The organism is Oscillatoria sp. CS-180 (genome assembly GCF_028330965.1).
In the GTDB taxonomy this organism is placed as follows: Bacteria; Cyanobacteriota; Cyanobacteriia; order Phormidesmidales; family Phormidesmidaceae; genus Halomicronema.
Window position 1 is genome coordinate 1 of record NZ_JAQMUB010000062.1, and the last position, 57,671, is coordinate 57,671.

Sequence of the window (57,671 nt, forward strand, 5' to 3'; positions counted from 1 at the left end):
ACGATACAGTAGAGGAGTCTCCATGTAGATGCTGGTAAGTTGGGGAACTTGAGCATCTCATGGAGCGCCCACTTTACCCAACCCATCTCATCTGAGACTCACCAATTTTCAGTGCTTTCAGGACTTTTCTGCACCACTAAGCCTTCCAACCTTTCTAAATTCTCTGTCTTCGGAATCCAAACAAGATGCACGTTACCTATCAAAGTTTATAGGGGCTTCAGCAATTGGCTTATTTGATGCCGCGTTAAATTATGTTTGGAATGAAGTTGTTCTTAATTTGAGAAAGAAAGCTAGCATTTATGGGGTTGATTTATTTTTCGATTCAGCAGTTGGAGGAAGAAATAGAGAGAATTTTAATGATGAAACAGATCTCCCAGCACTAAAGGACAGTACTCTTCTCCATACCTGTCGCAAGTTAGAACTAATATCTGATGTCGTATATCGGAAACTCGATTTTATTTTGATAATGCGCAACGAGGTTGCTGCATCCCATCCAAATGTAGAAAGCATTGGCGGTTATGAATTGTTAGGCTGGCTTCAGACTTGTATAAAGGATGTACTGCAGGATCAACTATCAGAATCAGCTATTAGAATCAAATCGCTTGTAGATAACTTGAAATCTGCCAACGAAGTAATCGATGAGAACACTTTCTCAAGAATTGATGCTGAATTGAAAAATTTGTCGCTGACGCATGTCAACAATCTTCTGGTAAACATATTCGGCATGTTTGTGGCATCTGATTCTGAACAAGTGCTTAGAAAAAATATTTCCGAGATAGCACCTTTAGTATGGGTGTATTCTTCTGATCAAGTAAAATATAAAATTGGCACTCTCATTGATGGTTATAGAACAAATCTTCATCAAACAAAGCTTGAAAGAGGTATTGAGTTCCTCAAGCTTGTTGATGGATTAATGTATGAGAGTTTGCCCGCAAAAATAATTGCACTAGAGCATCTCTCAGATCAGCTTAAAGAAACTCATGAAGGCTGGGATAATTTTCATTATGAGCCTGCAGTCATGAGAGAAATTCTGCAATATTGCAAGTCCTCTACAGACATACCCAAAGAAGTGCTGCCAAAGCTTACAAAGATTGTTCTCCGTTGTCGAATTGGAAATGGTGTCAATTACAAAAGAGGCGTTAGTCCAGGAGGCGTGCCTCTGTATGATCAATTTCTTTGTTTGCTTGACGATGAAGGAGCTGCATGCTGTATTAATGCATTATTTCAACCCGAAATAAACAGCAAAATACGAAACAAAATTTGTCAAGTTCATTTAAGGAATGTCTTGGAAAGCTTAAAACTTATTGTCATATCTGATCGGTTGAAAGATGGCATCGACTTGTTGCTAGATGACCTGCCAAGAGCCTATCTTGCTGGTGCTAGAAGAGATTTTCAAGAATTAACTTCTCCATTCATTGAATGGCCTCGCCAGCAGGCTAGTAGATCGGCGCGTAGGGGAAGCTAAAGATTAGCTCAAACATCAATACATTGAATTAAGAATTAGATAATTTAATCTACAAAACAAGTGTTGGGAGAAAAATCTTGGCTGTTTTTAATGACATGGAGCTTTTTTGTCGAAAGCGTTACTGCATTGTAGTTATTGCTCATCGACTTGAAAAGAGTGGACGTTTTTACCCAGTGTTTTATCGAAATAGCAGTAAATCTCCACATGGTAACTGGAAAATCTTTGAGCGAACTTCAGATGAGACTAAAGGGCGCTACCTCGCTGAATTGACAGTGACGTCTGAAGATAAAAAGGTGAGAGTTGATTGCCAAGTTGCTTGGCGGCATTTGCCTCCTTCAGACCCTGTAGCTTTAGAACTTGAGGCTATGATCAAAGAAGGAATTGAAGAAACGCGTTGGATAATGGAGCAGCGCGAGAAATAATTCCAGTCTTGCCCTGCAACCAAACAAATTTGAGGAGTGATTGCATTGCAATGTGCGATCATTTTCTATCTTTCTAGGCTTGAGATCTTCCAGAGACAGCTTATAAATCTGATATTTCCTCGCCCAAGTACCTTTCTACAAAAGCTTTTGCCGCTTCCGGTTGTAGCGTTTTTAACGCTCTCACAAGATCCAAAATCGTCTCCGCTGATGGGTCACTCTTCTCATTTACCCATCGATAAACGCTATTGCGCTCGATATTGAGAGCCGCCGCAAGGCTGTATTGGCTCACTTCATACTCGTCAAGCACCTGCTTGAGTACTTTCCCCGCTTTTCCCATGCCCTTATGGTGTCAGAGGAGTTTGCTTGCGTAAATATCAAGTCTGTTGACGTCATCGATTCTGTTGACTATGATGACTGTCATCAAATTCGACGACGCCTGTGAGTGTTCACCATGCAAACTCAAGATTTCCTTTCTACTGCTTCTCAATCCTCTGACACTGTCGGTATCGAACTCTCTCTGAAGCTTCACGCCTATCCCAAATCCGATCGCGAACCCGTCAAGTTGCTGGTTATTGGTTCTAGGGAAGCGGTTAATGCAATCGTTCATAGCCTGCATCAACACCGCTTTGCTGAGGTCTTCGAGTGGACTGACTTTCTCCCTGCTCCTAGCGAGACGAATCCTCTGCAAACTCGTCCCGGTGAGGTCATGAAAGCCTTGGTCAAGTATTTGCCCAAAGGATGAGCCTGCTCGGTTTCGGCAGTGGCGAGTCTCCCAGGGAGAGGCTGCGCCAACGCCCTCAACGATCCGTTCCTGAACTGATTGCCGACATCCAGGAACTCACCGCCGAAATTCAGCAACTCTACCGCCAAGACGCTCTGCCCTGGATCATTGGCTACTCTGGGGGCAAAGATTCCACGGTGGTTTTGCAATTGGTCTGGAACGCGATCACCCAGCTTCATCCCCAAACTCAAAGCCTCATCGGTATTCTCACAGTCACGCTATTGATGGTACGAGGAAGGTATGATTTTAGGCCATACCGTTGATTTGGCAGATCTTACAACCATCAATAATCCATATTCTTTAGAGGCAATCGCTTCAAGCCTTTTGAAGATCTATGGAACTTAAAATCCGCAAATATCTGTACGAAATTCAGCAAGCTTGCCAGCTCGTTACCGACTTTACCAAAGAGCAGATCTTCGCAAGCTACCAAGCAAACCCATCGCCAAAAGGCTTAAAACCTATTTTGTTTGAATGGGCGATACTGGGCTCGAACCAGTGACATCCTGCTTGTAAGGCAGGCGCTCTACCAACTGAGCTAATCGCCCCCGCACGGGCTTTTAATCATAACAGACGGGAGCACGATCGCAACCCAATAATCTGTGTAAAATTTTCTTGGTCTCACCCCGTCGCCTTATGCCCTCAGGAAAAACCCACGATCGCATCACCTGGTGGTGTACGCCTTGGGTAGGGCTGGGGACGATGATCGCAACTCGACACTGGGGCTATACGCTGCTGGTGCTGTGGGGCTTTATTTTTGCAGGACTAATGTTTGGTCCTGATTTAGATATCTGGTCCGTTCAGAGTAAGCGGTGGGGCTGGCTAGCGTGGATTTGGCGACCCTATCGCAAAAGCCTACGGCATCGGTCTTGGCTGTCCCATGGCTTTCTGTCGGGGACGGTTGTGCGGCTGCTGTACCTGAGTGTATTGGGATTCTTAGGATTGCTGATTGTGCTGGAGATCAGTAATGGTTCTGGGCGCACCAGCGTGACTTGGAATGATCTTGGGCGGTCTGCTGCTCAACTGTTCTTGAGGTATTGGCGAGAGTGGGCCGCGATCGCGATCGGCATCGAATTGGGAGCGATGAGTCACTCGGTGAGCGATTGGCTCGTATCGGCCTGGCAGCGAGAGGGGCGACGACAGCAGAAGGGCAGACATCGCAACAGCAGGAAAAAATAGGCGAGTGAAAACAGATTCAGGAAAACGCACCCCACCCTAAACTTGTGAGAGCATAGACGAATGGAGGAATGGCTCATTCCTTTTCGGTTGTCTACACAGTTTACGAAGGCATGACTCGCTCCCATCGCATCAATATCCATGATCGTCAGCACGATGCTCACTACACAGCTGAAGTATCCGAAGATCGCTACATCCTACAAACCGCAGAGAACCAGGGAGCTAAACTCCCCTTTGCCTGTCGCAACGGTGCTTGCACAACCTGCGCCGTTCGCGTGCTCTCTGGCGAAGTCCACCAGCCTGAAGCTATGGGACTGTCCCCTGATCTGAGGGAACGGGGCTATGCCCTGCTATGCGTCAGCTATCCTCGCACCGATCTAGAAGTTGAGACCCAGGACGAGGACGAGGTTTATGAACTCCAGTTTGGCCGCTACTTTGGCAAGGGCAAAGTTCGCTTTGGACTGCCCATAGAGGATGACTAACCGCAGCTTCGGCGAGGGAATTTTGAGAACGACATAACAGTCGGAAGCAAATACCTATGGGCGGCCTACAGGGAATCAAGTATCGCTGGCTAACGTGGAGTGCGATCGCGCTACTCATTCTTGCCGTCATGATTACTGGTGCTCGCAGCGAAACGACGACCGTCACTGCAACGGTAGACTATGCCAAAAGCGGCAACACCTTGGAACTGCTCTGGCCGCTCACACCCGAAAGTCCAGTGACAACTCTCCGTCTGGAGGGAATTCAAGCGCCGGATGCTGAACAAACACCTTGGGGAAACACAGCCCGCAACTGCCTGAAAGAGGTGAGAGAGCAAATTGTCCGAGTCGAGTCAGACGACTGGACACCTGATGCTCATAACCGTCTCTGGGCCTATGTTTGGAACGGCAAGACGCTCCTCAATGTTCAACTGCTAGAGCAAGGCTGTGCCTACATTGCTGGCGATCGCCTCCCCTATGGACACCACACCGCAGCCCTGATCTATGCCCAAGAAAAAGCACGACTGCTGGGCCTAGGAATTTGGAATCCTGAAACGCCCCTCAGAGAGACCGCCAAAGCCTTTCGCAGGCAATCTGATGCTCAGTCCCCTTAGCCCCTAAACTGAAGGATGTCCAGCATTGACGAGACACTATGACAGCGGTCAGCGAACAGGACTTGCAACGTTATCTCGAAATCGCAACCGAGGCAGCCCTGGCTGGCGGTGGCGTCTTGCAGTCCTACTGGGGAAAGTTAGAAAACATTGAGCAGAAGGGGCGTCCAGGTGATCTTGTTACCGAGGCAGACAAAGCTGCCGAAGCCGCTGTGTTGGACGTCATTAGACGTCATCTCAGCGATCATCCCATTTTGGCCGAGGAATCGGGAGCTATTGGAGAACTAGCCAACAGTCCATTTTTATGGGCGATCGATCCCCTAGATGGCACCACCAACTACACCCATCAATATCCGTTTTCAGCCGTTTCTGTGGGTTTGCTGATTGATGGCTATCCCAGAGTCGGTGCCATCTTCGATCCGTTTCATGAAGACCTATTCCGGGCCGCGCAAGGTCAGGGCGCAACCTTAAATCGCCAGTTTATTCAAGTTTCAAAAACCAGTAAGCTAGCAGACAGTCTATTAGTAACAGGATTTGCTTACGATCGCCGCGAACAGGTGGACAATAACTATGCAGAGTTTTGTCATTTAACTCATCTGACCCAAGGCGTGCGACGAGGTGGAGCCGCATCTCTCGATTTAGCCTATGTTGCCTGCGGTCGCCTAGACGGTTATTGGGAACGGGGGCTATCGCCTTGGGATTTAGCTGCCGGGGTCGTCCTTGTAGAAGAAGCTGGTGGACAGGTTACCGCTTACGACGAAACGTCTTTTGACATTCAATCTGGGAGGATTTTGGCAACGAATGGTCGGATTCACACTATCCTTAGCCAAGTGCTACAACAAATAGAACCGCTGGCAAATTTCCAGCCGATCGCGATCGCAGAGTCATAGTCTGAGATTCTGTTAATTAGGAGGCTGCTCCTGGAAACGTCGGAGCACGCAAAGCGAGTCTACTTAGATTGCTGAAAACTGAAAGACAAAATTGCATCTAGGAATCAGGATAATGCTGTGTAGGGCGAGAGAGAACCAGCCGCTATGAATATTGAACGAGGTCTATTTCAGTTTGATTTGACCGATTATCACGCCATCTTAGGGGTTTCCCTAGACGCCGATGCTAAACAAATTCGCAAGCGTTATCTAAAAATTGCCCGCAAACTCCATCCCGACAGTCTGCGATCAAGCACTGATGAAGAGAAGCAGCAGGCTAACGAACTGCTCTCAAAGCTCGTCAATCCTGCCTATGAAAAACTCACGCAGGAAAAGACTATGACGGAACATATGGTTGTCCTGCGCCTTAGAGGGCAACAGTTAGGACGGCAGTCTTCGACGTTAGAACTTCAAGATGAAACCGCTAAAAGTCTAATCGGTAACAACAATCCGATCACAGCTTATACCAGTAGCCTACAAAAGCTAGCTGAAGAACAGTATCAGTCCCTGGGAAACGTGCTTGACATCACTGGACAAATTAGCGAATTAAATCTGGCTTACCTCGTTAATACAACAGATACAGCGGCATCCACAGCAGCACCTACCAATGGCAGTAAATCTGCTGCTGCACCCTCTACAGCCAGCGCATCACCTCCCGCCCCAAAACCCAAAGCTCCTCCGTCCCCGCGACAGCAGCGTGAAGCCATTATTGACAGCTATCTCAATCGTGCCCGCCAATTTGCCCTTAAGCGAGACTACTCACGAGCCATTCTGGAAATGCGCGAGGTGGTTAAAGCACATCCAACAAATGCCCAATGCCATAGTCAGTTAGCGGAATACTACTTGCAGGCGGGGCAGCCCACGATGGCCCGAATTCACCTCGAACGTTCGACTGCAATAGACCCTGACAACGCACTCGCAAAAGAATTAAATGCGAAGGTCAGTAAGGCTACTCAGGCAAAAGCTGCTCAAAGTAATTCCAAAAGCTCTCAGTCAAAATCGAGAGGCGGATTGTTTGGCTTATTTGGAGGAAATCAAAAGTAGATGGTCTACCAACCCCCATCAGGCACTAGGGACTTACTGCCGCTGGATGTCGCTCAGAAATACTGGATCGAGGAACGACTAGAGGAGACGTTTCAACGGTGGGGCTATCATCGCATTGTGACGTCTACGGTAGAAAGTCTAGATACCTTGATGGCGGGGGGAGCGATCGCTCAATCCTCTGTGGTACAACTCCAGGGAGACGGACAAGAGCGCCTTGGTCTCCGACCAGAACTGACAGCCTCCATTGCCAGAACAGCCGTCACGCGCATGGCCCGAGTGACCTATCCCCAACGGCTTTACTATACTGCCAACGTCTTTAGCCGCTCCACTAAGGGAACGACCCCAGCCAGCCAGCAGGAGTACTATCAAGCCGGTGTAGAACTGTTGGGCAGCCGTGGCGTTTTAACTGACGCTGAAATTCTTGTGCTGTTGCTCAGTTGTGTCAGCACCCTACAGCTCACAGACTGGCAATTAATTCTTGGCAATGCTGGGCTGACGCGATCGCTCTTGGATGTTTTTCCCGCTGAGTCCCGTAAGCCAGTCCGCCATGCGATCGCCAATCTAGATCGCGTTACCCTCGAAACTCTAGATCTGCCTGATGATCTGCGACAGCGGGCCTTACAAATGCTTGACCTGCGAGGTCGCCCACGAGATGTTATCCAGGCCGTCAGTCAACTGGGACTAACCGCTGACCAGCAAGACATCCTCAACGACCTCAAATCCCTGATTGACCTCCTAGAAAATTCCGAAAAGAATTACCCCATCATCCTGGACCTGAGCCTAATTCAGTCCTTCGATTACTACACGGGCATCATCTTCGAAGTCGTTGCTAATACTGCTCAAGGGCGACAAAACGTCAGCAAAGGGGGACGTTACGATAATCTACTGGGCGTCTTTGATCCCAAAGGCCGTAGCTATCCTGGCATTGGCTTTATGTTTAGTATTGAAAGTCTGCATCAAGCCCTGATTGGCACCGGTCATCTGCCAGACACGACTCCTGCCAGCGACTGGCTCATTGTGCCACAAACGCCTCAGGCTGCAACGGCTGCTTTTCAATACGCTCAGACCATTCGCGATGGTAATGCCATGGTCAGAGTCGAGCTATACCTGGAACCCGAAGATGATATTGCTGTAATCCGCAATCGTGCCCGCGATCGCGACATCAGTCGCATTGCCTGGGTCACCGAAGATGGAACTCCTGAGATTGAAACAGTCCATTAGCAACTCTTGTAATTCTCTGGACAGAATTTATTCATCAGAGCTAGGGTGAGGGTAGAGACGCAAGCAAGAGGAGAACCATGTCCCATACAATCGTGACCAATGTATGCGAAGGCGTCGCTGACTGCGTAGATGCCTGTCCCGTAGCCTGCATTCACGAAGGTCCTGACAAAAACGTAAAAGGCACCGACTGGTACTGGATCGATTTTTCTACCTGTATTGACTGCGGCATCTGTTTGCAGGTCTGCCCAGTCGAAGGAGCCATCCTCCCCGAAGAAAAACCTGAATTGCAAAAGACGCCTACCTAACAACTGATAGGTGAGGACTGCACTTGGGTAGGGACGTGATATGTCGCGTCCCCGCTATCGATCCACCATAATTCGATATCGTGGTTTTTCGGGCAGGGCAATCTCAGGGGGCTTCTCTCGCAGCAGAATCACAACATCCTTACCAATTACAGGGTTTCGAGCAATCAGAGCACCTTCTGGACTTCGAAACTCAACCGCGTCAAAAGCCAGTCCTTTGGATTGAGCCAACAGCTGATTGGCCAACGTTATCTGTTCGTAGTCAGAAAGGCGGAACCAGTCCCCATTTAGAACAAGCGTCAGACGATTCGTCGCAAAATCAGCTTGTACTGAATCGATCACCCGACTAGCATTAGGGATTGACGGCTCCGTTAGCTGCGTTTGCACCTCAAAAATGCGATCGCCGGCCAAACTGTCGGCATCCTTACTCTCTTCCTCAGACGGCACAACAGTCGAAACAGGTTCACGAACAACTGGCACAGGCTGAGGTGCCGGCGACGTTTCGGTAGGCTGAGCAGCAGGCGTCGCATCGGATGCTACAGAGGGCTGTCGCACGCTGTTGAGCAAAACCAGCAAAACCCCCAAGATGCCGATCAGAATGCCACTGATTACCCTGTCCGATAAGTTGGCCGCAGCGGGAATTCGGCGGCGTAACCCCGCAATGATTCGTTGCCAAGACGATCGGAATCGCTGCCACGTTGGCAGAACCCAAGCCAATGCCTCTTTCGTTGTCGTTGGCGTTGGTTGAGGAGTTGCAGTATCTACATAGTCCTCCTCCCAATCTAGAGAAGCAGCCTCCCACTCATCCTCAGGCAGTTCCTCTACCGTGGATTCCTCCGAGAGAGTTGTTTCTGGTAGCTCAAAATCGCTGTCATCTGTCCACTCAGGCTCGGAAGATTGAGCTGAGTCAGTGGGAGAAACGGGTTCCTCCGGCATAGTTGTGATGCTCCTTAGCCCAAACTACTTTTATTGTCTCTCAAGTTGTAGCGAGGAAAAGGGAATAAGAGCAGGGAATGGAAAAGCAGGGGAGGGTAAGATTGCTGCCTTAAAAGCCCCAAAACTTGAGATGATTTGCCTAACGATACGATAGCAACGACGAGCCAATGAATACTCAAACTTGCCCTGTTTGTGGCGTCAAAATTATGGTCGGCATTGTGGGGGGCGATCGCGTCTTGTTCTCCTCAGGGGCACCCGGCACCCGAGCACGGCTATGGGCCAGAGTCTGTCGATACGTTGACAAACCAGGGTGTATCAACCCTGATGGAGGCAGTCAAGCCCCCGGCAAGGATGATTTCTACAAACCGGACGTGCCGCAATAACGAAGTATAAATGTGATATTCCTCAGGTTTTATTGCTGTCAATGTTGAAACCTGAGCCATAATGTCACACGGAATCTTCAACTCATCAAAACCTCTATGAAGCTGTTCTGCTCCGTCCGTTCATCTGCATGGCTGCTTACTGCCTTGGCTTCCTGCACGCTGGCCCTATCGACAAAAGCTCAAGCTCAAAGCTCGGTTTATTCTCCCATTCCCATGCCTGACAGCCAAGAAATAACGGATACTCTTTCAGAAGAAGACATCCCGACAGGGATAGGAGGATTTGCCCGCGACTATACAGTCTTTTTCGAAGACGGCGACCAAGTTGCGATCGATCTCATTTCAGAGGAATTTGATACGATCATTACGCTACTAGGACCAGACGGCACCACAGTGGGCGAAAACGATGATGGTCCTGACGGAACGACCAACTCACTGCTGTTTGCTCGAATTACTGAGTCAGGGACTTATACTGTCAGGGTGCGATCGTACGCAGGGCAAGGCACAGGCGCATTTTCACTCAAAGTCGCCCGACTGCGCCCAGTTCAGTAAGTCTTTCTCAGGAACTTTTGCAGAAACACTTGCCGTGTATTCAAGCAGTCTGTTATCTTAGTCAAGCGCTCAAATGCAGCGCTTAAGCCGGGATAGCTCAGCCGGTAGAGCAGAGGACTGAAAATCCTCGTGTCGGCGGTTCAAGTCCGCCTCCTGGCATTCAAGCAAATCAAGCGAAAAGCCCAGAAGCCTTTGGCTTTAGGGCTTTCTCTTTTCAAGGTCTGACTGAGGTCCGCTCACGTTTTGGGTGTCTTTAGAACAGAGTTGTTATTGTTATAGGTCCACCGCGAAGTTAGGGTGATTTTGCGTCTTGATCACCAGACGCTTCAATACTCACTGGATAAGTACAAGCGTTCTCTCTGGTGGATTTGGCTCTACATCACTAGGGTTTGATCACCTTCGTCGGCATCGGTCAATTTTGATTGCTGACGCTGGATCCAAAGGCTAACCAATAATCCCTCAGTTGGACTGAACAAGAAAGCCAAACAGAAAAAGCAGAAAGATACAAGGACAATGGAAGCTCCGGACGGCGCATCTAAGTAGTAGCTCAGGTACATCCCAATCACGCTGGACAGGGCACCAATAATCGAACCTACCCACATCATTTGATGGAGTTCTTTAACCAGTAGATAGGCAGTGGCGGCTGGGGCAACTAGCAATGCCACCACCAAAAGTGCCCCCACCGTGGGTAAACAAACGACGATGGTGACAGTCATCGCCGTAATTAGTGAAGCGTTGTACCAATGCACCAACATCCCGCTGGCTTGAGCCCCTTTCGGGTCAAAGGTGTAGAACAACAGCTCTTTGAAGAACAATCGCACCAAGATGATCCCGACCACGGTGACGGCTAAGCTCCACCACACCTCTGTCATGGTGACTCCCAAAATGTTGCCAAACAGGATATGAACTAAGTCAATGCGGTTTGCCCCCGGAAGGATACTGACTAACACGACGCCAATAGCAACAAATGAGGTCAAAATCAGGGCCATCGCAGCATCCGTTTTCACTCGCGATTTCGACTCAATTAAATAGAGCACCAGAGCGCTGATCACGCCAGCAACTAAGGCTCCAAACGAGAGGGCAACGCCTACTACGTAGGCGATCGGTAGACCCGCCATCACCGAGTGAGAAATGGCATGGGCTAACATCCCCATCTGTTGCACAATCATGTAGCTGCCCACAATGGCACAGAGAATGCCGAGCAAAATACCCAGCATGAGGGCACGTTGCATAAACGACAATGACAATGGCTCGATAATCCAATCCAGCATAGAAGGGTTCCGTATCTTTTAAGGTTGGCGGGTTGAAAGTGATTCACCTAAAGGATGCTCAAGGAGTACAACGTGTCTGCTTCAAATTTCTGGTCATCCATAGAGGCAGCAAAGCAAGGTCCATGCAGATGCCGCTTAAGCGAAAACTCGGGCGAGGCCTCGACCGTAGGCCCGTTCTAAATTGTCGGAGGTAACAACCTCTTGACGGGTTCCATGGGCAATCAGATGTTTATTGATTAGCAACAGCTGGTCATAAATGGCTAGCGAATCACCCAAATCGTGATTGATGACGAGTAGAGTTTTGCCCTCCGACCGCAATTCCTGAAAAATATCAAAAATGATGTCTTCAGTCTTGCGATCAACTGCTGTAAAAGGCTCATCGAAAATTAACAACTCCGCTTCTTTGGCCAGGGCGCGGGCAAGAAATACTCGCTGCTGCTGCCCTCCCGATAACTCGCCAATGGGGCGATCGCGCAACTCATACATATTTACCCGTTCCAAGGCTACCCGAGCCAACTCTCGGGCCTGACGGCTAAATCCCTTAAAGAGTCCAGTCTGCACAGTTTGGGCCATCATCACCACATTCCAGACGGTGACAGGGTAATCCCAATCAATGCGAGAGCGCTGGGGGACGTAGGCGGTTTGAGTGAGCTGTCGCTTCAGAGGCAGGCCCTTGAACCGAACCACTCCCTGGGTGACGGGCACTAAATTCAAAATGGCCTCAACCAGCGTACTCTTGCCAGCACCATTTGGGCCAATGATACCGACTAGCTGACCCGCAGGCACTAAGAAGCTGACATTGCGAAGTACGCAAGCACCTCGATAGTCGACCGACAAGTTCTGAATTTCTAGCATCGGCATCAGCCTATGACGGAAGGACAATACGCTATCTCAATTGTCTTCATTGAGGCAACAAACTCGGTAGAGAGGACATCAACCGCGAGAACCCTGTAATCAGCAGTTAAATGGCAGGCAACGGCCCGTATCAAGATTGGACTGACTTACTGAGGCCACTTAACTTAATGACAATACCTATTGATAAGTCAATCAAAGCGATAGTGCCTATTAATAGGCAAATCAAAAGGTTGACACCAGTGTATGAGTTAGTAATATAAATGTCTACGTCGATAGTGTATCGTCCGTCTTTACCCCGATAATGCAGATCGTGCGTAGGTCAATAGCAGTAGTTTCAGCGTATGTGAGCGCACAGAAAAGGATAGTCGTGATCAAAGTCCGCCACACTTTTCTGGGTTTAACAATCGTTGGGCTAACTCGCACGGTCGTAAGCAGTCGGTGGCTGTCCAGGCCCCATTGTTGACGATAGTTCTTTATAAGATTAGGCATAGAGGAACCGTCAATGCAACGATTTTTTGCCCCCCATCAAGGGACGCTAGGAGTTGCGATCGCACTCCTGATTGGTCTTGCGGGTTGTGCCGGCTCAACCCCCAGCGATTCAGACAGTACAACCGAATCTGACACAGCCGCCGAATCTGACACGACTGCTAGTGATGTAACCGACGAGTCTCCGATTGAGGTCGTCGCGTCCTATAGCGTCATTTGTGATTTAGCTGGGAAAATTGCGGCAGATGCCGTACAACTGACTTGTTTAATCCCACCCGATCAAGACCCCCATACCTATGAGGCCACACCCTCTGATCGGGAGGCAGTCGATACGGCTGACTTGGTCTTTTATGCGGGACTCAACTTTGAACCTGCGATTATCGATATGGCCACCGCATCCGACTCCGAGGCCCCCAAAATTGCTCTACACGATGAATCGGTGCAGGAATTGATTGAAGTGGAAGAAGAGGGTGAATTAGAGCCCGATCCTCATGTCTGGCATGACGTTGAGAATGGCCTAGAAATGGTTGCCTTGATTCGAGATAACCTTGTCGCCGTTGATCCGGATAATGCCGATGTGTATACCGAAAATGCTGAACAACTCACGGCTGAGTTGGAAGCCCTAGATGCCTGGATTCCCGAGCAAATTGCCACCATTCCGGAAGAGCAGCGCCGCTTGATTACGACTCATGATGCGATGTCGTATTATGCTCAAGCCTATGGGTTAACGGTTGAAGGCACATTGCTGGGCGTTTCGACTGAAGATGAACCAACCGCTGCCAAGATTAACGAGTTAGCCACATCAATTCGTGACAAAGATATCCCTATCATTTTTGCTGAACTCACTGCTGATGATCGAGTCTTAAAAACTGTGGCGGACGAAGCTGAGGTCTCCATTTCTGAGCAAGTCTTGCTGGCGGACGGTTTGGGTGCAGAAGGCACGCCTGGGGAGAGCTATACCGGCATGTTGATTTACAACACCTGTGCCATTGTGGATGGCCTAGGCGGGGAATGTGCTTCTGCTCCTTAGTACGTGCCAGCTCTAAGTTTTACAAGGTTTTCAAAGGATCGGAACATCATCAACCCCTATTTCAGGAATCGAGAGACCTGGGTTGATGCGGTGACTCAACAGATTGCGATACGTATGACTTCACACATGGAAGCACTGGTCAATCTAGGCCAGTCAGCAGGCGTGATTGAACTCGTGAAAGCGTTCCATGGTCCAAAGGACATGGAGCGAACGAACTCTTCTGGACGAAGATTTTGACTTATGCAACGAGATCTGGGACTGTTCGCAATCGCCTTCGAGAAAGCTACGACAAGATGTTTTGGGCTGTAGGCAAGACTTTGCATGAGTATCCGAATGAACCCCCAAAAACAGTTGGAGATGGCAGTCTATATCATTGCCACTCCGCTTGGCTAATCGCCTGGATTTGAGTAGATCGACATTAAGGGTTCTTCAATTCAGCCTGCCAAGGCAGCGATCGCAAACGTACTAGAAAGCCTGAAATGATGCAGCGTTAGGCATAAATAAGCTGACGCATTTTCGCAATGGAATCAGACAATTGCTCCCATAAGCGTTATGGGATAAGACGTTCAGCTCTTATGACTAAACCAGGGCAGCTGACCGAAGGCAATTTCAGCGATAAAACATCAACTACTTCCACCAAAAACGGAGATGGATACTGCTCCACCTCCGTTTCTATGGTTAATTCAACCTAGATTTAAATCACCGATGTGCTGCTACCAAGCCGGGTGCGTAAGCTTCAACAACGTTACCCGTGTTGCTGCAGGTGATCATCAAGTAGTCACAATGAGGACACTGAGTACGGACAAGCGCCTCTTTATCCAAGTAGTGGCGGGATGCATGACCACCGCAATTGGGACAGTGAACGATTTGGGATGCGTAATTCATGACTTTCAAGTTTGATATCAATGCGTGGATGGGAAGTCTATTAGAGCCGTTTGTAAAAATGCTTATCGAAGTGAACTTCGTTGTCGCATCATTGCGGGATCACAACAGAGTTAACAGTTATAAACAACTGTTGGTATATCAAAATGTTATTTCAAATATTAGGTAAGTTGCAACTAAAAAGCGAAAAACTTTTCGAAAGATATAGTTAAGCTTGATCCCAATGGGTTTAAAGTCAAAACAAAAGCACCCTAATTCATAACAGGCAAAAGTAAGGGTTGATACCAATTAGATTAAGGAAATCTAAAGATCTCTTCTTGGCGGTAGACTCAGTAAATATATGTTTCAACCTAAGGGTAGATGATTAGGATTTACGAGTATCCGAAAGCCGTTATAGTCGGACATCTCATCGCCAGTTTCACGGCGTTTAATCAGAATTTAATTCGCTTTTTAAGAAAGACTTAAGATTTGACTGGAAACTTTGTCAGCTAAATTTCTACTTCTATTGGATGACTAAAATCTGGTTTGTCTCAGTAACTTTACCGAGGCCTGTAATGACAATTATGAAGGCGGAAAAGGCTCGGGATGAGACTCATGTTCAACCTCAAAAACATGACCGTAAAGACTTGAGAGAATTTCCTTACCTTCCTGGGTGAGCTTGAGATAAGCGATCGCATCTTTGATGTAGGGATAGACGCTCTTCCAGTAGAAGCGGGGATAGTTGACTCGTAGATCCTCGGGATTGCGGTAGCCTAGCTGCTCATTGACGCCCGTTTCCTCAAACTCGTAGAACAGGGCAGGAATTTTGTGGAGATAGCGAGGATCGGACAGCTGACCAATGAGGTCTGCAGCCCGCACCAATCCTGGAAAGTTCGTGGTGTCTTGATGGTCTGTGTCGAGTGGCACAGGAAATCGGGTCAGTTCGATATTACGTTTAATGATCTCGGCATTAATCAGCCCATGACCACCAAACCTTTCCTGGACAAATAGCTTGCCACGGTCTACGTGATAGGGTGTCAAACTTGCGTCTGTGTAACCTTCCTTCAACTGGACTGTTTGATCCTCTTCACCGGTCGCATATATGCGCAGAGGGATAACATCGTGACGGCAAATACCTTTGACATAACCGATATCGTGACAAACTAGCGAAATAGTGAAGTGCAACCAGTCTTCACAAGAAACCCCACCTTCGCGAATATGCTTTCCTCGTAAGATTTGTTGCCCAACCAGGGTCACAAAAACAGTGTGCTCAACGTCGTGATAGAGAGCATTGCTATTAGCAATTGTTTCGACTCCCATGTTGCCGACCCAAGCAATGATGTCTGCATAATTTTGCTTCAAACCGCCATAGGTTTGGGCGTAATTAGTCCTAAGTTCTAGGACAAAGGCGTTACACAAAATTTTGTTAGGATTCAGCATTGATGATTTTGAGGGCTGATTGTTCTCGTGGTCAGGCGCGGTTCCAAGGACGTTTTATCCCATTTAATAGGGGAAGGACTGTACGATCAGGACAGTTTGTTGAACCATTAAAATGGTGCCTTTGCTCAAAATTTTTTGAAAGGATCTTTAGCTTAAATTCCGGGGACAAGTGCGATCGCCCATCTTCGTATAAGCTTTCTTAGAATGTTTGTTCCAGAAACTGCTACCCTTTTGATAGGTGAGGATGGATGTATAGCCCCTTTGTATCTCTCATTTTTAGGAGGTTGAATCCGGCTCTCCCCTATTTAGGATTTAAGGGGACAAGTCAGATTCAGCTGCATCAGTCCTGTAAGTAAACGCTCAGCAAAACGCAGGGATTGAATGGCTCGTTCCAAAACATTTGATCGCAAATTGGTTTTAGATAAAGCCATGCAAGTCTTTTGGGAGAAAGGCTATGAAGCCGCATCGATGCAAATGTTGGTCGATGCAATGGGCATTAATCGTGGTAGTCTATACGATACTTTTCAGGATAAGCGGACTCTCTTTTTGCAGGCGATCGCCCACTACAATGCAACGGTTGTCCAACCTGCGATCGCACCTCTGCTGGCCCCTGGAGCTTCGCGCCCGGAGATTGAACAGCATTTTCTGACGTTGGTGGAGCGCATTACCACTGATCAGAATCGGCGCGGTTGTTTAGCCACGAATACCGTCACAGCGTTAGCCGCTAAAGATCCTGACATCACGATCTCTTTGCAAAACAGTTTGAGACAAGTTGAAGACGCTTTCTATCGTGCCCTTGTCAGAGCACAAGATAAAGGTGAAATCAGCACGGATAAAGATATTCGTGCTGTTGCTCACTATCTGACAAGCAACATCCAGGGATTACGAGTAATGTCCAAAGTCAACTCAGATTCCGCTGTACTCCAGCAGACAGTTGGTCTGATTCTGCAAATCTTGGATTAACGCTGTCTGAAAAATCACCGTCCTCTTTCTAATACATCTCTTAGGTGAGTTTAATTTCTTTTTAGACCAATCGTTCCAAAATAAAGTTGAACCCCAGGAGATTAATCGTTATGAGCCTGACTCACGACCTCGCCCAACTTGCTGGACACATTCGAGCAAAACTTCCCGAAGACACGAAAGCCACGATGGCAAAAGCAGGAGACGATATCACAAAGCTTGGCATTGAAGACCGCAGCCTGAAGACTGGCGACACGATTCCGACAGTCACGTTGCCGAATGCTCTTGGCGAGACAGTTGCCGTTCAAACGTTGTTGCAAGACGGTCCCGTTGTCATTGCGTTCTATCGGGGCGGTTGGTGCCCTTACTGCAACATGGAACTGCGAGCGCTACAGCAAGCTCTACCAAAAATTGAGGCGCAGGGCGCCAGGTTGGTTGCGATCTCACCCGAAACCCCAGACCATTCTCTATCGACTAAGGAGAAAAACGACCTCACGTTTGAAGTCCTCAGCGACGTTGGGAACTTGGTTGCTCAGGACTTTGGCCTTGTCTTTGCCATTCCTGAATATCTGCGTCCGGTCTACAAGTCCTTTGGGATTGACGTGGCTGCCCACAACGGCGACGAAAAATTTGAACTTCCCGTTCCCGCAACCTATGTCGTAGACACCAGCGGCAAGATCGCTCACGCTTTCGTGAATCTGGACTACACCCAGCGCGAGGATCCTGAAAACATCGTCACAGCGCTTAAGTCCCTTCAGGTGACCGTTTAACCATTTACCCCAACGGCTCCAAAAAGGAAACTTTGAGTATAAAGACAACTCAGCAGCGTCTTGAATTGGAGCCGTCAGCTTTTGTCACCGACAGACCACACCTAGGACATTACGGCAGAAATATGCTCACCATTCAGAATGCTGGGAAAGCCCATCTGCCTTTTTTGGGTTCTGAATTTTGAATTTTGAATGCTGCATAGCGGTACTATAGCGCCATGCACTTGCACCAAGCACACCCCATTCCCTATTCCCTGCTCCCTTAAGCTACTGAGATGTACTTGACCAAGCTACACAGGGCTATAGTTCGATTCCGCCACATTCGGTCGAGCAAGGCTCTGAGCATCTTGGCTTATCAATCACCAGGTGTATCGCAGTCGCTGTTCGACTAGGTAATTCTGCAAATCACCAATTTGATCAGTCACGACAATCTGTGACGGTGTCAGATTTGGGGAGCGGGTGTCTTGCAGTAGCCAGCCAGCTGTCGTGCCTGCTGCCGCGCCTACGCTCCATTCGCCATGGTGGACTCGCGTCATCGCGTTGACGATGTGGGACCCGGCGATGCTTTTGCCACCAATGAGTAAATTGTCTACGCCGACTGGAACCAAGGCCTCTAATGGGATTGGGAGAGGTTGTGCTAGCCGTTCATTAACGCTGGCACGAGTTGCTTCGTAGGATGGCTGCCAGTTGCGGTAGCGACAGCCGTGAATGTCGATGTCGTAATGTGAGATCCCGATCGCCGTTCGCGAAAAATCTCGTCCCCCACCCATATCCACGCGCACATCAGCTTCCTTCATCATGAACTGTTCTTGGCCGTAGGCTGGACGTCCAATGATGCGTCGTCCCTCTCGAATATAGGGCGTCATGCTGAGGCCAGAATGCGTATACATGGGGCCGCTTGGACCATACAAAAACGTCAGCGGCATATCAGGGGCAGCCTGGTTGGCCATCAGCCACTCAGCAAACAGCAAAGCATGATTTTCGGCGTTCCTAAGAGCCTGGATAGCGAGTCCTCCCATCCAGTTTTGGTACTGTCCGGTTTGCTGCAATGAACTCTCCGTCATGATCAACGGCTCATCCATGATGTTCCAGTCATTGCCTCGGTTCCAGTTGACTAGGGTCATCTCACCGGCAGTGGAATACCCCACGGCGTCTCGGCCTGAATAGCGACTGACAATGCGGCGATAGTTGAATAGGCCACGCCCATGGAACATGGGAAATCCTTCCATATCGAAGGCACGGCGATGTTCATCTTTGGGCAATCCGGTTTCGACACGGGCCAACATGTCTCGGCTCTGCCCCTTGTCGTTGGCGATCGCCATCACAAAGGGAAACGTGAATGCCTGAGTGCAAGCCGGATTTGATCGAGTTGGTGCACTCGCTTCACCCAGAACATCCCGACTATCGGAACCGACTCGGAAAGGAACCTTCGCCCAAGCAATCAGCTCTCCGGTATCGGTGGCATCAATCACAATCATTCGTTTGCCGGGAGGAGCCTGTAAGCGAATAGGCACCTTTTCATACTGCTCTGTACCCGACCAGGCGTACCAGTCGTGTAGCTCCTGAGATAGGCGACCTTGGGGAATATAGTCGGGATCCTTAGGGGTTCGCTTGACAGCATAAACTGCTGTAATGTTGCGGCCTGATGCATCGAACGCTGCTCCCTTGAACGCTGTTGAGGTGGACCAACGGCTATTAGGAGAGGCCGTTAACGCATTCTGCAACAGTTCTTCCGAGGCATCTGCCCCAGCTTTGGGGAGAAAACATAAGTCACCCACCCAACAGCTATTAATTTGATAGATTCGCTGGCGATCACCCATGCCTGTCCAACCCGGTAGACTTACAGGCTGATTGCGAATCCGTCGCTTTAACTCCTGCCAACTTTCCGCAAAGTTTTGCTGCCGCCGCATTGCGCGTGACTCATCAATGGCAGACACCCCTTGGGAACTAATCTGCCCTCCTAACCAGGGAGTCAGCTCGATCAAGCAGGTTTGTGCGCCGGTTCGCATCGCGTGAGCTGCCGCTCCTACCCCGCCCAAAGAGCCACCCACAACGACAACTTCACAGTCCCATACCTCTTGTGAGCGAGGGAGTGGAGAAATTTGAGGGCGACCGTTGGCAGCCCGTAGTTCACGCAGTCCTGTTAGTGCAGCACTGTTCGTCAACGTTTGCCCAACCGTAACAGTGCTGATAGTTGCAGGGATTTCCAAATATCCAGACGCCATGTGGAATGCTTCTAGCAGCAGCGTACCGCTGATCAGCCCAACCATAGCAGCTACCGACAGTAGCGTGATACGACGACGTTTTTTTTGCCTACGAGCACGGGCTAATCTTCGATACAAGCGGCGCGTTACCATTGCGGAGTTCTTCAAGACGTTCGAACGTCTCAGAGTTTAGCAATAGAAATCGTTAGGAGCGCACATTCGGCAAATTTATATAGCGATTTCGAAATGGGTAGACGTATTAAGGCCCGTAGGGAAATGCCGATGACCGTATCAAACAGGTGTCTGACATCGAACATGCGGACATAACCTTACGGGCACAATCCCGATCGCTATCCTTGGGAGATTTTCGAAAATAAAAATACTCGGCTGTGGGCATTGCCCTGCGCTAATGACACCCTGCCAACGGTAAATTCTTTTCTGGGGATCCCCCCTCAAACCCTATCGACCTGTTTTTGGAAAACGGTTGAGCTATGCTCACGCTCAAAACCAACCGATTCATAGAGCTTTAAGGCTCCTAGAGGATTCTGAGCATCGACGCCAATCGTAGCCAGCTCCATGCCAACTAGCTGCAACCGCCTCAGGCTTTCAACCAACATGGTCCGTGCCAGTCCCCGACGACGGAAGCCCCGTCGAGTTCCCAGCAAACAGACATAGCCTTCTTGAATGCCCAAACGATTGTTTCGCTCTGGATCAATCTCGCTGTAACAAAAGGCGGCCATTTGCCCATCAGGTGTTTCTACCACCAAGTCAAGATTGGCATCATAGTCGGATCGCGTCATCTCGTGAAGAAATTCCTTCACAGTGGTGGGGTGATGGTTCCAGTGATCCACAAAGGTCTCGTTGAACATATCAACCCAAGCTTGAGCGTCATTGGCCGTGACGGGTCGTATCTGCCATCCATCCGGCAGAGTGGTTTTTGGCAGAGACGTTTCTAGCGATCGCTTCAACTTCAAAAAGTAACGCTCTGGCTGAAACCCTAGTTCCAGCAGCAGCGATCGCTGGACTTCAACGGAGTCTCGACAGCTGGAATGGAGGACCAGGGGTAGCCCAGAAGCCCCTCCCACTTCCACAAGCCGTTTCTCGGCCCAATCTAAGATGGCTTGAGCTAAGTCACCATCACGAGCTTGCGGATGGATATCAAAACTCAAGATGCAGACGAACTCCTGCTCTGGAATGAGTCGCCAAAACTCAGCCACAGCAATCAGCTCACCGTCTTCCCTGCGCCAGAGACGCAAGTCCTGATTGATATCAAAGGTCGGATCAGAGAAATCTTCGCGCAGTTTTTCAACCGATGTTCGGGTTTCTAAGTTATCAGCAATTCGACACGTGTTGATGAGCTGAGCGATCGCGGCCAAGTCAGCTTCACCCACGTTGGTACACACAGTAGGAATCAAATTAGCAGTCATAGCAACTCCCAGACCAATTCGCAATTTTGAATTTTTGGATTCGAGAAGGGTTGAGCTACAACGTTTGCAGCCTCAAGCTCCGTCAGTTGTAGATCAAGAGAAAAACAGGATTGTTCATGTCTTGTAATACGCTCAGGGGTTATCAGGCAGTTGTCTCACGGTCTATTACAGCCAGTCCTTTGCCTATTTCGGAAAGAATACTCAGAATATACTACATATACTACAAGTCTGTCATCCCTCATGCCGCTCCTCACCACTTCTTTATCCCCGCAAGGTGCTATTACAGAAGGTGATGTAAGTCGAAACTAGGTCACTCGCCCCATTTCATCGCCTATGATGCTTCAATTTGGACGAGACATTTGTGGTCACCTCGCAATGGCTGAAGAGCGGGAGTGGCTAGTGACAAACGGTATTGGTGGATATGCCTGCGGCACCGTGGCAGGGCTGCTCACTCGTCACTATCATGGGTTGCTGGTCGCCGCGCTTAATCCCCCTTTAGATCGCACGCTTTTACTGACTAAGTTGGATGAAACGGTCACCTACTGGAGCGACCGTCCTAAAGATGTCAGTTGGGCTGGGGCTGAGGACTCCGGCAAGGCTGTTACCGAGGCTAGAATTCACTCCGCTGAACATCAGTCGATACAGGGTACTCTGTCAGCTGGATCAACTAACTATGGTGGACACGCTTACCGACTGTATTGCGATCGCTGGGCAGACGGCACGGTAACGCCTTCCGGCTACCTGCAGATTGAACGGTTTGCTCTTGAGGGGACCGTCCCTACCTGGTTTTATGTCTTCGACGATGCCTTGCTAGTAAAACGGATCTGGATGGAGCAGGGATCGAATACAACCTACATCCGCTACTGTTTGGAACGGGCGAGTGGTCCGGTGACACTTTCGATGAAGGCGTTGCTGAATCATCGCAATCATCATCACAGTACTCGCGGGCAAGATTGGGTAATGAACATTGCTTCTGTCCCAACGCGATCGCCTGCTGATCCACAGGGAATTACCGTGTCGGCTTTTGCCTCGGCAACGCCGTTTTATGTGCTGAGCGATCGCGGCACCTGCACTCTACATCATCAGTGGTATCAAAATTATGATCTTGCGATTGAACGCTATCGCGGCATTGATTCCAACGATGATCACCTGCATGGCGCAACCTTCGAGATTGATCTCTCTGTCGGAGAATCCGTCACTATTGTGGCGACGACCGAGGCCCCTGACTCCCTTCAGCTGACAGGCGCATTTGAACGACAACAGGCCCATGAGCAGCAATTATTAAGCCTTTGGCACTCGACAATTTCGTCCACATCCCAAACCCCTCAATGGATTAAGCAGCTCGTGCTGGCTGCCGATCAGTTTGTTGTGTCACGCTCTGTTGAAGGGAACAACGACGGTAAAACGGTCATCGCGGGCTATCCCTGGTTTGGTGATTGGGGCAGAGATACGATGATTGCCTTACCGGGATTGGCGATCGCAACCGGACGACTTGATATCGCCCGACCAATTCTTCGCACCTTTGCTCAATACGTTGATCGAGGGATGCTTCCCAATGTTTTTCCGGAGGCCGGGACCCTGCCTCACTACAATACTGTTGATGCAACGCTCTGGTATTTCGAAGCTATCCGCGCTTATCACGCTGCTAGCCAAGACGATCGCTTGCTTGAAGAACTCTTCCCTGTATTAGCTGATATCATCCATTGGCACCTGAAAGGCACACGTTACAACATTCATCTAGATACTGATGGCCTCATCTATGCGGGTGAACCCGGCGTGCAGCTAACTTGGATGGATGCCAAAGTTGGGGATTGGGTGGTGACTCCCCGGATCGGTAAACCGGTTGAAATTAATGCGCTCTGGTACAACGCTCTGCTGATCATGGCGCAATTTGCAGACCGGTTAGGACTAAGCGGAGCAAACTATCGCGATTTGGCCGACCTGACGCATGAGGGGTTTCAACGCTTCTGGTCCAATGAACTAGGGTACTGCTACGACCTACTGGATGGTCCAACGGGAAATGACGAGAGCCTTCGTCCGAATCAGATATTGGCCGTGGCGTTTCCTTCACAACCGCTCAGCAGGTTAGAGAAGGGTGAGTCACACTCTGCTAATCGGCAGTTGCTAGAAGCGTCCCAACAGACCGCTGTTGTCGAGACGATCGCCCGCCAATTACTTACGTCCCACGGGCTACGATCGCTCGATCCTCGGCATCCTGATTATTGCGATCGCTATGGTGGTGATCCGGTTCAGAGAGATGGTGCCTATCATCAAGGGACCGTTTGGGGATGGCTCATAGGTCCATTTGTGCAGGCTCATTTGCGGGTTTATCAAGATCTTGGCGCCGCCAGCAGCTTTTTGGAGCCGTTCGCTGATCACCTCCGCAGCGGCTGCATTGGGACACTCAGCGAAATCTTTGACGGAGAGACACCCTTTACTCCCAGAGGTGCTTATGCGCAAGCCTGGACCGTTTCAGAAGTGCTCCGGGCATGGTCGCAGCTTCAAACCCTATCTCCTTCTAACCGTGATTGACCTGATCGGCTCTTCCCCAATGAACAACGTCAGCAGGTTGCGATACGGATAAAACGGATAAATGTGTCGATTTTACGGTACACCACGATAAACCCCATGTAGGATGAGGGGGTATTGGTCTGATCAAAACGGGGGTAACCATGACTCGCATTGCCGTCATTGACTATGACATGGGCAACCTTCATTCCGCCTGTAAAGGGTTAGAAAAAGCGGGTGGAGTGCCTGTTGTGACGGATCGTGTGGAAGATTTGCGGTCAGCCGATGGGGTTGTTCTACCCGGAGTAGGTGCGTTCGATCCGGCAATGCGACATCTCCGCGATCGCGATTTGGTCACCCCCATTCAAGACATCGTTGCTAGCGGCAAACCATTTTTGGGTATTTGTGTTGGCCTTCAGGTCCTATTTGAGGGCAGTGAAGAAGGGCAAGAGCCAGGATTAGGCATTATTCCGGGTAGGGTTCGTGAGTTCAAACCAGAGCCTGGCATTACGATTCCGCACATGGGTTGGAACCAGCTCAAATTGACTCAACCTGATTCCCCTCTATGGAATCAGGTCAAAACCGGAGATTGGGTTTATTTTGTTCATTCTTACTATCCCGAACCTACTAACCCTGACGCGGTTGCTGCCACTATTACCCACGGCAGCCAAACCGTAGCCGCTGCGGTCGTCCAGGATAATGTGATGGCGGTTCAGTTTCACCCCGAAAAATCCTCGACAATTGGCATGCAGATTCTGTCGAACTTTGTGGTAGCTATTCAACAAAAATCCCCCGTCTTGAGTCGATAATGTCCTTGAGGATTTACGGCAACCGTCAGCTTAAGACTGTGCCTGGACAAGCAACCCGACCCACAACAGGACGAGTCCGCGAAGCCCTTTTCAATATTTGGCAGGGGTCAATTCAGGGCTGTATTTGGTTAGACCTATGTGCTGGCAACGGCGTGATGGGCGCTGAGGCCCTTTGCCGAGGAGCTGTTTCAGTCATTGGCATTGAGAAAGCGGGCCTTGCTTGCCGCACGATTCAACAAAACTGGCAGCGCATTGCCAGTGCAGACCAAACCTACCAGGTCATTCGTGGCGATGTCTTGGTAGGGCTATCGAAGTTGGCTGGACAGCAGTTCCATCACATCTATTTTGATCCGCCTTACCACAGCGACTTGTATCAGCCCGTGTTGAGAGCGATCGCCCGCCACCAACTCTTAACGCCTGATGGTGAGCTAGCAGTAGAACATGAGGAAACCGCTTGGGAGGCGATCGCGATCGCGGGCCTGATGTTGCGAACCCAAAAGCGCTATGGCCGCACGACCCTCTCGTTCTATCGCTCTGCTGTTGATGCTGACGTTGTTTCCAACCCTTTGGACTACTGACCAACCATGTCCCATTCTGATCCTGCACTACCGACGCCCCTCGTCGAGGTTGATTGGCTAAAAAATCACTTGGATGATCCTCAAGTCGTGATCATCGACTGTCGTTTTGCCCTCAGCGATTCTCACCAGGGACGACGGGATTATCAGGAAAGTCACCTGCCGGGAGCGTTTTATCTCGATCTTGACGATGATTTATCGGGTCCAGTGCAAGGGCCGCCGACCTATGGCGGGCGGCATCCGCTGCCCGATCTGAATCAATTGGTCGCGACTTTCGAAGCGTTAGGCATCTCCTCCGATCCGGTAGGGCCAACTCAGGTCGTGGCCTACGACGCCAGCAAAGGAGCCTTTGCCGCTCGGGTCTGGTGGCTGCTGCGATATCTGGGCCACGAGTCCGTTGCTGTGCTAGACGGAGGATTCCCGGCTTGGCAGGCAGTGGAGTATCCCCTGTCACAAGCGGTTCCTGATCGCCCTCTAGCGGGACAATTCACGCCTCGTATTCAAGAGGACTGGCTGGTTGATCGAGTCTATGTGTTGGAGCACAAGGACGAGCCTGGAACAGTGGTAGTAGATGCGCGATCGCCCGAACGCTATCAAGGAGAACAAGAACCTATTGATCCAATTGCCGGGTCTGTTCCGGGGGCAGTCAACCTGTTCTGGCAACTCAATTTGAATGAGACTGGTCATTTTCGTTCTGCTAGGGAACTAGAAACTCAATGGAGCGTTGTCCCCTCGGCTGAAACTCCAATCTACTACTGCGGCTCTGGCGTTACAGCCTGCGTCAATATTCTGGCCCAAGCCTTGATGCAGCGTCCTCTGCCCAAACTGTATCTAGGCGGTTGGAGCGATTGGTGTTCTTACAACCCGTGAATCCATTGTTGTGTATCAGCCTTCTGTTACTGACTGGTTGCTAAACGAATCCGTTGCTATAGTTGTATAGCTCAAGGCGGAAGGTGAAAGGCAGAAGGATGAATCAAATCCTTTCATAGCAAGCAATCTAACGTTTGCCATTGTCTTAAACTGGATAGCCACGGCTATAAACTCAATTGAATGACGACCGGGGGAGGCCCGATTTTGACCTTTTCGACAGAAGACTTTGCCCGCGCCCTAGCGGATCACGACTACACCTTCAAAACAGGAAATACCGTTCGAGGCAAGGTAATTGGTCACGGTTCAGAAGGCGCGATGGTTGAGATTGGTGGTAAGTCGGACGCATTTTTGCCTTTGAAGGAAGCCTCTCTAGAACGAATCGAGAATCTTGAAGAGGTGCTTCCCCTTGGCGAAGAATTTGAATTTCTCATCATCCGCGACCAAGATATGGAAGGTCGGGTTGTTCTCTCTCTGCGTCGTCTGATGGTACAGCGTGTTTGGGAGCGGCTGATTGACAAGGAAGCCAACAAAGACATTATGGATGTCACGGTAACGGGCACCAATAAAGGTGGGGTTATTGTTGATGTCGAAGGTCTACGAGGCTTCGTACCGCGATCACACCTCGTCCAATCCCAAGATTTAGACGCTCATGTGGGGAACACTCTCTCGGTGGGTTTTCTAGAAGTCAATCAGGACGACAACAAATTGGTCTTGTCTGAACGGATAGCAGCGCGATCGCAAGCTATGTCCACGCTTGAAGTGGGCCAATTAGTCACAGGCACCGTCGCTAGCCTCAAACCCTACGGCGCTTTCGTTAGTTTTGAAGGGGTCACCGGTCTTCTTCATATCAACCAAATCAGTAAAAATTACGTAGACTCCCTTCAGAACCTCCTTCGAGTCGGGCAAGATATCAAAGCCATCATTGTCAATATAGAAGAACAGAGAGGTCGTATTTCCCTCTCCACCAAAGTTCTGGAGAAGTATCCTGGAGAGGTTTTAAAGGACTTCGACACGGTCATAGCAGATGCTGAGAATCGCCTGCAAAACGTAGGTCAGCTGCTAGCCGAAACCGACCTCTAGACCCTGTTTTCTTTGCCGCCTCCAACCTTGCCGCAACCGCAAACACTGATACCGGTGGGATGGCTGAGGCAAAAGTTTTCGTTCTCCCAAAATATCCCAACTTCCTGGTGCCTAGACGAAAATGGCAAGGTTGACCGTTGACTGTTGGTCGTCGGGAAGTTGACTATGTACTGATTGTCATATCGGTCCTTCGTACATCGAAACCTACGATAAGGTGAAGAGTGCAACCGTCAAGATTTCAGACCCATGTTGTTTGCTGATCGCCTTGTTCCCCTACAAGTCAATGTTTTTGCCGATATGGATCGGGCCAAGGCCAATGCCCGTAAGTCTGGTCAAACCATTATTGACCTATCTTTGGGGTCTTCTGATTTGCCGACCGCGCCTCACGTATTGGACACCATTTCTGAAGCGCTGTACGACACAAGCACCCATGGCTACTCTCTGTTTCAAAGCACGCTACCATTTCGTCGAACTGCTGCTGATTGGTACACTCGCAAATTCGGAGTTTCCGTTGATCCTGAAACGGAAGTGCTTCTGCTGATCGGTTCTCAGGAAGGAACGGCTCATTTGCCCCTGGCTATCCTGAACCCGGGTGATTTTGCCCTGCTGACCGATCCGGGATATCCTTCCCACGCAGGTGGCGTTCATCTGGCGAGTGGGCAGTACTATACGATGCCTTTGCTAGCGGAGAATGGGTTTTTGCCTCAGTTTCAGGATGTTCCGCCGGAGGTGTTAGCCCAATCTAAGATGATGGTATTGAGCTATCCTCACAATCCCACTACAGGATATGCATCGCTGGCGTTTTGGGAAGAGGCCGTCGAGTTTTGCCAGTCTCATAATCTCGTTTTAGTCCACGATTTTCCCTACGGCGATGTCACTTACACCGGAGAACCTGCACCCTCTGTTCTACAGGCTGATCGCAACAAAGCGACCTCGATTGAGTTTTACTCTATGTCTAAGTCTTACAACATGGGGGGCTTCCGGGTAGGATACGCGATCGGCAATGCGGAATTAATTACAGCGCTACGACAAATCAAAGCCACTGTTGACTTCAACCAGTATCCCGGAATTGTGCGAGGGGCGATCGCGGCCCTGTCTGGTGCCCAAGAGGGTGTTCAAAAAACCGTAGACACTTTCCGGCAGCGACGAGACACGTTCGTTGAAGCTGCAACTCATATCGGCTGGCACATTTCCAAGCCCAACGCAACGCAATACCTTTGGGCCAAACTTCCAGACCCTTGGGTACAAGATTCGATTGACTTTTGTGTTCAACTGGTCGAGGCAACGGGTGTAGCTCTGGCACCCGGTCGCGGTTTTGGTAAATATGGCGAAGGCTATGTGCGAATCGCTCTCGTCCAGTCGCCAGACGTTTTGGAAGCTGCTGTACAAAAGATTGATGGCTTTCTTGAGCGATCGGGTCACCAAACGCAATCTGTTTCACCGCTCTAAGAAGCCTAAAAGTCTTCTGTGGAAACATAGAGAACGAAGAAAGGGATTGCTTAGGCAATCCCTTTCCATCTCAATAACCGACTGAATTTATACTGATAGCTTTAGCCCTCTAGGCTTGTGCACCCGGTTGTTATTAGGTGCACAAGCTCATGACCCAATGGCTCGCCGTCTTGTTTAACGGAACTGGTGACAGCTATACAGCGGCACAGGTGCTCCATGATGCCGCTGTTGCTATCTCTAGATCAAAGCATCCGTGACAACACCAGCACTGATTAAGTCAGGAGCGTGGCCGTTGACATAGCTGAATAGATCTGTGTCCTCAAGGGCAGGCATATGAGAGCCACCATTGGAACCACCGCTATTAGCATCGCTAGTGCCGACAACTTTAACGTAGTCAAAACGAGCAAACTCTCTGTGATTCTTCCAGCCAGAGAGCTTAATTTGCTCACCTGCATCAATCTGAACATCCTCGATGACAAACTCGCGGAAGTTCTTTTGGGAAACCCAACCAGAGCCTAGATGCTCATCAAAGGTCCAATTGCCAACGGTGTTGCCACCAACTTTGACTTTACCCATCGACCGTCCGTCGTTCTCATCGAAGTAGCCAACGAGAATGTCATAGGTGCCACTAGGCCCATCAAAGTTGATGGAGGCATGACCATCATGCCTTCTGAGTTTAATTACCTCACCACCAGAAGCGCGATGATTACCAACGTGTTCTACCCGATAACCGTTCAGGTGCATATCCTCAGCTTCGTAATGGAAGACTTCGGGGGCAGCAACCTCGGTAAACTTAACCGAGTCAAATCGAGCAAACTCGTTGTGCTCTCTCCAGCCGGAAAGCTTGATCTGTTCGCCGTGCTCAATGTACACGGACTCGCTTACAGTGCGTACAACACGGTTGTTAGCGGACACAAGACTCGAGCCTAAGCGCTGATCAAAGGTCCAATTATCGATGGTTTCACCACCGATCTTGACTTTACCCATTGACTTGCCATCGTTTTCGTCAAAGTAGGCAACGTCAACTTGGTAGTAGCCACTCTCCCCTGTGAAATGGGTCGATGCATATCCATCCCAGCGACTGAGTTTGATGACTTCACCACCGGAAGCAACGTTGCTGCCGACATGCTCAATGCGGTAGTTGCATAGATGCATGTCTTCAGCTTCGATGAGGATATGCTCAGGTGAAGGAGGTTCAGGCGTTTCACCATTTTTGTAGAAGCCCATATCTGTGTCAGAAACGCCGTCTGCCATAACAGTTCCAACGTTTTTGTACAGTCCATCTCCGAATTCGACACCTGTAATTGCGCCGCTGCCCTTCAGGAAGACTTCTAGTTTGGAAACGTTGTCGTCATTGATATCGACAGTCGCTTGACCCCCATCACCCATGATAGGAATTGCCTGAGAGTCAATCAGACTGCCATTAGCATCAAAGGATTTGATAGTGCCGCCTCGCTCTTCAATATCTAAGAAGCTCATGCTGTTGATATCAACCGCATTGGCAAAATCAAAGGTAATCGTTCCCCCACGAGCGTTGTCGTCGGGATCAGAAGAATCTCCATCTTCGGAAATAATAAGAACCTTGCTCTGATTATTAGTCCGTAGGTCGTTATCACCCCCTGTAGGATTAAAGGTGTCGAAGATCATCGCTTCGCCAGCCCCACCTGTTGCAGAGATAGTGACACCTTGTGCTGCATATTCGTTATCAACAACGGTACCTGCCGCAAACCCCTCAAAGTCAATGACCGTCGATAGGTTTTGTGCTGCTTCGCTCTTGGAATAGAGCCAGGTCTCACCAATATCTAGCAAGTTGTTGTTGTTGAGGTCACCTCCCACAAAGGCGGGGTTGAAGTCATCACTAATGTCACTAGCAGTGCCGTTGTCGTCTGTGACAACCACGTCGTTGGCAGCGAACGCGACTTCTCCGGTATTTTTGACGGCATAGGTGAAGGTAACTTCCTTGCCAGCTGCGATTTCGACAGCTGTGGCAGCAGTTTCGGCATCTGCACCATTAACAAATTTTTTGATGCTGATGTCAGGAGTCAATGTCTCCACGATACCTGCATCCAAAGTGGGATTGAATTCACCAGGAGCCAAAGTGACGACTTGAGTCATGCCGTTGCTAGGGTCAGCATCGGAGTCAGCCGCATCATCGTTCCCTACATTGGCTTGCGTGAATTCAAAACCAGTAGGCAAGTTGGAGAAGATAACCTTGTATTCTTCACCAGGGTTGAGGCCATCAAAGCGATACTCACCATTGGCGTCAGTTGCCGTAGCGGCGATTGTGTCGTCGGAAGTACCGATAACACCATCTACGCCGCCACCGATTAGCTCAACCGTGACGCCTTCGACGCCTGCTTCGCCTGCATCTTGAATACCGTCGCGGTCAGTATCGAAGAAAACGGTGTCGCCCAAGCCAGCTAGCTGTTGAACGATACCTGCATCCAAAGTGGGGTTGAACTCACCAGGAGCTAGAGTAACGACTTGAGTCATGCCGTTGCTAGGGTCGGCATCGGAGTCAGCCGCATCATCGTTCCCTACATTGGCTTGCGTGAATTCAAAACCAGTAGGCAAGTTGGAGAAGGTAACCTTGTACTCTTCACCAGGGTTGAGATTGTCGAAGCGATACTCACCGTTGACATCTGTTGTTGTCGTCGCAGTGGTATCGTCCGCAGTTCCAATAACACCATCTGCGCCGCCACCTGACAAAGTTACCGTGACGCCTTCAACGCCTGCTTCGTCTGCGTCTTGAATGCCGTCGCGGTCAGTATCGAAGAAAACGGTGTCGCCCAAGCCGGCAAGCTGCTGCACCAGACCTGCATCGAGTGTGCCGTCAAACTCACCTGAGGTAAGTGTTACGGTCTGAGTCTTACCCGTAATGGGGTCAACATCGGAGTCAACCGTATCATCATTACCTGCATCAGTAGTTGTGAACTCTAGACCAGCAGGTGCAGTAAACATAACCTGATAATCACCAGGGGGCAGGCCTGTGAAGGAGTAACCGCCTTGAGCATCAGTTGTAGTAGTTGCAACAACATTGCCATTACCATCAATGAGGTCAACCTGAACGCCTTCGACACCAGCCTCGCCAGCGTCTTGGACACCATCACGGTCAGCATCTAGAAAGACAAAGTCGCCCAATCCAGCCTTCTTGAAGAAGCCGGAATCAATTGTGGGATCAACGTCACCGGGATCCAAAGAGATGACATCGGAGATCGGTCCATCTGAATCAATGGCATCATCACCACCGACATTCGCTGGGCTTGCCATGTCGAAGCCATCGGGCGTCTCGAACTGAACTTTGTAGTCGCCAGGAAGGACAGTGAACTCGTAGTTGCCGTTAGCGTCAGTTGTCGTTGTATCTACAACTTCGTTCGCTTCAATTTCGCCATCACCATTAATGTCAGCGAGCAGGTTAACCGTTGCATCAGCAATGCCTGTTTCGCCAGCATCTTGAATTCCGTCAGCATCGGCATCTTCAAAAACGGTGTCGCCTAACTTGGACAGCTCAACTGCGACAATCGTGATTTGACCATCAATCTCGCCACCAACTGGAGTACCGTTATTGCCGTCGGGAACTAAGATAATGGCAACCTTTTCACCGGCTTGAGGAACGAAATCATTGTTACTCAGAGCAGCTGCTACAACCGCATCAACATTGCTTTGATTAATGCTGCCAAACAGATCTGTGAAGAAATCGATGTCCGACTGAGACAGGGTAGAGTCGTCATCTAGCAGCTCCCAGAAGGCAAGCTGAATGTCAGTGACAGTAAAACCTTGATCAAGGAAAGTGTCTTGATTATTGAGTAACCAGTTGGCTGCACCCAAGTTTTCAGGTTTCTCAATTTGTCCACCAAGACCGTCACTTAGAACCGCTGGATCATAGCTGGAATATACAGTCGCTGTGAAATCAATCGGATCTAATTCCCTGTTTAGTCCTAGGTTTGGCAAAGATACGCGGTTATCGCTAGTATCTCCATCGCCGTTAAAGTCAATTCCTTCGAAGTTTAAAAAACGGTCAAAATCGATGCAGTAGCTATCAAAAGAACCCGTTAAGATACCACTTGAATCGTTAATGTTCATATCAAAGTAGCTGGGGTTGCCCAAAGGGATATCCAGGTTCTGACCCTGGGGACTACCGTTGGTCAAGTTTCTCTGAATAGCAGTCACAGTGACCTGCTGCGGCAAAATGCCGCTCAGGCTTTGAAGATTTCCGCTCATGGAATTTTACCTTTGAAAAAGTGAAAATTGGGTACAGGGATGAGTCAGCGCGTGGCGAAAGGTGGAGCTTTCGCCACTTCTGTGAGATTTATCCCTGTTTTTTATGGTTATAGGGATTCCTGAATAGCACTCATGCTCAGACCATAGGGTCGCTGAGGAACCTTTTGTCTTGGACTCAATGCACTAAAGATTCCAGGATGTTAAAGTTGACCGCGAGTCAAGATTTTTGATGAGGGCTTTAGCTGTCTGCTGAGATCTTTATAGGATGAACGCTCGCAGACAAATCAAGACTCGTCGAGAAAACAATTTCGCTTGGCCTCTATCACAGTCTCTTCCTGTCCGCACTTGCTGGAAGAAGGCCGAGGCGTGAAAGCGATCGCTACAGAGTTGTAGCTTTAGCTATCTAGGTTTGTGTACCTAATAGTATCCGGGCGCCTAGTGCTTACCAGACGGCTTGTCGTTTTGTCCTAACGGAACTAGCGACGGCCATATCAGGTAATGCACCTGTCCGAATAGACCGGCTTATCTGCTTACATCCTGAATAAATTAAACGAATTGGGGGCTTTTGTCTGTGGGAAGACTTCTTGAGCAAGCCTTCCCACAGACAATACTTGAGATATCGCAGAACGTATAGCAAGAGTTGCGGAACTCCATGCCTAGGGTTACTTTTGCTCTTCTTGACGAGAATCTTTGAACTTCTTAGCCAGTAGACCGCCGCCAACGGCAATGCTGCCGAGAATAGTCATCGGCTCAGGTACAGGTTCAGCAGACGTGTCACGACCACCACCACGGGCAGAAGCCGGCATGGAGATAGCAGAAGCTAGAGCGATCGCTGCGCCAGCAGTTAGAAAAGTCTTTCTCAACATATTAAAAAAACTCCGATATACAGTTCTGGGAGCCATCCGTGCTCGCTCTATCGGAACACTTAGGCTCGCCAGTACTATTTGTAACATCACGTAGGGAATATCACATAAATTTCGTTTGAAGATAGAAATCTACTTTTGAAGAAAAATTGAACTTACTTCTCGAAGTCGATCGCAATTGGATTCTGAAAGCCTTTTTGGGAGAGGATTTCAGGCCTTTTCTATTTGTCTATACAATTAAGCAGGATTGGCGCGATCACAAAACTTGATGGGATGACCGCAAGCAACCTCGTACCTGACGAGCTTAAGCTCGTGTAATCTCATAAAGTTTTTGTCGCTTTTAGGTATGGCCTCCGTGAAAGTGCATGGACTCTATAAAGATCTGCCATGATTCTTGTTGTGAGTGTTGATTTCCGGAGTCAAGTCACATTATTGTCTCAGGAATCAGGGGAATCACTTAGAGCGGGGATTCATGATTTATGGATGTTTAGACGCTTTCCCAGGGTCTGACGATAGGTTGCCTAGCTTTGCATCGCTTTAGCCATTTGCTAGGGCACCGAGTAGCATCCGGTTGCTTAGCGTGCCTAGTCAGATGACTTGCTGTCTGCCCTAGTGGAACTGGCGACGGCAACATCTCAGCTTGGGATACCCAGCAAAGTAAACTTTCTTTAGAAAAAATCTTATGAAACTGAACACAATCAGCACCAGCCATTTATCCAAGACGCAAATACCTTTCTTTGTCCTTGCGGTTATGGGTGCAGCAAGTGCTGCAATTCACGTTGGCCTCGTAGCTCAAAGTAACGATGACAGTCTATTGCCGTTGAGTCTCTTATTTTGGTTATCGGCTGGGTCTTTGATTTGGCAGAAGCGCCACCAATTAACGCTGCATACCAATGCTTTGTCAATGCTTGCTGGAGGTGTTTTGATAGCAATTTTTCTCGCTTGGGGCATCAAAGCACCCACTGATAACTACTTGGCTGCGGGACCTTTCATTGCAACGGTGGGCCTAGCTGTTTTCTGTTCTAGTTGGCGAAACCTGACACAGTACCGAGCAGAATTCATTTTGATGTTTATGTTTGGTATTCCCAAGGTTTTGCTTTGGTCGGTTATTGACTTGAGAGGAATAACAGCGCGACTGTCTACAGCTATGCTTCAGGCTGCTAGCTTTGATGTGCTACGCGATGGCAGAATCATCAGCTTACCGACAGGTAGTGTCGAAGTGATTCACGATTGTTCTGGACTAAATGGCATCCTGTATTTGCTGTCGATGTCAGCTTTGCTGCTGATTATGGCCCCTATTCAAGGCACTAAACGATATCTTGTGCCACTGATGGGAGTTGCGATCGCTTTTCTATTCAACGGTGTGAGAGTAGCTTTCCTGGCTATTATGGCCGCCGACACTGATCCACAACGCTTTCAACATTGGCACGGTACCTCAATCTTTTCGCTCGGCGCTTTAGGGTTTTTCTGTGCAATTTACTGCTTAATACTTTGGCGAGAGAAGCGCGAGGCAATCTCATCTCTGTAAACTTCCCAGTCTTTAACCCGGCTCAGGGCGCGTCATCCATTAGTCTAAAAGCCTTGTGGTACAAGCATTGCTGCGCCTGCCCTAACGAAGCTGTTAGTACGACACCTATACGCTCTGTTCGTTAGGTGTCGTGGGATGACGATGACGCAGGTAGAGGCCAATGATGCCCGTGACGACAGCGATCGCTGACAGAATGTGAACCACATTAAAAGGAGTGCCGGGAAAGAACCAAGAGTCAGTTCTTAAGAACTCAATGAAGAAGCGACCGAGAGGATACCAAACCAGATACATAAGGGCGACGTCGCCGTCTTTCAACTGAGTTCGAAAACGGCGAGTGATCGAAAAAATGATGACAAAGCCCAGAAAGTTCCAGAGGGATTCGTAAAGAAATAGAGGATGGAAGCGGGTACTGTCAGGATAGGTGCTGAGGTCATTGTAGGGCGCAATTCGGTGAGCACGGTCAATTCGAAGTCCCCAAGGTAAAGTCGTGGGTGGACCGTAGAGTTCCTGATTGATGAAGTTACCCCAACGACCGATCGCTTGCGCTAAGGGAAGACCTAGGGCGATCGCGTCTAGATAAGGGAGCGCATCAAGCTGCCGAACGCGAGTGAATATCCAAAGTGCGATCCCCCCAAAAATAAAGCCTCCAAAGATATGAATACCACCACCCCAAACTCTCAAGATCTCCATTGGGTTTTGTAAGTAGTACCCTATGCCCGTAGATCCACGCGGCGATTGAATAAAGACATAGTACAGTCGTGCCCCAATAAAACCTGGAATTAGAATCCAGAACAACATGTCCCATAAATTTTCGGGATTCTCACCTTTGCGAGCAACTTCACGGCTGGCAATCTGAGTCGCAACCAAGATTGCTGCTAGCATCAGCAAACCGTACCAGCGCAGTGCTAAAGGACCGTATTGAAAAATGATGGGGTCGACTGGGGGGTACATGGGTGACTCGTGCAGAAAGTGGAATTGTAGCCAGCATACCGACAATTTGGGGGCATTGTGGGGCCTAAATTCCTCGCACCACGAGTTATCAACGCTGGAACTCACCTTTCTCGTATTGACACAAGGCTTCCTATAGATTTAGCGTCTGCCTCAGGAGTGCTTGGTCAACAGCATTGACGCCGAATCGACCTTTCTCAACATCGCGAATCCAGCTTTGGCTTTTGCCTAAAAGATCGGCTAAGGCCCGTTGGGTTAGATTTTGACGTTGACGAGCCGCTTTGATCGTACTACCAGAGAGCCGTCCAGCTTGAGCCTCTGTTTGAGACAGTGACTTGCGACGGCGACGATTAGTCGAGCTTCGTTTTGCTTTCTGCTGCCACTCATCAGGAGCCTCGAAGCCGAGTAGACGGGCGTTCAGCAAACGCTGCCATTTATCCCGAGGCGCAGTGTCGGTCAGACTCAATGTCCGGTTAGCATCGTTGGCCCAAAATTCCAGTGCATCATCAGCATCCTCGGGAATATCAGCAACCCTAGCCCATAGCGGCTGGATTTCAAGCGGATAGGTTTCAGGGTCGAAGCGGGGCTTGAGACCGTAGTAGTACAAGGTCTCCAAATCACCTTCAAAGGTTTTCAAAAGACGCTTGTGGGCACCCCGAATAGTAATCGCTTCCGTCAGACGCTCCTCACCATAGGCGATCCGCAGTAGGGTTCGTACCGTCATCCGGTGGTCGCCGCCTAAGCGGAGTTTGAACAAGAGCCACAGAAGCAAGCGCATGGCCCCTTCATGTTGCTGCCAATTACTCATCACTTCTGAAAGCAGAGACTGTGGCAGAGAACCGTACTGATAAAAAGCCGTTTGCCGACGATAGTCTTGCTTATTGAGAAAATGCTTTGACCAGGTTCCGGCACGGACAGTAAAGCTCAACCCAATTAAATGTTGGTAGCCTTCGGCATCGTCCTCAAAAAAGTACTGAGTATCTAGCAGTTGCCAAACGAGATGCTCACTCAAGGCAAAGGATTGAACTTTCCCCTGACGAGGCCAGTCCAGCGTCATCAATATCTGACAACATTGATGAACTAAGTCTTTGATCAGCGTCAGCTTTTCCAGCTTGGTCAGATCTTTGCGTTTATCAAGCCCTAGATACTGCTCAATATGCTGGTCGTTCAGAACAAAAACATCCTCCCACGGGCGATCACAGTTGATGGCATAAGCCGCAAAAATGAGATGAACACAAGCTGCACGAATATCTGAGTTGGCAATTCTTGAGGCGGCCTCCTCGGCGACTAGAGGGTTGGGGGAGTTTGCTTCAGGGTCCGCTGCTATCCTAAAGCGAATTTCTCCCCGACCCCGATGAACTGCGCGACAGTAACTGTAGTAGCCTTCTGCATCCGTCTGCCAAGGCAAACTGTGGCGCTGCGATAGAAGAGTGCAGGTTTCCCACATCGCCATTGAAGAAGCGAAGGGCGTATTCTTGCCATTGAGAAAAATATCGGAGATAGCTGCTGGCAAGAGCGTACTTTTGAGACGTCCTTTCTTTGCTTGCAGGGGCGTCAGTGAGCCAATGTCACAGGCTTCTACACACTGGGGAACCTCCAAATCTCGACAGCCATTGCAGAGGGTTGGGTCGATCCAGTAACTATTTTCCTCATCTTTATCGTTGTCGTTAGCTTTGATCGCTCCGTTGGGACACAGCGGGCGACAACTATCACAGGCAATACAACCATCTTTGATCGTGTAGGGCATATGCAAAAGGCTTCTATTTAAAAGAGCGTTTCAGGTCATGGAAAAGAATGCTTTGATAAATGTGCGAAGACGATTTTCATGGAGCGATCGCTAGTCATTGATATTCTCTATGGATCGCCTAGAAACATTACAAGCTAACGGGATTGAGTGATTTAGGGATAACAACCCAAAGCCGGCAATTTTATATAGAACGACACACTTTCATGCTTTCTTTAGGGTTCAATTCCAAAAATGTTTACTGCGGACTTTTTGAATTAGGGATGTGTTCCTGAGTTTACGGTTCGAGATTTTTTAAGTGATCGACTCCTGACAGTATTGCAAAACCATGAAACTAGCAGAAAACGATTTTCTTTGAAGATTTATTGTTGTTTTGCTATGAACTGTTTCAGGCGATTACATTGAATTTCCTAAGGTTCTTCGCGCTTGATTTCTGGTACGGTATGTCATAGAGAGTGTGCAAGATTTAGATTGAATTTGTGTAAAATGATGCTTCAAAAAAATGGAGCGTTTTGCACTTTCAGTTTTCAGGTATTGTGTAAAATATCCAATCTTTGTCATGCCTCAAACCATTTCACAGAAGGCATTTCCATCTTGTGATTTGCCCGTCTCCACGTGGGATCTATTGCTGGCCGCGGTCCAGCATTGGGAAGACTCGCAAGCATCGGATCATTACATTCAACAGGCGATCGCTAAAAACGCTGAGGTTGATGTTTTTGTTAGTGCTTATCGCTACTACTTCTATAAAAGTAATGCTCCAATGGCATTAAAAATGGCGACTGCTGTAGCCGATGCTGTTCGTGAACGTGAGCAGTGGCCAACGGATTGGCAAACGCTAAAACCTATCTTGTTGACACGATTAGATGATAGTTGTGTGCGCCTTTATATCAGTGCGTATGCTGCTTCTGGTTTGCTACAAGCTCGTCTAGGTGACTTTGAAATAGCGCAAAACATCGCTGAACAAGTCCAACAGCTTCATGCTAAGGAATTTGGCGCTGACATTCTTCTGAATATTCTGAGTGCACCTTCTGATGAGGAGGAGTGAAGAATGGCAACAGTTGACTTCTACGAGAAGCCCGGCTGCATTGGCAACGCTAAACAAAAAAGGCTTCTACAAATAGCCGGGCATACTGTGCGGGTTCATAATCTTTTGACAGAACCGTGGACTGCTGATCGCCTAAGGTTGTTCTTTGGCGATCGCCCCTTGACTGATTGGTTTAATCCAACGGCCCCAGCCATCAAACAGGGCAATCTCCAGCCGGAAAAACTGACAGCAGGTGAAGCACTGAGTTTGATGATTCAACACCCTATCTTGATCCGTCGTCCTTTATTGCAGGTCGGCGATCGCTATGCCGCAGGGTTTGATCTAGCAGACATCGATGCTTGGATTAGCCTTGCTCCCGAGACTAACTTATCTGAGGACGTACAGACCTGCCCCCAACAAAGCACGGTGATGGATTGACTGTCTTAAGAACGTTGGCTGAATTGATGCTGGGAACTCACTCAAATTTTCTCAATGAAGGGTTTACTTCGTTCAATCTCAGTCTACACAAATTACTACCTTAGATGAGTCAGTTGACCGAAAAACAGCACCACAACTGTAGAAAATTGAGTAGGAGTATTGATAACCATGATTCTGCAAGCAACTGATGCAAAAGTACTAGCGATGGAATTTCTGATGATGGATTTAGAGATTCCGGAGGACGATCAAGAATTTTTTGCAGTGCTCTCTGCTCATCGATCCGGTAGTGAGTGGCATGTGGTCGAAGTGGGGGTAGAAGGATTGCCCGACAAATGGGTCCTTCAGGTTTTTGATACCGGTATTTGTGATCCCTGCTACACCTTCACGACACCTGCACCCGCTGGCGATGATGCTGATCTGCAAGTATTTCCAGAGGCGATCGCGATAGTCGTTGCAGCCGAACGCAACGGCGGCAGGATCTGACAATTCGTTTTTCCGAGGCTTAATCCGATGACTTTTGCTCTCCCTCCAGACGATCAACCCCCTGCATCGACGACAGATTTAGATGCCACACTGCGGCGTCGGCTGGAATTGTCCATGCGAAAACATTTCTTTGAAGCTTGCGACGGTTCCATGCAGTCCTTACTGATGGAGTGCAGTTGGACAATCAATATCGCTGAAGTGCTGATGCTCGTCATCCACTGTCCCGATGCTACAACCAATTGGCGCGTTCTGAACGGCATGGCCCAGATCGCCGAATTTCTGGCACAAACTAGCCCCCTGGCTAAAATTCGCGTCTATCCGCCAATGGGGATGGGAGGACCATTCGACATGCGGGTCAACGAGCGCTCAGAATACCGTGTCTCTGTCAACGAGTGAGCAATAACTGGATTTCCAGTAGCTTAGATAGTGGGGTTATGTGGGGTTATTACCTAGAGTAGGGGAACTTTAGAAGCGATCGCTTCGCAGTCCCTATTGGCAGAAAAGACATGATTAAGGCGTTGCTCAAAAAGGTGTTGCCCAACGCCCTCATAGAAGAGCGCTCCATTCGGCGTTGGTATGAGGTCAAACAAACAGACATTCCAACCCTCGATACAGCCATCGCACAAATTGAATCGCGCTGGAACTTTCGTCCGCCCAATATTCCCGATAGCCCTGTTTTTATCTTTTCGACAGAATGGCGATCCGGCTCAACGCTTCTACAGCGATTAGTCAATTCAGATACACGGATTTTAGTGTGGGGGGAACCTTATAATCAAGGAAATTTTATTCAATGCTTAAGTGATTCACTACGTTCTTTCACATTGGATAATCCGCCAGATTCATACTTTATCAATTCCTCTAACTTTAAAAATAGTGAAGGAGTATTAGCCCGAAGATGGACGGCCAATCTATATCCGGATCTGCCGTCTTTAGTGAACGCTCATCAAAATTTTTATAAAACGCTCTATGAAAAACCCGCTCTTGAAAGAGGGTTTGAGAGATGGGGCATCAAAGAAGTCAGACTCACTATTGAACATGCTTACTATCTCAAATGGCTCTTTCCCAATGCCAAATTCCTCTTTTTATATCGAAATCCCTATGATGCCTATCAGTCCTGTCACAATTGGCGAGGCTTATATATGCGCTGGCCTGATAGTCCAGTTCTGAATCCAGAGATATTCGGCACTTATTGGAAGCAGATGTTGGAAGGATTTCAGGAAGGTGTTGATCGGGTAAACGGTTTTCTGATTAAGTACGAAGATTTTTTAATGGGTGAACCTTCTATCGATAAACTTTCTAGTTATCTTGATCTTGATTTGAATGCCGCTGTGATGGATATAAAAATTGGTTCGCAATCTAAGAAGGTACCGCTTACGACAAAGCAGCTGCGACGGCTTAAAAAAGTTGTTGATCCCCTAGCAACTCAACTAGGATATGTTGGCTTAAACTCTCAGCGATCGCGCTAATCGCAAATCTATCAAAACAGACTGCTCGATTCAGTAAGACCTCAATCCCACTCTTTAAAGGAAAAATTCTTGTCTGAACATGTCTCGTAGGCGATGCTATTGAAACACCCCGATGCCGAACAACGCTTTTCATGCCGAACCGTTCTGTAACACCCCAAGAGCGTCTTATTGTGCCACTAGATGTGGCTAGTTTCAGAGAAGCCCGCACTCTAGTCGATAAAATTCCGCAGGTTACCTTTTGGAAAGTGGGATTGGAGCTTTTCGTTAGCAGTGGTCCTGATATCCTGTCCTATCTCAAAGACAACGATAAAAGAATCTTCTTGGACCTTAAATTTCACGACATTCCCAATACAATGGCAGGCGCTTGTCGGGCTGCTGGACGATACGGCGTTGATCTGATTACTGTTCATGCGACAGCGGGGGCCGATGCGTTACAAGCTGTCTGTGAAGCCGCTCAAGAGGGTGCAGTTGCCGCTAGTCAAACACTGCCCCAACTCATTGCTGTGACTGTACTCACCAGCATTAGCCCTCGATCGCTGGCTTTAGATCTCAAAATCCCGCTGGAACTCTCCGACTACGCCCTACAGATGGCTCTACTTTCCCAACAGGCAGGACTTGCCGGGAGCGTTTGCTCACCACAAGAGGCCGAACTCCTGCGGCGCTGCTGTGGCAACGACTGGCTTCTTGTTTGTCCTGGGGTGCGTCCTACTTGGGCACAAAAAGGTGATCAACAGCGAACTATGACGCCCAAACATGCGATCGCAGCAGGTGCAGACTATCTCGTCATTGGCAGACCTATTACTCAAGCTCAAGACCCAGCTGAAGCTTTCCGGCGCATATGCGATGAACTCATTGAATGAGAATCGATTGCTGTTGCGCCTCATATGCTCTCGATGTGACGCTCGTGCCATTCAACTAAAGGGGTTGCTGTGACACCGTGGATAATGATCGATACTAGTACCGTCAGATAAACGATCCAGCGGAGTTGAGGTAATACTTCGGGCGGGATACCATCACTGATGGCATAGGACAGATAATAGATGGAGCCAATACCGCGAATGCCAAACCAGCCGAATAGTAGTCGGGTCGCTGAGCGAAAGTTGCTGCCAATCGTACTTAGCCAAGCGATAATGGGCCGAACCACAAACAGCAAAGCCCCTGCCACAAGGAGTGCTTGAGGGCCAAACTCAAGAATCTCTTCCACCCGCAATAGTGAACCCAGCAATAAAATTGCACCGACTTCCAAGAGTTTCTCAATCTGCGTGGTGAACTCCAGCTGAGACTGCTGCTGCTCAGGGTAGTAACCGTATTTTCTGACCACATATCCAGCTACGAAAACAGCTAAAAATCCATAACCGTTGACCACTTCCGTCAGCGCATAAGTCAGCAAGATGACTCCAACAGCGACTAGATCCGCCATCACTTCATCGACGCCCCTAGCTTTTTGAATATGGTGGTTGATAAAGATGCCACCTCTAGCGACTATGAATCCCACCACGATCGCGGCCCCAATTGCCCACACCAAATCAATCCCAACCCACTGAGGAAACCAGTTGTCCCAATTGGGATCGTTGAGCCAGTGCAAGCCGAAATACACGAAGGGAAACGCCAGTGCATCGTTGAGTCCTCCTTCGGAGGTGAGACCAAACCGCAATTCGTTTGGATCGTCAGGATGATCCAACTGGACCTCTGAGGCCAGCACTGGATCCGTTGGTGCCAATACAGCTCCTAAAAGTACTGCTGCTGGCCAAGATAGCTGTACCAACCAGTGACCGACTGCGGCGATCGCTAAAATGGACAGCGGCATTAAAAGGCCGATCAGTCGAATCGTTGAGTTCCAGGTGGAAACTCTGAGGGGACGACTAATCTTGAGGCCACAGCTATAGAGAGAAACAATAACAACGAACTCGGTAAAGCGTTCAATGAATTGGGTATCTGGCTGTAGCCGAATTAAGCCAATACCGTAGGGTCCTAAAATAATTCCAGCAACAAGATAAAGAATGGCGTAGGAGAGGGGCAGGCGGGCAATCCATTCAGAGCCCCACCCTACTGTCAGCAATAGCAAGCCAATCAGCAGCATTCCTAGGATATAAGCGCTTACCAAGTCAATTATCTCCTTGCGGCACTTAATCACAGAGTTTAGGACGTGCAATACACCAGAAAATCTTCACAAGTGCAGATTTGTGACTCTGAAACCGGATCTTTGAAAACTTTCAAGACTACTTATAGCGGCATGCATTTAAATCAAGCGCACCCCATTCCCTGTTCCCTTAAAACACTGAGATGTACTTGACCAAGCTGCACAGGGATATATCTACTGCTTCAGTGTGATGAGACTATTGGGATCAAGCCAGATCGGCCAGGGAAAGGGCAGTTTTTGTAACGACGCCCATTTTTCCCGATGAATTTCAGCCTGAAGATGATAGTCCTGCGGTGAGGTAGGTTCGCTGTGGAGTTTGATATAGAGTGTGACTCGGTGCTGAGTTTCACTGACCATCGCCAACCAACCTGGAAAAGTATTTCCCCTACAAGGTTCTAGCAAGTACTTAACATGGTGGGCACGGAGTCCAATGTATCCCGTTTCTGAAGGCATTGGCATTTTGACTTGCAAACGGCAACCCCAGTCCAGCGCTTCGACGTGGTAATCATCTAGGCGGCGGGCACGGGAGAAGTTCTTGCACTCGGTAACCTTAGCAACCTCAAAGGTTGGGGGTCGTTCGAAAATCTCTTCTTTGGTACCTTCTGCCTGTACTTCTCCGTTTGACAGAACCAGTAGGTTGCTACAAACCCGATAGGCTTCTTCAAGCTTGTGTGTAATAAATAAGGTAATGCCTTGATATCGGGACAGGACTTCGACCAGTAGTTTTTCGATGTGGCTGCGGAGGTAGGTATCAAGAGCGGATAATGGCTCGTCGAGCAATAGGATATCAGGCTGAATCGCTAGCGCCCGAGCCAAGGCTACTCGCTGCTGCTGTCCACCGGAAAGCTGATGAGGATAGCGATCACCCAGCCCCGTCAAGCCAATCTGGTCCAAGTATCGCATCACTTCCGTCGCCCGTTGTGGTTTGGGCATGTTCGCTAAACCGAAAGCGATGTTTTGTGCCACGGTGAGGTGCGGAAACAGTGCGTAGTTTTGGAAGACTAAGCCTACTTTGCGATCGCGACTGGGTACATTGATTCGCTTGTGCGAGTCGAACAACACCCGCCCGTTCAGCACAATACGACCTTGGGAAGGGGTTTCTAGGCCGGCAATGCATCGTAGAGTCATGCTTTTACCCGATCCAGAGGCTCCCAGTAGACCCAGAGGCGCATGATTGGTGACAAAATTCACCTTGAGATGAAACCCTGGCACCTGTTTCTCGATCTTTACGACCAGTTCAGCATTGACTTGGGATACCTCTGGGACCGGATTGGGTGCTGGATGAGAGAGAACCGTTGCTGTTGAGTGAGTCACGAACAGCGGTTCGGCTGCTGACTTATTCTCTGATTTTTCCCGAGCGGTTCTTCCCGCTAGGGCAACCGTTTTACGATGCTGGGTGCCCGAAACGGTTCGATAGTTTTCGGAACTAATCTCAGAGTCTACCGCAGCATTCTTCTGCCAAGGCCTCTTGGCTGCAGAGAGACTAAAGAGATCTCGTTGCAGCGATCGAAACAAGACCCAGTTGAATCCTCGCTTTACCCACTCGTTAACAGCCGTTTTCTTGTGAGACTTACCGCGATTCCCATAGTTGATTCCTGCAATAACCGCTAAGGAAGCGGCAATCATTAGCAGGACCCAAGCCAGAGCTACCCCCATCCGTCCTGCTTCAGCAGCAAAGAAAATCGCGATTGGGATGGTTTGGGTTACGCCGGGAATACTCCCTCCCACCATCAGTGTCGCCCCAAATTCTCCTAGGGCACGGGCAAAGGCCAGCACCATTCCTGCTAGTACTCCAGGCCAGGCTAGAGGCAACAAAATCTGCCAAAAAATTCGCCATTCCGATGCGCCTAAAGTCCGGGCAGAGTTGATCAAAGTTAGGTCAACCTGCTCAAACGCACTCAGCACCGTCTTATACATCAGTGGAAACGTCACCACTGTTGCTGCGATGACTGCCGCCGCCCAAGTGAAAATGACTGAGATACCGACTTGATTGAGCAACTGCCCAACAGGACTGTTCTTGCCCAATAGCAGTAGCAGCAAAAAACCGATTACGGTTGGCGGCAACACCAGAGGCAGTGTCAGAATGCCGTCAATCAATCCTCTTGCCTTGCCGCGATAGCTTAGCATCCAGCGAGCAACTACAATACCAAAGCCGGTCGCCAGAACGGTCGCAGCGATCGCGGTCTTTAGCGAAATCCAGAGAGGAGTCAAGTCTTCAGGCATGAAATTCGCTACTCACCCTTGCTATTCGGCCATAGCAAAACCGTACTCCTCAAAAATGGCAGTCGCGGTGTCACTCGATAAAAAATCGACAAAGTCTTGGGCCGCTTCACTATTCTCGCGATCCGCGATCAGCGCGATCGGGTAAACGATAGGCGAATGGCTTTCAGCAGGGATTGTTGCCACTCTCTGCACCCGTTCCGAAACGTTGGCATCCGTGGCATAGACCAGACCTGCATCCACATTACCCGTTTCAACGTAAGAGAGGACTTGCCGCACATCCTTACCAAAAACCATTTTGGGTTGCAAAGCGTCAAACAATCCTAAAGAGGCTAATGCTTCTTTGGAATAGCGGCCTGCTGGTACGCTTTCGGGTTCACCAATCGACACTCTGTTGACTTTGTCAGGGGTAAGGTCGCTTAAGTCGGTCAACTTGGTGGTCTCCAGCGGCACAATCAAGACCAGAGCATTGAGTAGCAAATTATGACGTGAATCTTCCTCGATCAGGCCCTTAGCCTCCACATCATCCATCCACTTTTGAGATGCGGAGAGGAAAATATCTGTGGGTGCTCCCTGAATAATCTGTTGAGCCAGAGAGCCAGAGGACCCAAAGTTATAGGTAATCGAAATCGTAGGTGCTTCGACCTGATAAGCCGCCTGCACTGCTTGCATAACGTCTTGGACACTGGCAGCTACGGAAACAGTGAGTTCAGTGGTGGTGGCCTCCGGCATCGTGTCAGGAGCGGTAGGCACGTTGGTTTGGGCACAGCTCATGACCGTTAGACTGGTCGATAGTATTAGACCGACCAGAGCAGCAAAACGTCGTTGACCCACCTTTGTCATAGAATCCTCTGCGGCCAAGTGCAACTGTTTCTACTATTCGTTAACCTTACCTGTGCCAAACGGTGAAACTGTGTCAGCTAACACTGGAAAGATTAAGTCTATTAGGAGTTATGTATAGAAAATATTCGGCGTTCAAGGCCAGCGTAGCGCGGGCGTTGTTTGATGTAGCTTGAGCCTTCAGTTTTGCTCCACTGACCTGACCGCTCATCTCAACTCAGTTTTGCAGTACATTCTAGAATCAGACGTTCATTAAGTGTCGAGTAGGGCTGAACCTCCAGTGCCCGACGAAAAAATTGAATGGCGGCGACGTGATTGCCCAGACCTGCATGGCAAAGCCCCATACCGTGTAAAGCCCCGAAATGATAGGGCACGAGTGCTAAAACCTGCTCGCAATCAGAAATAGCCTGCCAGTAGCGCTGCTGTAAATAGTAGAGAACAGCGCGACGATTCCAGGCTTCAGCAAAGTCCGGCATGCCCTTAATCGTCTTACTCAGCAAAGCCTCAGCTTCTTCAACCTGGCCCTCGTCTAACATTGTTTGACTCTGCACTAAAATTTGCGCTCCATAGGCTCCCTTCTGGGTGTACCAGCGTCGCCATAGGGATTCAGTAGCCACTTGGCGAACGTTACTATCGGGATCCTTTAAATCGTTTAAGAGAGCTTCAGGGTCGGCAGACATAAAGTATTAGGCGTCAAAGGGGCTGACAACAGCATGAGTAAGCCTGTGCTAACTAATGTACTGCAAAATAATGCGTTAGCGAGGAAAAGCTTCGTTCAGGTCATAATGCCTTCAAATAGTTAACCCTTGTGTCGTCGATCGACCTTCTTGAGTGTTCTCAGCGTGTCACCCAGCAGATCAGTACCCGCTGTCATACTGGTCATCCAAGGGCATCGGCTAATGCTTGAAGCTTAAGCTGAATCTCAGCTAGCTCTGTCTTGGGATCAGACCCTGAAACAATGCCAGCCCCAGCATAAAGACGAGCCTGATTACCTTGGATCAAAGCTGATCGAATACCCACGATAAATTCACTATTGCCATAGGAATCGACCCATCCAAAAGGAGCTGCGTAAAGACCGCGATCGCAAGATTCCGTTTGAAGAATAGAGGCGCAGGCCGCCGCAGTCGGTACCCCAGCAACGGCAGGGGTCGGATGCAGCGCTTCCACTAACGTCAAAGGCGAGATTTGGTCAGAAATATCGCTGCAAATGGGGGTATGCAAGTGCTGAATATTTGACAAGCGCAACAGCCCTGGCGGTGTACTGTAGCGGGGAGAGAGACCCTTATTCTTAAGCTGTTCAACAATGAACTCTAGAACCAACTGATGTTCTCGCTGTTCCTTTTGTGTATTTAAGAGGCGCTGACCGATCGCACTATCTTCCGCAGAAGTCTGACCCCGTGGAGCAGATCCGGCAAGGGCATCTGTCACCAGGCGACCCTGACGAATGCTCAATAGCCGCTCGGGACTCGCTCCAATAAAATGACTGCCACGCTTTCCAGAGAAGGAAAAGATATAGCAGTCGGGATAGTGTGCCCTGAGCCGAGGCAGCGCGACTAATCTCTCGAAGCTGTTTTGACGGCTAACATCCAAAGTATGAGCAGCTACTTGTTTTTGCAGCTGATTTGAGCGGATCGCCTCCAAAATTCGGTTCACTTTTTGCTGAAACGCACGCCCCTCTTGAGGGGTCAATTGGGGACTGGAATACGCCCTGCTCCAGGCTTGTGAACTCAACAAGTGTTTGGCGGGCAGCATCGCCTGTAGCTGACTCACTTGCCTTGCCGTTTCTCTTGCGAGGGGAGTTGCCATCGTCCAAGGGGTAACCAGCAGATTGATAACCAGAAAACATCGCTGTCTTTGACGAACAACCTGCCACCGGGTTAGTAATACCGTTGCTGGAGCAAAGCCTGCTGATGTTGCGCTTAAGGTATCAAAGAACGAAAAGCTGCAAAAAAAATAGGGACCCTCTTTGAGATCTGAAAAGGACTTTACCCGACTCTGCCAAACACTCAGAGATTCACGAGCAGCCCTAAAACGCTCCTGCCCACTGAAATGCTCACTAATCAATTCACCCCAGGCTGCGATCGCCTGATTGCGGGAAGGCGATTCAAAATAGCACTGCCGCTGTTCTTCGTTAGGGACCGATAAAAGGATTGCGAGAGGGTCAATTTGAGGGAGTGGAAACGACAAACTAGCAATTTGCTTGGAGTTTGTTTGGCGGGCCGTCCGAAGACTGACCTTTAAGGCACGCAGGATTGCTGAGTAATGGGGAAGGGTATTCGACCGTGAGGGTGCGACTGTCATGGAGATGGATAACGACCGATATCAAAACAGGATTTATGAAAAGAAATTCGTAAGCCAGAGCTTAAATCGTGCACAGCAGAGCGCTGCACAGACGCATTTCTAATGGTCGCATCAATTTTGGAGCAACGCCTGTGTAACCAGTGAAGAAGCATTAAGCTGGAGCATCGTGAGGCGATCGCTCGGACGATGATCGCCAGCAAACCCTCTCTCTTCAAGTCTGCTCACATAAGTATGATTATTTGCCCTGGAGTCTTTACAAACGGACTCTTGTTACACAGCATAGAAAAGGTTATCCGCATGTTAGGAGCTGATATCTGTGGAACGCACGTTTATTATGATCAAGCCCGATGGAGTTCAACGAGGGCTTGTTGGCGAAATTGTGGGCCGGTTTGAACAGAAAGGATTTACGCTAGTTGGCATGAAGTTGATGGCAGTTTCTCGTGAACTAGCAGAGAAGCATTACGCTGTTCACAAGGACAAGCCCTTTTTTGCAGGTCTGGTTGAGTTTATTACGTCTAGCCCTGTAGTTGCAATGGTATGGGAAGGCGACAACGTGGTTACGTCTGCCCGAACAATCATTGGTGCTACCAATCCAATTTCTTCAGCTCCTGGCACAATTCGGGGTGATTTTGGTATTACGATTGGCCGCAACCTCATTCACGGTTCTGACGCTATTGAAACAGCTCAGAGTGAAATTGCTCTCTGGTTCCAGGAGGCAGAACTTGCTAGCTGGGATCCTGCTGTCAAAGGTTGGCTATACGAATAGCTTACGCAGAAGCTTGGGAAAGGACGACGAAGCAAGTCTTGCGTAGCGACAAGGCGTTGTTGATTTTCAGCCCTATGGACATGGAAATTGGCAGCGTCTTTGTCTTACCCTAAAATACTGACTGCGCGGCTTTGCAGCGCTTTAAAGTCGTCGCACTTCAGAATTGAAAGTCTTCAGAGACAGCTCCGTCCCTCAGAGAAACCGACATTAATATAGTGCTGAGTTGCCGCGCCAAGATCATTTCCAAAGGCAGCTTGCAAATCACCATACTTGTTCAAATAACTGATCGGATCAAAGGATGCTGTGGAACGGTTTTCAGTCATTCCATGCTGAATGTAGTGTTGAGTGACAGCCTCAAGCGCATAGCCAAAATACGCAATCAAGTCACTGTTAGACGCAAGGTACAAGGCTTCATCAAAACTGTCCTTGGTGCGACCTTCGAAGTGTCCCCACTGAATGAAGTGCTGGGTAGCAGCTTCTAGGTCATAGCCAAAATTTTCTATCAGGTCGTCATAGGACGCGAGGTATTGAGACTCCTGAAAGTGATCCGTTGAGCGCCCTTCAAAAAAACCGTGTTGAGTGTAGTGTTCTACCCCAGCCTGCAAGTCAAAACCCACAACGTCGAGTAAATCGGTATTAGAAGCCAAATATCCAGCAACGTCGAAACGATCAAAGTGGCGACCTTCTGCTTCTCCAAAAGTTTTGTAGTGCTGCCTCCAAGCAGCAGGGTCAAATCCGTATACCTGCAAGATATCTGGATTAGATGCAGCGTATTGATATGGATCAAATGAGTCTATTGAAGCTCCTCCAGAAGCTCCTCCAGAAGCCAATTCATTGGCTGTCGTTTCAATTTCTCCTTTTCCAAAAACCTGCGCCCAGTAAGTTTTATAGTTGACCTCACCGGTATCATCCTCTAGATAAAAGTAACCCACTCCAATTTCATTGAAATGTTCGTTGAGTAGGTTGGCACGATGACCATCGCTTTTAATCCAGGCATCGACAACAGACTGGGGTGAAACATACCCAGCAGCAATATTTTCTCCCACCATGCCAGTTTCATATCCTGCTGCTCTGGCTCGATCCCAAGATCTCGTATTGTCCTTACCTTTATGACTAAAGAAATCTTGCTCAGCCATATTCTCAGAATGAGTCTGAGCCGCTTCTGCTAGGTCATCATCAAAAGAAAGTGCCCAAAGCCCATTGTCAGCTCTATATTCATTGGTCAACCTAACAACTTCCTGAATGAATTCAGTCGTATTGTTCATGGTCTATTACTCCAAAAATCTGTTTTTGCGATCGTTAAAGTAGATGCAATAGACAATCAATCTGCACCAAATTAAAGTTGAAATTATTTTCCAAAACAGGAAAATTAGGCAGCATCAGCTGTTAAGCATAATGCCTATTGCTCAAAATTTAAAATTGTTCAAATTGCTGTCAGTCTTGCTTTCTGTTTTTTAAATTCGAAAAATCTAAAACTGAGATTTAAAAGTCTGAAAGGTAAGCCAGGAAGACTTTTGATGGATGTATTAAAGGTTCAAAAAGTTACGTTTGGCGAAACAGTTATGTATTTTAGGTATCTCGATTTTGCATTAAAGACAATTTTTAATTGCATTTGACTTTGATTGAGATAACAAATTCAACCTTTAAGGTACCTTCTAGAAGAATTTCCAAAAACCTTTTTTTGATTTCAAAGACGAACAAGATTGCTTGCAAACATTGCCTCAGCAGGCTCAGCTTTTTATTCGATAGCGATAAAATACTGCTTTCGAATGGACTTGATTAAAGGGTGCCTGAAAGCGTGATATCAAAACCTTTGCTCTCTACCAATAGAATCTCAGATTCCATATGAGGAAACCTCCGAGGATCTATCCAATCTTGTATTTAAGAAAAACTTGGAACAATAGCAAAAGTATGACGTCATCTAGACTTGTAATTTTTACTAGGGTCTATCTGGTAAAGTCTTGTTCAGAAAGGATTTTCGGCTTTTGGAAGTGAACAATACTACATTTTTACTGTAATTTCAGGGATTCTTTCTTGTGTGAAATCTCTTTAGAGAAAATCATGAAGACGCCTTTTCTGGACCTAAAAATTCAGTAATTACTATCAATATCGGTTAAAAGTGCTGAACTTTGACGGATGTTATTGAAAGCCTGAACGCGAGAATTTTCAGGGATTCAATAAATACAAGGACATGAATTCACGGATGTATTCAATCTCTTCTAGAGCTTTCCTATGGCTTTTGCTTACGAATTCGTAAGCGCTTTTACCAGTGTGTTAGGAATCACGGAGTCGTCCCAGGTTGGTGGATGTTCACCTGCGCGGACAATGACCAAAGATTGAGACGGAACGATAAAAACTCGCTGGAGGTCGCGACCATCCAAATAAAAGGTGTCACCTGCTAAATAAGGCACCGTTGCAGCTTGCTCTACGTTGGCTAAGCCGGGAATGCGGGCCTTGACCCAAATATGTTTGCCAAAGGTGTCTTCGAGTGGAGACGGAATTAACATGTCCTGAATCCACTCGGCGGGGACAATTTGAATATCGTTAAATCGGCCTTGAGACAGAAGCATTTGTCCTACTCTGGCCCAGTCGCGTACTGTTGCAAACAGACAGCAAAAGGTTTTGGCAGAGCCATTGGGTCGGTCAAGCCATACTCCGGCATTACCTGCTCTCAGTGGCTGCCAGAGCCGCGACGACAAATAGTCGGCATAGGACATACCCGTCGCTCTTTGCAAAACAATCGCGAGCACCTGACTGTTGACGTTGTTATAGCTAAAAGCTTCTCCAGGCGCATTGACCAGCGGAATGTTCAGCGCGGTTTTTTCAATGTCAGAACCCATGTAGAGCTGTACCAGATCAGAGGTCACGCTGGTTGTGCTGCGCTCGTTACGAAGCCCTGATTGCATATCAATCAGATCTCGCAGCGTCATTGTGGCGCGATCGTCCTGCCGCCATTCAGGCAGATATTGAGCAGCCGGGTCGTCTAAGGATGTGATGAATCCCTCTGCGATCGCCTGACCGATCAGCACCCCCACAATGCTTTTCGACATTGACATGGCGTTGAAAGCAGACGTTTCGTCATATCCCTGCCAGTATTGCTCCAGCACAATTTTGCCCCGATGCATCACCAGCAACCCGGTTGAATTTCGCTCAGCGGCATAGCGAGAAATCTGCTGTAGCGCTTCCTCGAACTGGGGCGACTGAGACGATTCGCTGATTGGCAAGGGATCTAGCGGTTGCCCAGCGACTAGGGCTTGAGGTTGGTACCAGTCCACCGCCATGATGGGTTGGTCAGGATAAGTGACGGCACGGACGATAAATCGCCAATCCACCAGAATGATGACGAGCGCACAGGCGATCGCGATTATGAACAGCCAGAGACGTTTGGGGCGACTGTAGAAGGGCATCGGGATAACAGATCCAGATAAGAGTGGCATTCTCGCAACAACCTATCGAGTTGTTCGGAAATATTCAAATCAGACCGATACGCTGTATCCCTATGTAATTCGGTGGATTATTAGCGATTCAAACCCTATCGATTGATCCCAATCTAATTTCCTTCACAATAGACTAAGGACAGTTCTTATCGGCTTTATGGTCAGACCATGACTCAAACATCTGAACTCCAAGAACAAAGCTGGATTACTCGCTGGTGGCAGTCGTTGGGAGCGTTTGCACGGACGCTGATGTTGCTGTTGGCGGCCCCATTGCTGATATTGAATGTCTGGGCGATCGCTCAGATTTTTGATTATTTTCACGAAATTTTGGTGTCAGTTATTGTGGCATCACTACTGGCGTTCCTGCTGAGTTACCCCACTGGGTGGCTGAAGCGTCTGGGAGTCAAGCAAGGCGTTTCCTCAATTTTGGTCTTGCTGAGCGCAGTCGTCATATTGATAACTTTAGGGATCACGATTCTGCCGCTGGTGGTCGAGCAAGCCGAGCAACTGGTCACAAAGCTTCCCGAATGGTTCGATTCAGGTAAAGGGCAGCTTTTGACGCTAGACGGTCGGTTTGAGAACTGGGGGCTACCGTTTAACCTGGATGGCTTAATTGCTCAGGTTAATGATCGCTTGAAGGTACGGTTTGAGCAGATAGCCGGGGAGGCACTAAACCTAACTTTTGGCGTTGCTATCTTCACGGCAAACAAGCTACTGGATGTGGTTCTGACCGTTGTTTTGACCTTCTATCTACTGCAGCATGGTGATGAAGTCTGGGATGGCATTGTCGGCTGGCTGCCTGATCGAATTCAACAGCTTTTCTCTGAAACCCTACGATTGAGCTTTCGTAACTACTTCTTAGGGCAATTCATCGTAGCCTCTTTGATGGGCATTATTCTGACGGTTGTTTATCTGTTTCTACAGGTTCCCTTTGGGCTTTTATTCGGCAGCACCGTAGGTTTAGCAGCCTTGATTCCCTTTGGGGGTACGGTCAGTATTGTCATCGTCACGCTTCTGGTAGCACTGCGAGACATCAGCGTAGCGGTCAAGATGCTGATTGCGTCTGTCCTGGTGCAGCAGCTTGTCGAGAATGTGATTGCTCCCAGAGTTTTGGGAAGTTTCACTGGGTTGAATCCATTTTGGGTCTTTATCGCTTTACTTTCTGGTGCTCGTGTGGGAGGGCTGCTGGGAATTATCGTGGCGGTTCCTGTAGCTGTGGTTGTTAAAGAAGCGCTGGAAGCCATTAGGGTTGCTCGTCATGCAAATGCGGAAGACGTGTTATCTGCGATGGCAGACGAATCCGACGACGATCGCAACCTATTTGGAATTAAAACTCCCTCGCTAGCGGCTGCCATAAAAGAAGAATAGCGGCTTTGCAGAGGATGTCACTCTCTCCAAGAATTCCAGCGCTAAACTAGGGGACTGGACACCTATAGGCAGGTTATGACCCTTTTAACGTTAAAGTCTGTCAAAAAAGATTTCGGCATCAAAGAGATTTTGCGTGATGCCAGCTTTAGCTTGGACGAAGGGGACAAAGTCGGTTTGATTGGAACAAACGGCTCTGGTAAATCCACGCTGCTGAAAATGATTGCAGGACTAGAGCCTATTGATGAAGGGGATATCTGGCGCAACTCGGGTGCGAAGATTGTCTACCTGCCTCAACAGCCTGACATTGAGGGCGATCGCACCGTTTTAGAACAAGTTTTTGCCGATGCGGGTGAACAGATGGCGCTCATCCGCGAGTACGAAGATATTTCTCACCAGATGGAACAGGGACAGGGAGACATGGATGCCTTGATGTCTCAGCTTTCACGGGTGACAGAACAAATCGAAGCGTTAGGGGCTTGGGATCTTGAAACTAGCGCTAAGGTGATTCTCAGCAAGCTAGGCATCAAAGATTTCGATGCTCGTGTAGGCGATTTGTCAGGCGGTTACCGAAAGCGGATTGCCATTGCGGCGGCTTTGCTCTCCAGTCCAGACGCGCTGTTGATGGACGAGCCGACGAACCACTTGGATGCCGAATCGGTGGAATGGCTCCAGAGTTATTTGAATGGGTTTCGGGGTGCCCTATTGCTGATTACCCACGATCGCTACTTTTTGGATCAGGTGACCAATCGTATTCTGGAAGTGGATCGGGGCGATTTGTATGGCTATTCCGGCAACTACAGCTACTACTTGGAGAAAAAGGCTGAGGCTGAAACCTCTGAAGTGAGCACGCGGAAAAAGCACGCAGGGGTTTTGCGACGAGAGTTGGAATGGCTCAAGCGAGGTCCCAAAGCCCGCAGCACGAAACAGAAAGCTCGGATTCAGCGCATTGATGAGATGCAGAACCGAGACTTCAAGGAGTCCTTGGGCAAAGTTGATATTTCCACTGCTGGACGACGCATTGGGAAAAAAGTTATTGAGATTGAGGACGTCACGAAGGGATACGGCGATCGCACCCTAATTCAGGATTTCACTTATACGTTTGATCCCACTGATCGGGTTGGCATTATCGGCCCAAACGGTGTCGGCAAATCTACCCTGATGAACCTCATCACCGGACGGGAACAGCCAGACACCGGCAAAATTGATATCGGCGATACCATTCACTTCGGGTATTTCGACCAGCATTCTGAGGACGTCATCAAGAATCCGAACCAGCGGGTCATTGATTACCTCAAAGAAACGGCAGAACTCGTCAAGACTGCTGATGGCAGCGTCATCACAGCATCTCAGATGTTGGAGCGATTTCTCTTTCCGCCCAATCAGCAATATGCCCCAATTCAAAAGCTGTCTGGGGGAGAACGGCGACGGCTCTTTCTGCTGCAGGTATTGATGCAGGCTCCCAATGTTTTGATCTTGGACGAACCGACCAATGATCTAGACGTGCAGACCCTGGCGATTTTGGAGGAGTACCTGGAAGAGTTCAATGGTTGTGTGATTGTGGTGTCTCACGATCGCTACTTTTTGGACCGAACCATTGATCGAGTGTTTGCCTTCGAAGGAGCCGGACACATTCGTCAATATCCCGGCAATTATTCGGTCTATGCAGATTATCGCCAAGAGCGGGAAGCTGAACAGAAGTTGGAGGACCGTAATCCAAAGTCGGAGAGTCGCGATCGTCCAGCAGACAAGGCCGATGAAGAACACCCTTCTCCCTCTGCAACAAAACCATCCTTTAAAAAGCTGTCTTATAAAGAGAAGCGGGAGTATGAGCGGCTTGAATCGGAGATTCCCGAGCTAGAAGCTGAAAAAGAAGACCTAGAGAAGACGCTTTATCAGGATGCTCCCAATGATTACAGTGAAATGCAAAAGCTATCGGAGCGGTTGGCAGAACTGACAGGGGCGATCGATCAGGCCACAGAACGCTGGATGGAATTAGCAGAACGAGCCGAGTAGCAAAAAAATCCCGCAGCCAAGGCTACGGGATTTGGAATCAGGGTGCATCTACCATTCCAATAACCAGGCGATCGTCCCCTATACCCGGAAAAGAGGGGTGAGTTCATCGATATTTCATACCCAAAAAGGAAGTCAATGGGCTGGAACCGTTGAGAACGCCAGAATGCCCACTGTGCAGAGAGTGGATTTAATACACTCTGCTTTCATCTTTTTATGAGGTATGCAGTCGCCAGTCCTGTTGAGATAAGACGGCGAGTCAGCTGGCAACGCGCTAAGCACCTAGTACACGACGGCTTCAAAACTCTGGGAAAGTGTATCCGCCTTAGTTGTGTAGAGCTTTGCTCTTCTCGCAGAGTATTCTGAATTTTGCATTTTGAATTCCGCGCAGCAATACTAGATGCTATTGGGTGAGCTAGGTTCTGAAAATAAAAAACGGCTGTGGTGCATTACGCCGTGCTAGTGACACCCTACCAGCGGTAAATGCTTTCCTGGAAATCTCCTAAATGGCTAAAGCCATAAATCAGTTTTGATAAAAAAAATCCCGTAGCCGGGGCCACGGGATTTGGAATCAGGGTGCATCTACCATTCCAATAACCAGACGGTGATGCCCTATACCCGGAAAAGAGGGACGAGTTTATCGATATTTCATACCGAATGCCTTGGAGTCAATGGCGTGGACCTATCGAGAATGCCAGAATTCCACTCAGCAGATCAATAACATTGATGGAAGAACAGCTGAAACACTTGATAGTGCTGTGGCAATGTCAAGCAGCAATGGGTAAGCTCTCCGGCTCCAGTAAATTCCAGAAATCTCGAAAATGAACCTTTCTGGGAACATGAGGGTTATTTTTTCTTCATAGGAGAAGGGTGTTTGCCACTCGCTACCTACAGGTCTTGTCCCCAACATTAAAAATTATCGAGACAGTCAAATCACTCAGGACTAACAAATCATTCTGGGTTGCTCAATCATTTATTGACCAACGCTGA

Annotated in this window: 52 protein-coding genes and 2 tRNA genes; 34 read left to right on the top strand and 20 right to left on the bottom strand. The window is 48.8% G+C overall.

The window, feature by feature from the left end; translation table 11 throughout:
- Positions 1-277: 277 nt before the first annotated feature.
- Both PN498_RS14480 and PN498_RS14485 read left to right on the top strand, forming a co-directional pair.
- Positions 278-1,465, top strand: a complete 1,188-nt coding sequence (locus PN498_RS14480) for a hypothetical protein (RefSeq protein ID WP_272063526.1) — start codon at positions 278-280, stop codon at positions 1,463-1,465.
- A 77-nt stretch (positions 1,466-1,542) separates the two neighbouring features.
- The gene (locus PN498_RS14485; protein WP_272063527.1) at positions 1,543-1,887 is read left to right on the top strand and encodes a hypothetical protein; all 345 of its coding nucleotides are present in this window, start codon (positions 1,543-1,545) and stop codon (positions 1,885-1,887) included.
- Between the two features lie 100 nt (positions 1,888-1,987).
- On the opposite strand, the gene PN498_RS14490 is transcribed toward PN498_RS14485, so the two are convergent.
- Positions 1,988-2,224 carry a helix-turn-helix transcriptional regulator gene (locus tag PN498_RS14490; RefSeq protein WP_272063528.1) on the bottom strand — a complete coding sequence of 79 codons (237 nt, stop codon included), beginning with the start codon at positions 2,222-2,224 and terminating at the stop codon, positions 1,988-1,990.
- A gap of 114 nt (positions 2,225-2,338) precedes the next feature.
- On the opposite strand from PN498_RS14490, the gene PN498_RS14495 reads away from it, so the two are divergent.
- The 3 genes from PN498_RS14495 to PN498_RS14505 all read left to right on the top strand — a co-directional run bounded on the left by PN498_RS14495 (position 2,339) and on the right by PN498_RS14505 (position 3,167).
- The gene (locus PN498_RS14495) at positions 2,339-2,629 is read left to right on the top strand and encodes a hypothetical protein (RefSeq protein WP_272063529.1); all 291 of its coding nucleotides are present in this window, start codon (positions 2,339-2,341) and stop codon (positions 2,627-2,629) included.
- Complete coding sequence (locus tag PN498_RS14500) at positions 2,626-2,931, top strand: hypothetical protein (RefSeq protein WP_272063530.1); 306 nt, start codon at positions 2,626-2,628, stop codon at positions 2,929-2,931. The genes PN498_RS14495 and PN498_RS14500 overlap by 4 nt, the downstream gene beginning before the upstream one ends.
- A gap of 71 nt (positions 2,932-3,002) precedes the next feature.
- Complete coding sequence (locus PN498_RS14505) at positions 3,003-3,167, top strand: hypothetical protein (protein WP_272063531.1); 165 nt, start codon at positions 3,003-3,005, stop codon at positions 3,165-3,167.
- Here PN498_RS14505 and PN498_RS14510 read toward each other — a convergent pair.
- A tRNA-Val gene (locus PN498_RS14510) sits at positions 3,141-3,213 on the bottom strand. The two genes, PN498_RS14505 and PN498_RS14510, sit on opposite strands and share 27 nt — an antisense overlap.
- Positions 3,214-3,301: 88 nt before the next feature.
- On the opposite strand from PN498_RS14510, the gene PN498_RS14515 reads away from it, so the two are divergent.
- The 7 genes from PN498_RS14515 (at position 3,302) to PN498_RS14545 (ending at position 8,427) form a co-directional block, all read left to right on the top strand.
- The gene (locus tag PN498_RS14515) at positions 3,302-3,844 is read left to right on the top strand and encodes a metal-binding protein (RefSeq protein ID WP_272063532.1); all 543 of its coding nucleotides are present in this window, start codon (positions 3,302-3,304) and stop codon (positions 3,842-3,844) included.
- 110 nt (positions 3,845-3,954) lie between these two features.
- Complete coding sequence (locus tag PN498_RS14520; RefSeq protein WP_272063577.1) at positions 3,955-4,323, top strand: 2Fe-2S iron-sulfur cluster-binding protein; 369 nt, start codon at positions 3,955-3,957, stop codon at positions 4,321-4,323.
- Between the two features lie 56 nt (positions 4,324-4,379).
- Complete coding sequence (locus PN498_RS14525; RefSeq protein WP_272063533.1) at positions 4,380-4,934, top strand: thermonuclease family protein; 555 nt, start codon at positions 4,380-4,382, stop codon at positions 4,932-4,934.
- Between the two features lie 38 nt (positions 4,935-4,972).
- Positions 4,973-5,821 carry an inositol monophosphatase family protein gene (locus PN498_RS14530; protein ID WP_272063534.1) on the top strand — a complete coding sequence of 283 codons (849 nt, stop codon included), beginning with the start codon at positions 4,973-4,975 and terminating at the stop codon, positions 5,819-5,821.
- Between the two features lie 144 nt (positions 5,822-5,965).
- Positions 5,966-6,901: a J domain-containing protein gene (locus PN498_RS14535; RefSeq protein WP_272063535.1), complete on the top strand. Its 936-nt coding sequence runs from the start codon at positions 5,966-5,968 to the stop codon at positions 6,899-6,901.
- Entirely contained in the window at positions 6,902-8,122 is a 1,221-nt protein-coding gene (locus PN498_RS14540; protein ID WP_272063536.1) for an ATP phosphoribosyltransferase regulatory subunit, read from the top strand.
- A 77-nt stretch (positions 8,123-8,199) separates the two neighbouring features.
- Complete coding sequence (locus PN498_RS14545) at positions 8,200-8,427, top strand: indolepyruvate ferredoxin oxidoreductase subunit alpha (RefSeq protein ID WP_272063537.1); 228 nt, start codon at positions 8,200-8,202, stop codon at positions 8,425-8,427.
- 54 nt (positions 8,428-8,481) lie between these two features.
- On the opposite strand, the gene PN498_RS14550 is transcribed toward PN498_RS14545, so the two are convergent.
- Positions 8,482-9,360, bottom strand: coding sequence for a hypothetical protein (locus tag PN498_RS14550; protein WP_272063538.1), 879 nt, complete (start codon positions 9,358-9,360; stop codon positions 8,482-8,484).
- A 167-nt stretch (positions 9,361-9,527) separates the two neighbouring features.
- Between PN498_RS14550 and PN498_RS14555 the strand changes: the two genes are divergently transcribed.
- The 3 genes from PN498_RS14555 (at position 9,528) to PN498_RS14565 (ending at position 10,451) form a co-directional block, all read left to right on the top strand.
- Entirely contained in the window at positions 9,528-9,743 is a 216-nt protein-coding gene (locus PN498_RS14555; RefSeq protein WP_272063539.1) for a hypothetical protein, read from the top strand.
- Between the two features lie 213 nt (positions 9,744-9,956).
- Positions 9,957-10,292 (top strand): PPC domain-containing protein, encoded by a 336-nt coding sequence (locus PN498_RS14560; RefSeq protein WP_272063540.1) that lies wholly within the window; start codon positions 9,957-9,959, stop codon positions 10,290-10,292.
- A gap of 86 nt (positions 10,293-10,378) precedes the next feature.
- Positions 10,379-10,451, top strand: a tRNA-Phe gene (locus PN498_RS14565).
- Positions 10,452-10,666: 215 nt separating this feature from the next.
- Here the strand turns inward: PN498_RS14565 and PN498_RS14570 are convergent.
- Positions 10,667-11,563, bottom strand: a complete 897-nt coding sequence (locus PN498_RS14570; protein ID WP_272063541.1) for a metal ABC transporter permease — start codon at positions 11,561-11,563, stop codon at positions 10,667-10,669.
- A gap of 135 nt (positions 11,564-11,698) precedes the next feature.
- On the bottom strand, positions 11,699-12,424 hold the full coding sequence (locus PN498_RS14575; RefSeq protein ID WP_442951423.1) for a metal ABC transporter ATP-binding protein: 726 nt from the start codon (positions 12,422-12,424) through the stop codon (positions 11,699-11,701).
- A 496-nt stretch (positions 12,425-12,920) separates the two neighbouring features.
- Here PN498_RS14575 and PN498_RS14580 point away from each other — a divergent pair, with 496 nt between their 5' ends.
- Positions 12,921-13,934, top strand: coding sequence for a metal ABC transporter solute-binding protein, Zn/Mn family (locus PN498_RS14580; RefSeq protein ID WP_272063542.1), 1,014 nt, complete (start codon positions 12,921-12,923; stop codon positions 13,932-13,934).
- A 699-nt stretch (positions 13,935-14,633) separates the two neighbouring features.
- On the opposite strand, the gene PN498_RS14585 is transcribed toward PN498_RS14580, so the two are convergent.
- Together PN498_RS14585 and PN498_RS14590 are read right to left on the bottom strand one after the other, a co-directional pair.
- On the bottom strand, positions 14,634-14,819 hold the full coding sequence (locus PN498_RS14585; protein ID WP_272063543.1) for a replication restart DNA helicase PriA: 186 nt from the start codon (positions 14,817-14,819) through the stop codon (positions 14,634-14,636).
- Between the two features lie 558 nt (positions 14,820-15,377).
- The gene (locus tag PN498_RS14590) at positions 15,378-16,235 is read right to left on the bottom strand and encodes an Npun_R2479 family HD domain-containing metalloprotein (protein WP_272063544.1); all 858 of its coding nucleotides are present in this window, start codon (positions 16,233-16,235) and stop codon (positions 15,378-15,380) included.
- Between the two features lie 381 nt (positions 16,236-16,616).
- Between PN498_RS14590 and PN498_RS14595 the strand changes: the two genes are divergently transcribed.
- Positions 16,617-17,198 carry a TetR/AcrR family transcriptional regulator gene (locus tag PN498_RS14595; protein WP_272063545.1) on the top strand — a complete coding sequence of 194 codons (582 nt, stop codon included), beginning with the start codon at positions 16,617-16,619 and terminating at the stop codon, positions 17,196-17,198.
- A 110-nt stretch (positions 17,199-17,308) separates the two neighbouring features.
- Positions 17,309-17,965 (top strand): peroxiredoxin-like family protein, encoded by a 657-nt coding sequence (locus tag PN498_RS14600; RefSeq protein ID WP_272063546.1) that lies wholly within the window; start codon positions 17,309-17,311, stop codon positions 17,963-17,965.
- Between the two features lie 356 nt (positions 17,966-18,321).
- On the opposite strand, the gene PN498_RS14605 is transcribed toward PN498_RS14600, so the two are convergent.
- Positions 18,322-20,319, bottom strand: coding sequence for an FAD-dependent oxidoreductase (locus PN498_RS14605; RefSeq protein WP_272063547.1), 1,998 nt, complete (start codon positions 20,317-20,319; stop codon positions 18,322-18,324).
- Positions 20,320-20,618: 299 nt separating this feature from the next.
- Positions 20,619-21,593, bottom strand: a complete 975-nt coding sequence (locus tag PN498_RS14610; protein ID WP_272063548.1) for a GNAT family N-acetyltransferase — start codon at positions 21,591-21,593, stop codon at positions 20,619-20,621.
- A 333-nt stretch (positions 21,594-21,926) separates the two neighbouring features.
- Here PN498_RS14610 and PN498_RS14615 point away from each other — a divergent pair, with 333 nt between their 5' ends.
- The 6 genes from PN498_RS14615 to PN498_RS14640 all read left to right on the top strand — a co-directional run bounded on the left by PN498_RS14615 (position 21,927) and on the right by PN498_RS14640 (position 28,884).
- Positions 21,927-24,125, top strand: a complete 2,199-nt coding sequence (locus tag PN498_RS14615; protein WP_272063549.1) for an amylo-alpha-1,6-glucosidase — start codon at positions 21,927-21,929, stop codon at positions 24,123-24,125.
- A 140-nt stretch (positions 24,126-24,265) separates the two neighbouring features.
- Positions 24,266-24,910, top strand: coding sequence for an imidazole glycerol phosphate synthase subunit HisH (gene hisH, locus PN498_RS14620; RefSeq protein WP_272063550.1), 645 nt, complete (start codon positions 24,266-24,268; stop codon positions 24,908-24,910).
- A complete protein-coding gene (gene rsmD / locus PN498_RS14625) occupies positions 24,910-25,488 on the top strand; it encodes a 16S rRNA (guanine(966)-N(2))-methyltransferase RsmD (RefSeq protein ID WP_272063551.1) in 579 nt (192 codons plus the stop codon). The genes hisH and rsmD overlap by 1 nt, the downstream gene beginning before the upstream one ends.
- Before the next feature lie 6 nt (positions 25,489-25,494).
- Entirely contained in the window at positions 25,495-26,355 is an 861-nt protein-coding gene (locus tag PN498_RS14630; RefSeq protein ID WP_272063552.1) for a sulfurtransferase, read from the top strand.
- A gap of 180 nt (positions 26,356-26,535) precedes the next feature.
- On the top strand, positions 26,536-27,435 hold the full coding sequence (locus PN498_RS14635; RefSeq protein ID WP_272063553.1) for a S1 RNA-binding domain-containing protein: 900 nt from the start codon (positions 26,536-26,538) through the stop codon (positions 27,433-27,435).
- A 246-nt stretch (positions 27,436-27,681) separates the two neighbouring features.
- Positions 27,682-28,884 (top strand): LL-diaminopimelate aminotransferase, encoded by a 1,203-nt coding sequence (locus PN498_RS14640; RefSeq protein WP_272063554.1) that lies wholly within the window; start codon positions 27,682-27,684, stop codon positions 28,882-28,884.
- Between the two features lie 237 nt (positions 28,885-29,121).
- Here the strand turns inward: PN498_RS14640 and PN498_RS14645 are convergent, their stop codons facing one another.
- Together PN498_RS14645 and PN498_RS14650 are read right to left on the bottom strand one after the other, a co-directional pair.
- The gene (locus tag PN498_RS14645) at positions 29,122-33,105 is read right to left on the bottom strand and encodes an SdrD B-like domain-containing protein (protein WP_272063555.1); all 3,984 of its coding nucleotides are present in this window, start codon (positions 33,103-33,105) and stop codon (positions 29,122-29,124) included.
- Between the two features lie 662 nt (positions 33,106-33,767).
- A complete protein-coding gene (locus PN498_RS14650) occupies positions 33,768-33,971 on the bottom strand; it encodes a PEP-CTERM sorting domain-containing protein (protein ID WP_272063556.1) in 204 nt (67 codons plus the stop codon).
- Between the two features lie 679 nt (positions 33,972-34,650).
- Between PN498_RS14650 and crtA the strand changes: the two genes are divergently transcribed.
- Positions 34,651-35,496, top strand: a complete 846-nt coding sequence (crtA, locus tag PN498_RS14655; protein ID WP_272063557.1) for a cyanoexosortase A — start codon at positions 34,651-34,653, stop codon at positions 35,494-35,496.
- Between the two features lie 105 nt (positions 35,497-35,601).
- Here crtA and lgt read toward each other — a convergent pair whose 3' ends face one another.
- Complete coding sequence (lgt, locus tag PN498_RS14660) at positions 35,602-36,447, bottom strand: prolipoprotein diacylglyceryl transferase (RefSeq protein ID WP_272063558.1); 846 nt, start codon at positions 36,445-36,447, stop codon at positions 35,602-35,604.
- Positions 36,448-36,577: 130 nt separating this feature from the next.
- The gene (locus tag PN498_RS14665; protein WP_272063559.1) at positions 36,578-38,191 is read right to left on the bottom strand and encodes a helix-turn-helix domain-containing protein; all 1,614 of its coding nucleotides are present in this window, start codon (positions 38,189-38,191) and stop codon (positions 36,578-36,580) included.
- A gap of 556 nt (positions 38,192-38,747) precedes the next feature.
- Between PN498_RS14665 and PN498_RS14670 the strand changes: the two genes are divergently transcribed.
- From PN498_RS14670 to pyrF, 6 genes are all read left to right on the top strand, one after another.
- On the top strand, positions 38,748-39,233 hold the full coding sequence (locus PN498_RS14670; protein ID WP_272063560.1) for a hypothetical protein: 486 nt from the start codon (positions 38,748-38,750) through the stop codon (positions 39,231-39,233).
- Between the two features lie 3 nt (positions 39,234-39,236).
- Positions 39,237-39,650, top strand: coding sequence for an ArsC/Spx/MgsR family protein (locus PN498_RS14675; protein WP_272063561.1), 414 nt, complete (start codon positions 39,237-39,239; stop codon positions 39,648-39,650).
- A gap of 168 nt (positions 39,651-39,818) precedes the next feature.
- Complete coding sequence (locus tag PN498_RS14680) at positions 39,819-40,133, top strand: hypothetical protein (protein WP_272063562.1); 315 nt, start codon at positions 39,819-39,821, stop codon at positions 40,131-40,133.
- 27 nt (positions 40,134-40,160) lie between these two features.
- Positions 40,161-40,529, top strand: a complete 369-nt coding sequence (locus PN498_RS14685) for a hypothetical protein (RefSeq protein ID WP_272063563.1) — start codon at positions 40,161-40,163, stop codon at positions 40,527-40,529.
- Positions 40,530-40,639: 110 nt separating this feature from the next.
- Positions 40,640-41,599 carry a sulfotransferase gene (locus tag PN498_RS14690; protein WP_272063564.1) on the top strand — a complete coding sequence of 320 codons (960 nt, stop codon included), beginning with the start codon at positions 40,640-40,642 and terminating at the stop codon, positions 41,597-41,599.
- 131 nt (positions 41,600-41,730) lie between these two features.
- Positions 41,731-42,459, top strand: a complete 729-nt coding sequence (pyrF, locus tag PN498_RS14695; RefSeq protein ID WP_272063565.1) for an orotidine-5'-phosphate decarboxylase — start codon at positions 41,731-41,733, stop codon at positions 42,457-42,459.
- A 20-nt stretch (positions 42,460-42,479) separates the two neighbouring features.
- Here pyrF and PN498_RS14700 read toward each other — a convergent pair whose 3' ends face one another.
- From PN498_RS14700 to PN498_RS14720, 5 genes are all read right to left on the bottom strand, one after another.
- Positions 42,480-43,703 (bottom strand): cation:proton antiporter, encoded by a 1,224-nt coding sequence (locus PN498_RS14700; protein WP_272063566.1) that lies wholly within the window; start codon positions 43,701-43,703, stop codon positions 42,480-42,482.
- Between the two features lie 210 nt (positions 43,704-43,913).
- Positions 43,914-45,962 carry a molybdate ABC transporter permease subunit gene (modB, locus tag PN498_RS14705; RefSeq protein WP_272063567.1) on the bottom strand — a complete coding sequence of 683 codons (2,049 nt, stop codon included), beginning with the start codon at positions 45,960-45,962 and terminating at the stop codon, positions 43,914-43,916.
- Positions 45,963-45,983: 21 nt separating this feature from the next.
- Entirely contained in the window at positions 45,984-46,802 is an 819-nt protein-coding gene (gene modA, locus PN498_RS14710; protein ID WP_272063568.1) for a molybdate ABC transporter substrate-binding protein, read from the bottom strand.
- A gap of 209 nt (positions 46,803-47,011) precedes the next feature.
- Positions 47,012-47,479 carry a tetratricopeptide repeat protein gene (locus PN498_RS14715; RefSeq protein ID WP_272063569.1) on the bottom strand — a complete coding sequence of 156 codons (468 nt, stop codon included), beginning with the start codon at positions 47,477-47,479 and terminating at the stop codon, positions 47,012-47,014.
- A 199-nt stretch (positions 47,480-47,678) separates the two neighbouring features.
- On the bottom strand, positions 47,679-49,100 hold the full coding sequence (locus tag PN498_RS14720) for an isochorismate synthase (RefSeq protein WP_272063570.1): 1,422 nt from the start codon (positions 49,098-49,100) through the stop codon (positions 47,679-47,681).
- Positions 49,101-49,416: 316 nt separating this feature from the next.
- Between PN498_RS14720 and ndk the strand changes: the two genes are divergently transcribed.
- Positions 49,417-49,866 (top strand): nucleoside-diphosphate kinase, encoded by a 450-nt coding sequence (gene ndk / locus PN498_RS14725; RefSeq protein ID WP_272063571.1) that lies wholly within the window; start codon positions 49,417-49,419, stop codon positions 49,864-49,866.
- Between the two features lie 173 nt (positions 49,867-50,039).
- On the opposite strand, the gene PN498_RS14730 is transcribed toward ndk, so the two are convergent.
- Both PN498_RS14730 and PN498_RS14735 read right to left on the bottom strand, forming a co-directional pair.
- Positions 50,040-51,131, bottom strand: coding sequence for a CAP domain-containing protein (locus PN498_RS14730; protein WP_272063572.1), 1,092 nt, complete (start codon positions 51,129-51,131; stop codon positions 50,040-50,042).
- 978 nt (positions 51,132-52,109) lie between these two features.
- Positions 52,110-53,273 carry a serine hydrolase domain-containing protein gene (locus PN498_RS14735; RefSeq protein ID WP_272063573.1) on the bottom strand — a complete coding sequence of 388 codons (1,164 nt, stop codon included), beginning with the start codon at positions 53,271-53,273 and terminating at the stop codon, positions 52,110-52,112.
- A gap of 198 nt (positions 53,274-53,471) precedes the next feature.
- Here PN498_RS14735 and PN498_RS14740 point away from each other — a divergent pair, with 198 nt between their 5' ends.
- Both PN498_RS14740 and PN498_RS14745 read left to right on the top strand, forming a co-directional pair.
- On the top strand, positions 53,472-54,671 hold the full coding sequence (locus PN498_RS14740) for an AI-2E family transporter (protein WP_272063574.1): 1,200 nt from the start codon (positions 53,472-53,474) through the stop codon (positions 54,669-54,671).
- 75 nt (positions 54,672-54,746) lie between these two features.
- Positions 54,747-56,684 carry an ABC-F family ATP-binding cassette domain-containing protein gene (locus tag PN498_RS14745; protein ID WP_272063575.1) on the top strand — a complete coding sequence of 646 codons (1,938 nt, stop codon included), beginning with the start codon at positions 54,747-54,749 and terminating at the stop codon, positions 56,682-56,684.
- Positions 56,685-57,671 lie beyond the last annotated feature (987 nt).

Bases quoted from the DNA above. Each gene is read 5' to 3' on its own strand.
- PN498_RS14490 (WP_272063528.1), bottom strand. From the start codon at position 2,224: ATGGGAAAAGCGGGGAAAGTACTCAAGCAGGTGCTTGACGAGTATGAA.
- PN498_RS14495 (WP_272063529.1), top strand. From the start codon at position 2,339: ATGCAAACTCAAGATTTCCTTTCTACTGCTTCTCAATCCTCTGACACT.
- PN498_RS14500 (WP_272063530.1), top strand. From the start codon at position 2,626: ATGAGCCTGCTCGGTTTCGGCAGTGGCGAGTCTCCCAGGGAGAGGCTG.
- PN498_RS14505 (WP_272063531.1), top strand. From the start codon at position 3,003: ATGGAACTTAAAATCCGCAAATATCTGTACGAAATTCAGCAAGCTTGC.
- PN498_RS14515 (WP_272063532.1), top strand. From the start codon at position 3,302: ATGCCCTCAGGAAAAACCCACGATCGCATCACCTGGTGGTGTACGCCT.
- PN498_RS14520 (WP_272063577.1), top strand. From the start codon at position 3,955: ATGACTCGCTCCCATCGCATCAATATCCATGATCGTCAGCACGATGCT.
- PN498_RS14525 (WP_272063533.1), top strand. From the start codon at position 4,380: ATGGGCGGCCTACAGGGAATCAAGTATCGCTGGCTAACGTGGAGTGCG.
- PN498_RS14530 (WP_272063534.1), top strand. From the start codon at position 4,973: ATGACAGCGGTCAGCGAACAGGACTTGCAACGTTATCTCGAAATCGCA.
- PN498_RS14535 (WP_272063535.1), top strand. From the start codon at position 5,966: ATGAATATTGAACGAGGTCTATTTCAGTTTGATTTGACCGATTATCAC.
- PN498_RS14540 (WP_272063536.1), top strand. From the start codon at position 6,902: ATGGTCTACCAACCCCCATCAGGCACTAGGGACTTACTGCCGCTGGAT.
- PN498_RS14545 (WP_272063537.1), top strand. From the start codon at position 8,200: ATGTCCCATACAATCGTGACCAATGTATGCGAAGGCGTCGCTGACTGC.
- PN498_RS14550 (WP_272063538.1), bottom strand. From the start codon at position 9,360: ATGCCGGAGGAACCCGTTTCTCCCACTGACTCAGCTCAATCTTCCGAG.
- PN498_RS14555 (WP_272063539.1), top strand. From the start codon at position 9,528: ATGAATACTCAAACTTGCCCTGTTTGTGGCGTCAAAATTATGGTCGGC.
- PN498_RS14560 (WP_272063540.1), top strand. From the start codon at position 9,957: ATGCCTGACAGCCAAGAAATAACGGATACTCTTTCAGAAGAAGACATC.
- PN498_RS14570 (WP_272063541.1), bottom strand. From the start codon at position 11,563: ATGCTGGATTGGATTATCGAGCCATTGTCATTGTCGTTTATGCAACGT.
- PN498_RS14575 (WP_442951423.1), bottom strand. From the start codon at position 12,424: ATGCCGATGCTAGAAATTCAGAACTTGTCGGTCGACTATCGAGGTGCT.
- PN498_RS14580 (WP_272063542.1), top strand. From the start codon at position 12,921: ATGCAACGATTTTTTGCCCCCCATCAAGGGACGCTAGGAGTTGCGATC.
- PN498_RS14585 (WP_272063543.1), bottom strand. From the start codon at position 14,819: ATGAATTACGCATCCCAAATCGTTCACTGTCCCAATTGCGGTGGTCAT.
- PN498_RS14590 (WP_272063544.1), bottom strand. From the start codon at position 16,235: ATGCTGAATCCTAACAAAATTTTGTGTAACGCCTTTGTCCTAGAACTT.
- PN498_RS14595 (WP_272063545.1), top strand. From the start codon at position 16,617: ATGGCTCGTTCCAAAACATTTGATCGCAAATTGGTTTTAGATAAAGCC.
- PN498_RS14600 (WP_272063546.1), top strand. From the start codon at position 17,309: ATGAGCCTGACTCACGACCTCGCCCAACTTGCTGGACACATTCGAGCA.
- PN498_RS14605 (WP_272063547.1), bottom strand. From the start codon at position 20,319: ATGGTAACGCGCCGCTTGTATCGAAGATTAGCCCGTGCTCGTAGGCAA.
- PN498_RS14610 (WP_272063548.1), bottom strand. From the start codon at position 21,593: ATGACTGCTAATTTGATTCCTACTGTGTGTACCAACGTGGGTGAAGCT.
- PN498_RS14615 (WP_272063549.1), top strand. From the start codon at position 21,927: ATGATGCTTCAATTTGGACGAGACATTTGTGGTCACCTCGCAATGGCT.
- hisH (WP_272063550.1), top strand. From the start codon at position 24,266: ATGACTCGCATTGCCGTCATTGACTATGACATGGGCAACCTTCATTCC.
- rsmD (WP_272063551.1), top strand. From the start codon at position 24,910: ATGTCCTTGAGGATTTACGGCAACCGTCAGCTTAAGACTGTGCCTGGA.
- PN498_RS14630 (WP_272063552.1), top strand. From the start codon at position 25,495: ATGTCCCATTCTGATCCTGCACTACCGACGCCCCTCGTCGAGGTTGAT.
- PN498_RS14635 (WP_272063553.1), top strand. From the start codon at position 26,536: ATGACGACCGGGGGAGGCCCGATTTTGACCTTTTCGACAGAAGACTTT.
- PN498_RS14640 (WP_272063554.1), top strand. From the start codon at position 27,682: ATGTTGTTTGCTGATCGCCTTGTTCCCCTACAAGTCAATGTTTTTGCC.
- PN498_RS14645 (WP_272063555.1), bottom strand. From the start codon at position 33,105: ATGAGCGGAAATCTTCAAAGCCTGAGCGGCATTTTGCCGCAGCAGGTC.
- PN498_RS14650 (WP_272063556.1), bottom strand. From the start codon at position 33,971: ATGTTGAGAAAGACTTTTCTAACTGCTGGCGCAGCGATCGCTCTAGCT.
- crtA (WP_272063557.1), top strand. From the start codon at position 34,651: ATGAAACTGAACACAATCAGCACCAGCCATTTATCCAAGACGCAAATA.
- lgt (WP_272063558.1), bottom strand. From the start codon at position 36,447: ATGTACCCCCCAGTCGACCCCATCATTTTTCAATACGGTCCTTTAGCA.
- PN498_RS14665 (WP_272063559.1), bottom strand. From the start codon at position 38,191: ATGCCCTACACGATCAAAGATGGTTGTATTGCCTGTGATAGTTGTCGC.
- PN498_RS14670 (WP_272063560.1), top strand. From the start codon at position 38,748: ATGCCTCAAACCATTTCACAGAAGGCATTTCCATCTTGTGATTTGCCC.
- PN498_RS14675 (WP_272063561.1), top strand. From the start codon at position 39,237: ATGGCAACAGTTGACTTCTACGAGAAGCCCGGCTGCATTGGCAACGCT.
- PN498_RS14680 (WP_272063562.1), top strand. From the start codon at position 39,819: ATGATTCTGCAAGCAACTGATGCAAAAGTACTAGCGATGGAATTTCTG.
- PN498_RS14685 (WP_272063563.1), top strand. From the start codon at position 40,161: ATGACTTTTGCTCTCCCTCCAGACGATCAACCCCCTGCATCGACGACA.
- PN498_RS14690 (WP_272063564.1), top strand. From the start codon at position 40,640: ATGATTAAGGCGTTGCTCAAAAAGGTGTTGCCCAACGCCCTCATAGAA.
- pyrF (WP_272063565.1), top strand. From the start codon at position 41,731: ATGCCGAACCGTTCTGTAACACCCCAAGAGCGTCTTATTGTGCCACTA.
- modB (WP_272063567.1), bottom strand. From the start codon at position 45,962: ATGCCTGAAGACTTGACTCCTCTCTGGATTTCGCTAAAGACCGCGATC.
- modA (WP_272063568.1), bottom strand. From the start codon at position 46,802: ATGACAAAGGTGGGTCAACGACGTTTTGCTGCTCTGGTCGGTCTAATA.
- PN498_RS14715 (WP_272063569.1), bottom strand. From the start codon at position 47,479: ATGTCTGCCGACCCTGAAGCTCTCTTAAACGATTTAAAGGATCCCGAT.
- PN498_RS14720 (WP_272063570.1), bottom strand. From the start codon at position 49,100: ATGACAGTCGCACCCTCACGGTCGAATACCCTTCCCCATTACTCAGCA.
- PN498_RS14730 (WP_272063572.1), bottom strand. From the start codon at position 51,131: ATGAACAATACGACTGAATTCATTCAGGAAGTTGTTAGGTTGACCAAT.
- PN498_RS14735 (WP_272063573.1), bottom strand. From the start codon at position 53,273: ATGCCCTTCTACAGTCGCCCCAAACGTCTCTGGCTGTTCATAATCGCG.
- PN498_RS14740 (WP_272063574.1), top strand. From the start codon at position 53,472: ATGACTCAAACATCTGAACTCCAAGAACAAAGCTGGATTACTCGCTGG.
- PN498_RS14745 (WP_272063575.1), top strand. From the start codon at position 54,747: ATGACCCTTTTAACGTTAAAGTCTGTCAAAAAAGATTTCGGCATCAAA.